The 47,077-nt window shown below is 60.9% G+C and carries 41 protein-coding genes and 2 pseudogenes (1 of these 43 cut by a window edge); 9 read left to right on the top strand and 34 right to left on the bottom strand.

Translation table 11 applies throughout. The features are described from left to right. Positions 1-72 precede the first annotated feature (72 nt). The 6 genes from tnpC to BCY88_RS08225 form a co-directional block, all read right to left on the bottom strand. Positions 73-1,641 carry an IS66 family transposase gene (gene tnpC, locus BCY88_RS08250; RefSeq protein WP_120343769.1) on the bottom strand — a complete coding sequence of 523 codons (1,569 nt, stop codon included), beginning with the start codon at positions 1,639-1,641 and terminating at the stop codon, positions 73-75. Positions 1,642-1,671: 30 nt separating this feature from the next. Then, the gene (gene tnpB / locus BCY88_RS08245; RefSeq protein WP_120343768.1) at positions 1,672-2,016 is read right to left on the bottom strand and encodes an IS66 family insertion sequence element accessory protein TnpB; all 345 of its coding nucleotides are present in this window, start codon (positions 2,014-2,016) and stop codon (positions 1,672-1,674) included. Continuing rightward, positions 2,013-2,447: an IS66-like element accessory protein TnpA gene (gene tnpA, locus BCY88_RS08240; protein ID WP_183081312.1), complete on the bottom strand. Its 435-nt coding sequence runs from the start codon at positions 2,445-2,447 to the stop codon at positions 2,013-2,015. Before tnpA ends, tnpB begins: the two co-directional genes overlap by 4 nt. A 338-nt stretch (positions 2,448-2,785) precedes the next feature. Continuing rightward, on the bottom strand, positions 2,786-4,801 hold the full coding sequence (locus BCY88_RS08235; protein ID WP_120343767.1) for a bifunctional DedA family/phosphatase PAP2 family protein: 2,016 nt from the start codon (positions 4,799-4,801) through the stop codon (positions 2,786-2,788). A gap of 127 nt (positions 4,802-4,928) precedes the next feature. Continuing rightward, a complete protein-coding gene (locus BCY88_RS08230) occupies positions 4,929-6,200 on the bottom strand; it encodes an ATP-binding protein (RefSeq protein ID WP_259461280.1) in 1,272 nt (423 codons plus the stop codon). A 29-nt stretch (positions 6,201-6,229) separates the two neighbouring features. After that, on the bottom strand, positions 6,230-6,904 hold the full coding sequence (locus BCY88_RS08225; protein ID WP_120343765.1) for a response regulator: 675 nt from the start codon (positions 6,902-6,904) through the stop codon (positions 6,230-6,232). A 284-nt stretch (positions 6,905-7,188) separates the two neighbouring features. On the opposite strand from BCY88_RS08225, the gene BCY88_RS08220 reads away from it, so the two are divergent. From BCY88_RS08220 to BCY88_RS08205, 4 genes are all read left to right on the top strand, one after another. Further along, positions 7,189-8,349 (top strand): TolC family protein, encoded by a 1,161-nt coding sequence (locus BCY88_RS08220; RefSeq protein WP_259461281.1) that lies wholly within the window; start codon positions 7,189-7,191, stop codon positions 8,347-8,349. Then, positions 8,327-9,394: an efflux RND transporter periplasmic adaptor subunit gene (locus BCY88_RS08215; protein ID WP_259461279.1), complete on the top strand. Its 1,068-nt coding sequence runs from the start codon at positions 8,327-8,329 to the stop codon at positions 9,392-9,394. Before BCY88_RS08220 ends, BCY88_RS08215 begins: the two co-directional genes overlap by 23 nt. 20 nt (positions 9,395-9,414) lie before the next feature. Next, entirely contained in the window at positions 9,415-12,450 is a 3,036-nt protein-coding gene (locus tag BCY88_RS08210) for an efflux RND transporter permease subunit (protein ID WP_120343782.1), read from the top strand. 105 nt (positions 12,451-12,555) lie between these two features. Further along, a complete protein-coding gene (locus BCY88_RS08205) occupies positions 12,556-13,767 on the top strand; it encodes an MFS transporter (protein WP_120343762.1) in 1,212 nt (403 codons plus the stop codon). Between the two features lie 159 nt (positions 13,768-13,926). On the opposite strand, the gene phoU is transcribed toward BCY88_RS08205, so the two are convergent. The 5 genes from phoU to BCY88_RS08180 all read right to left on the bottom strand — a co-directional run bounded on the left by phoU (position 13,927) and on the right by BCY88_RS08180 (position 19,323). Continuing rightward, on the bottom strand, positions 13,927-14,634 hold the full coding sequence (gene phoU / locus BCY88_RS08200) for a phosphate signaling complex protein PhoU (RefSeq protein ID WP_120343761.1): 708 nt from the start codon (positions 14,632-14,634) through the stop codon (positions 13,927-13,929). 1,286 nt (positions 14,635-15,920) lie between these two features. Further along, positions 15,921-17,327, bottom strand: coding sequence for an ATP-binding protein (locus BCY88_RS08195; protein WP_120343760.1), 1,407 nt, complete (start codon positions 17,325-17,327; stop codon positions 15,921-15,923). Beyond that, entirely contained in the window at positions 17,324-17,986 is a 663-nt protein-coding gene (locus tag BCY88_RS08190) for a response regulator (RefSeq protein WP_120343759.1), read from the bottom strand. Before BCY88_RS08190 ends, BCY88_RS08195 begins: the two co-directional genes overlap by 4 nt. Before the next feature lie 335 nt (positions 17,987-18,321). Further along, complete coding sequence (locus BCY88_RS08185) at positions 18,322-18,624, bottom strand: PepSY domain-containing protein (protein WP_259461278.1); 303 nt, start codon at positions 18,622-18,624, stop codon at positions 18,322-18,324. A gap of 150 nt (positions 18,625-18,774) precedes the next feature. Beyond that, a complete protein-coding gene (locus BCY88_RS08180) occupies positions 18,775-19,323 on the bottom strand; it encodes a cytochrome b (RefSeq protein ID WP_120343757.1) in 549 nt (182 codons plus the stop codon). 875 nt (positions 19,324-20,198) lie between these two features. On the opposite strand from BCY88_RS08180, the gene BCY88_RS08175 reads away from it, so the two are divergent. Next, positions 20,199-20,495, top strand: coding sequence for a DUF4148 domain-containing protein (locus BCY88_RS08175; RefSeq protein ID WP_120343756.1), 297 nt, complete (start codon positions 20,199-20,201; stop codon positions 20,493-20,495). Positions 20,496-22,162: 1,667 nt separating this feature from the next. Continuing rightward, positions 22,163-22,345: a hypothetical protein gene (locus BCY88_RS08165; RefSeq protein WP_120343754.1), complete on the top strand. Its 183-nt coding sequence runs from the start codon at positions 22,163-22,165 to the stop codon at positions 22,343-22,345. Between the two features lie 1,612 nt (positions 22,346-23,957). Here BCY88_RS08165 and BCY88_RS08155 read toward each other — a convergent pair. Genes BCY88_RS08155 through BCY88_RS08145 form a run of 3 tightly spaced genes read right to left on the bottom strand, consistent with a single transcriptional unit; the run spans position 23,958 to position 25,158 of the window. Continuing rightward, positions 23,958-24,389, bottom strand: a complete 432-nt coding sequence (locus BCY88_RS08155; RefSeq protein WP_120343753.1) for a YeeE/YedE family protein — start codon at positions 24,387-24,389, stop codon at positions 23,958-23,960. A 1-nt stretch (position 24,390) separates the two neighbouring features. Further along, complete coding sequence (locus tag BCY88_RS08150) at positions 24,391-24,825, bottom strand: YeeE/YedE family protein (protein ID WP_120343752.1); 435 nt, start codon at positions 24,823-24,825, stop codon at positions 24,391-24,393. Positions 24,826-24,840: 15 nt separating this feature from the next. Continuing rightward, positions 24,841-25,158 (bottom strand): ArsR/SmtB family transcription factor, encoded by a 318-nt coding sequence (locus tag BCY88_RS08145; protein WP_120343751.1) that lies wholly within the window; start codon positions 25,156-25,158, stop codon positions 24,841-24,843. An 86-nt stretch (positions 25,159-25,244) separates the two neighbouring features. Here BCY88_RS08145 and BCY88_RS08140 point away from each other — a divergent pair, with 86 nt between their 5' ends. Both BCY88_RS08140 and BCY88_RS08135 read left to right on the top strand, forming a co-directional pair. Next, positions 25,245-26,105, top strand: coding sequence for an MBL fold metallo-hydrolase (locus BCY88_RS08140; protein ID WP_120343750.1), 861 nt, complete (start codon positions 25,245-25,247; stop codon positions 26,103-26,105). Between the two features lie 231 nt (positions 26,106-26,336). Further along, the gene (locus BCY88_RS08135; protein WP_120343749.1) at positions 26,337-26,660 is read left to right on the top strand and encodes a DUF4148 domain-containing protein; all 324 of its coding nucleotides are present in this window, start codon (positions 26,337-26,339) and stop codon (positions 26,658-26,660) included. A 277-nt stretch (positions 26,661-26,937) separates the two neighbouring features. Here BCY88_RS08135 and BCY88_RS08130 read toward each other — a convergent pair whose 3' ends face one another. The 6 genes and pseudogenes from BCY88_RS08130 to BCY88_RS08105 form a co-directional block, all read right to left on the bottom strand. Continuing rightward, positions 26,938-27,345, bottom strand: a complete 408-nt coding sequence (locus tag BCY88_RS08130; RefSeq protein ID WP_120343748.1) for a MerR family DNA-binding protein — start codon at positions 27,343-27,345, stop codon at positions 26,938-26,940. Positions 27,346-27,566: 221 nt separating this feature from the next. Beyond that, positions 27,567-28,507, bottom strand: a pseudogene (locus BCY88_RS08125) (copper resistance D family protein). Beyond that, positions 28,507-28,881, bottom strand: a complete 375-nt coding sequence (gene copC, locus BCY88_RS08120) for a copper homeostasis periplasmic binding protein CopC (RefSeq protein WP_120343747.1) — start codon at positions 28,879-28,881, stop codon at positions 28,507-28,509. Before copC ends, BCY88_RS08125 begins: the two are co-directional and overlap by 1 nt. 67 nt (positions 28,882-28,948) lie before the next feature. After that, positions 28,949-29,299, bottom strand: a complete 351-nt coding sequence (locus tag BCY88_RS08115; RefSeq protein WP_120343746.1) for a copper-binding protein — start codon at positions 29,297-29,299, stop codon at positions 28,949-28,951. A 62-nt stretch (positions 29,300-29,361) separates the two neighbouring features. Next, entirely contained in the window at positions 29,362-30,657 is a 1,296-nt protein-coding gene (locus tag BCY88_RS08110) for a copper oxidase (protein ID WP_120343745.1), read from the bottom strand. Position 30,658: 1 nt separating this feature from the next. Beyond that, a pseudogene (locus BCY88_RS08105) lies at positions 30,659-30,982 on the bottom strand (TolC family protein); the annotation flags it as partial. Between the two features lie 262 nt (positions 30,983-31,244). Between BCY88_RS08105 and BCY88_RS08100 the strand changes: the two are divergent. After that, positions 31,245-31,673 (top strand): hypothetical protein, encoded by a 429-nt coding sequence (locus tag BCY88_RS08100; protein ID WP_120343744.1) that lies wholly within the window; start codon positions 31,245-31,247, stop codon positions 31,671-31,673. 78 nt (positions 31,674-31,751) lie between these two features. On the opposite strand, the gene BCY88_RS08095 is transcribed toward BCY88_RS08100, so the two are convergent. From BCY88_RS08095 to BCY88_RS08030, 14 genes are all read right to left on the bottom strand, one after another. Continuing rightward, complete coding sequence (locus BCY88_RS08095; RefSeq protein ID WP_120343743.1) at positions 31,752-32,543, bottom strand: DNA adenine methylase; 792 nt, start codon at positions 32,541-32,543, stop codon at positions 31,752-31,754. Between the two features lie 15 nt (positions 32,544-32,558). Next, positions 32,559-33,608: a relaxase/mobilization nuclease domain-containing protein gene (locus BCY88_RS08090; RefSeq protein ID WP_120343742.1), complete on the bottom strand. Its 1,050-nt coding sequence runs from the start codon at positions 33,606-33,608 to the stop codon at positions 32,559-32,561. 1 nt (position 33,609) lies between these two features. Then, positions 33,610-34,131 carry a plasmid stabilization protein gene (locus BCY88_RS08085; RefSeq protein WP_120343741.1) on the bottom strand — a complete coding sequence of 174 codons (522 nt, stop codon included), beginning with the start codon at positions 34,129-34,131 and terminating at the stop codon, positions 33,610-33,612. 10 nt (positions 34,132-34,141) lie between these two features. Next, entirely contained in the window at positions 34,142-35,701 is a 1,560-nt protein-coding gene (locus tag BCY88_RS08080; RefSeq protein ID WP_120343740.1) for an LPD7 domain-containing protein, read from the bottom strand. A 45-nt stretch (positions 35,702-35,746) separates the two neighbouring features. After that, a complete protein-coding gene (locus BCY88_RS08075; RefSeq protein ID WP_120343739.1) occupies positions 35,747-37,708 on the bottom strand; it encodes a PriCT-2 domain-containing protein in 1,962 nt (653 codons plus the stop codon). Continuing rightward, on the bottom strand, positions 37,705-39,486 hold the full coding sequence (locus tag BCY88_RS08070; RefSeq protein WP_120343738.1) for a type IV secretory system conjugative DNA transfer family protein: 1,782 nt from the start codon (positions 39,484-39,486) through the stop codon (positions 37,705-37,707). Before BCY88_RS08070 ends, BCY88_RS08075 begins: the two co-directional genes overlap by 4 nt. Next, positions 39,483-39,884 carry a hypothetical protein gene (locus tag BCY88_RS08065; RefSeq protein ID WP_120343737.1) on the bottom strand — a complete coding sequence of 134 codons (402 nt, stop codon included), beginning with the start codon at positions 39,882-39,884 and terminating at the stop codon, positions 39,483-39,485. The genes BCY88_RS08070 and BCY88_RS08065 overlap by 4 nt, the downstream gene beginning before the upstream one ends. A gap of 14 nt (positions 39,885-39,898) precedes the next feature. Then, the gene (gene virB11, locus BCY88_RS08060) at positions 39,899-41,026 is read right to left on the bottom strand and encodes a P-type DNA transfer ATPase VirB11 (protein ID WP_120343736.1); all 1,128 of its coding nucleotides are present in this window, start codon (positions 41,024-41,026) and stop codon (positions 39,899-39,901) included. Continuing rightward, entirely contained in the window at positions 41,023-42,237 is a 1,215-nt protein-coding gene (virB10, locus tag BCY88_RS08055) for a type IV secretion system protein VirB10 (RefSeq protein ID WP_120343735.1), read from the bottom strand. Before virB10 ends, virB11 begins: the two co-directional genes overlap by 4 nt. Continuing rightward, a complete protein-coding gene (locus BCY88_RS08050; protein ID WP_120343734.1) occupies positions 42,230-43,066 on the bottom strand; it encodes a TrbG/VirB9 family P-type conjugative transfer protein in 837 nt (278 codons plus the stop codon). The genes virB10 and BCY88_RS08050 overlap by 8 nt, the downstream gene beginning before the upstream one ends. Continuing rightward, entirely contained in the window at positions 43,063-43,797 is a 735-nt protein-coding gene (locus tag BCY88_RS08045) for a VirB8 family type IV secretion system protein (protein WP_120343733.1), read from the bottom strand. Before BCY88_RS08045 ends, BCY88_RS08050 begins: the two co-directional genes overlap by 4 nt. Before the next feature lie 177 nt (positions 43,798-43,974). Continuing rightward, positions 43,975-44,682, bottom strand: a complete 708-nt coding sequence (gene virB5, locus BCY88_RS08040) for a P-type DNA transfer protein VirB5 (protein ID WP_120343781.1) — start codon at positions 44,680-44,682, stop codon at positions 43,975-43,977. Continuing rightward, positions 44,679-45,863 (bottom strand): TrbL/VirB6 family protein, encoded by a 1,185-nt coding sequence (locus tag BCY88_RS08035; RefSeq protein WP_120343732.1) that lies wholly within the window; start codon positions 45,861-45,863, stop codon positions 44,679-44,681. Before BCY88_RS08035 ends, virB5 begins: the two co-directional genes overlap by 4 nt. Further along, a protein-coding gene (locus tag BCY88_RS08030; protein WP_120343731.1) for a VirB4 family type IV secretion/conjugal transfer ATPase crosses the window boundary here: on the bottom strand, positions 45,860-47,077 show its 3' end. Its footprint extends 1,254 nt past the window's final position; only the last 1,218 of its 2,472 coding nucleotides appear in the window; its start codon lies beyond the right edge, outside the window — the gene reads right to left on this strand; its stop codon occupies positions 45,860-45,862. Before BCY88_RS08030 ends, BCY88_RS08035 begins: the two co-directional genes overlap by 4 nt.

The raw sequence follows: 47,077 nt of genomic DNA, 5'->3' as shown, positions 1-47,077 counted from the left end.
GTAAGCGGCTCACGCATGCCGTTCGTCCACGCGCGTGCACGTGAGGCATGATGGTGATCCGGACTTGCACTGTCAGATAGCGGGTGTCGGCGGACTGGCTGGCGGCTGCAGCTTGTCGGCCACGTGCCACGGTAGAAGCTCGTCGATGCGATTGATTTTGTGATCTGCGATGTGAGTTAGCACGTGGTCCAGATAGGCGCGCGGATCGATGTCGTTCAGTGCGCAGGTGCCGATTAGCGCGTACATCGCGGCTGCCCGTTCACCACCGCTGTCGGAGCCGGCGAATAAAAAGTTTTTCCGGCCCAGGCTTACACAACGCAACGCGTTTTCCGCGATGTTATTGTCGATCTCGAGCGTACCGTCTTCGCAATATAGCGTCAGGGCGCGCCACTGGTTAAGCGAGTAGTTGATCGCCTTGGCAGTGTCGGACTTCGACGACAACGTTTCGAGCTTGGCCTTGAGCCACGCTTCATAGATTTGAAGCAGTGGCCTGGCTTTCTCCTGCCGTATTCGTAGCCGTTCGGCCGCAGGCTTGCCGCGAATGGAGGCCTCGATGTCGTATAGCGCGCCAATGTATTCAAGTGCCTTTTGCGTCGTGTCGGACGGCGTGCGCACGTGGATGTCGTAGAACTTTCTCCTCGCGTGAGCATGACATGCCGCTTCAAGTACGGAGCCACCCAGGAACAGCTCATCGAAGCCCGCGTAAGCGTCCGCCTGCAGGGTCCCCCTGAAGCCGGCGAGATGAGTCTGAGGGTGGATGCCTTGCCTGTTCGGCGAGTATGCGAACCATACCGCAGCGGGTTGCGTCGACCCCGAGCGACGATCGTCGCGCACATAGACCCATAGCCGACCGGTGCGGGTCTTCCTGTTGCCCGGCGAGAGCACCGGGATTGGCGTGTCGTCCGCATGCAGCTTGGCGGCCGACACCGTATAGCGGCGCAGCGCCTCAATCAGCGGCGCGCACAACGCTTCGCATTGGCCGACCCAGCGACCCATGCTGGCCCGGTCGAGTGTCACGCCGTCGCGCGCCGCGATCGCCGATTGCCGATATAACGGCTGATGGTCTGCGTATTTCGAAACGAGGATGTCCGCCAGCAAGCTTGGATGGGCGATGCTCCGCTCGATCGGAAGGCCGGGCATCGGCGGCTGCCTGATGGTGCTGCAGCATGAGCAAACGAATTTGCGCCGGATCGTGCGAACGACTTTGAACGCCGCTGCGACCCGGGCGAGTTGCTCGGACACGTCCTCGCCGAGCACCTGCATCTGTTGACCGCAGTGCGGGCAACTCGATTCGGGCTCAAGCACATGATCCTCGCGCGAGAGGTGCGCAGGTAGCGCTTGTCTCGAAGCCGCTTCGTCCGTCGTTGCATTGGAGGAGGAAGCGTTTGCGCCTCGAGCTTGCGCACGCTCCACGTCTGCAACGCCCCGGCCGGCGGCCAGATCCTCGAGTTGGGTCTCGAGGGTCTCGATCTGCCGCTGCAACTGTTCGGACTTGCGGCCGAACTGCATGCGCCGAAGTTTGTCGATCTGCGCCTTAAGCTGCTCGATCTCGACATCGCGTTCAGCAAGCAGACTACGGGCCTCGACCAGCAAGGCCTTCAACAATTCGACATCGTCTGGAAGATCGGCGCCGTTCGACATACGCCGTAGTTTACGGGTCTGCCGCGCGGTTTACAACATCGATAACGCGGCGGTGCGACGGGGTTGTCGCCAATCGATGCCCTCGAGAAGCATCGACAGTTGTGCTGAACTCAGATGGACCTTCCCGCCGTCGGCCTGGGGCCAGATAAAACGGCCCCGCTCAAGCCGCTTCGCGAGAAGCCAGATTCCGTCCTCCGTTGCCCAGAGGATTTTTACGAGGTCGCCTCGGCGGCCCCGGAAGATGAAGACGTTGCCGCCCAGTGGATTCTCTTCAAGCGCCGTTTGTACCTTTGCGGCCAGCCCCTGGAACCCACACCGCATGTCGGTCACGCCCGCAGCGATCCAGATGCGCGTACCAACCGGCAGAGAGATCATGATCGCAGACTGCCCAGCACGGTACGCAGCATGTCAGCGTCGACCAGGCCGTCTACCTTAACCACCGCACGGCCGATGCGGATCTCGATCGTACCCCCAGGAGACGCCGGCTTCATCTCTGGCGCTTGCGGAACGCCCGAAGATGACGCAACGACCTGCGTCGGCGCGTCACTCAGCAGTACGACCGGGAGGAGGCTGGTAGACGGAGCTTGCTGCTCGGCAAGATATCGCCGCCGCCAGGTGTACAGCATGTTCGCGTTGATGCCATTCTCGCGGGCCAGTCTCGCGACCGAGACGCCCGGCTCGCACGCTGCCGCCGCCAGCCGGTCCCGAAGCTCTCGTGGGTAATTCGGACGGCCTGCTCGACTACCCGGCTTCTTCTCTGGAGACTCTGACAAAGTGGTGTCCATCAAATCGAAAATGATGGACATCACTTTGCTGTGTATCGCAGTAACCGCCTAGGACGGCCGGGACGAGCCCCTTACCAAAGACCAATGGCTAACATGTCCAAAGAAGTTCACTTCGAGTGAAAGAGTTAAAAGACATTGTAGCGACGTCAGTTAGCCTAGCCAGTACCTCAAATTTTAGGCAACCGACCCAGCGCACCCGTATCAGGCCGAAGCTTGATGGCCGCAGCAAACTGACGGTTGGAATTGCCCGTCGGATAGGCTGTATCCATCAGACAGCGCTGGCGACCAGCGCAGTCCCGCATGATGCGATTGATTGCGTCGAGAGTCAGGACGACTGGCTCGCTAGCTGCCGGCCCCCTTCAGTCGGAGCGCGACGTCAGTAGCGTCACTGGAACACCACGACAATCCTTCTTCGCCAACACGGCCGCCGCGGGAAGCGCGAGCAACTGGTCATGAACGGCCAGAGGCGCTGTCACCGGGTCAACGGCACGTAGCATGTTGACTGGCCAGGACGCACGATAAAGCCGCTCATGCACAAGCGAACCTATCCAAAGAGGTGTAGCTGACGCGGCGCCCTGTTCTTCAATCGCATAGTCCGTGGACCAGAAACGCAGCACAATGCGTTCGTCCCGCGTGCTGCCGGGATGCGTGAACAGCAGCAACGACGGCACACCATTGTTCAGCTCCGGCAGCACCGGCAGTGCCATCGCCGAAACCTTGGGCGATGCGAGGGACAGCAGGCTGCGCGCAGAGAGCTCCGCTCCGTCGACCCAACCTTGAGCTCGAAGGCGACTTCCTATCTCCTCAACATTCGCGGACCACTGAATTGCCAGAGGCTCCTTCCGGTCACCTTCCATGTCTGAGCGATAGCAAGGCAGACTCTGCCACAGAGAATCGGTCCATTGCGACGTCGTTGCGATGACCGGTGCGTTACCCGGCGCGCTGTCAGCTTTCGGTGCGGGCGGTCCCACGTGGAGTTGCGCCGCCACGCTGACGCACACAACCGTCAGCATGAGAACTGGCATGAACCCGCGCGATGGCTGCACTACCGGCCTTCGCCACACGGCGGTAAAAGCGACAACGGAGACCCAGACCGACGCAAGCGCCGCGCCTCCAACTGCATCGGAAAACCAGAATCGACCGAAGTAAAGTCCGGACAAGCTGACGCTGACCACGACGACGATACTTGCTGTCACGACGAACACGCCCACCAATGTATTAACCCTTCGAGCGAGCAGAAACGCAAGAAAACCATAGACGACGACCACGGCGGCGACGTGATTGCTCGGGAACGCATATGCGCCGGACGCAAGTGAATCCGGTGGAGCACGATGGATTGCAAACTGGAGGGTAAATATCAGTAACTGTGAAAAGACAACGGCAGCGAGCCAGTAACCAAGCGTGCGCCAACGACGTTCCCACACCATCCACAGCGCCGCTGTGGCGACCAGCGCTGCCAGCGTGGCGACGCTGCCGGGCGTGGCGAGGCCCGACAGGACGATGTCGCCCCAAGGGCTGCGCACAGACTGAAGGAAGTGATAAACGGACACGTCAACCCGTACGAGTGGGTCACCACTGATGACGTCCTGCAAGACGCCGAAGAACAGCCAGCACGAAAGAAGCACAATGACCGACGCCACCCCTATTGCACCGGAAGCGGGTCGGTTCGGATTCAGTAGCTGCAAGGCAAGACGACCTGCCCGCCCTTCGTGGTGACTGGCCCAGGTCGTCAGAGTGCGGCCCGCGGCACTCGCCCAGGCACCGGCGTGCGAAAGAGCGAAGCGGGCGCCCCGGAAGCTAAGCCATACAATTCCGACCAGTAGCGCGATGATAATGACGAGACGAAACGAAACAGCGCCGGCCACCTGGACGGATGCCCCGAAAATAACGCCCGGCAGGATATGCGCGGGCGCCCAGAGTAGCGCTGACAGGATGTTCATGGTGTAAAACCGCACCGGCGTCATCCCCGACGTTCCCGCAACGACGGGCACAATCGCTCGCAACGGCCCGATGAACCGGGCGAACACGACGCTCTTCGGACCGTGTTTTGCGAAAAAATTGTGTGCGGCCTCAAAGACTCGCGGGTGCGTCCGAAACGGCCACAACTGGCCAATCTGCGATTTATAGTGGCTGCCGAGCCAGTAGCTCATGCCGTCCCCAGCTACCGCGCCAGCAATCGCGCATGCGAACAGCGCCCCCAGGTTTAACGACCCGGTTCCAGCAAGCGCACCGGCCAGGAACATCGCGGTGCTGCCTGGGATGAATGTTCCAATAACCGCGATGGCTTCGAGAAACGCAGCCAGGAAAGTGACCGCGAGCGTCCATGCCGGGTGTCCGGCGAGCAGATGCAACAAGTGCTCGTATGCGTGTTCCATCGACATCTCCATGGTCCGCGCCCCAGCTGTCGCTCAGCACCGTTCAGTTTGCCGCCGGTAGTGCGTCAGATGGTGCAGGTACGCGTCACTCAACAACCGAGCACCTACGGCCCCGCAGCTACCGAAGTCATCGGTTCGGTCGTACCGGTTGGAGATACCGTGCACGAAATCCGCCTTCGATGTTCTCGAGTACCAACCAGCCGCCAGTCCGACGTGCAATCTCGGAGACGATGGAAAGACCCAGTCCACTTCCGGACGCAACAGAATGGTCCAGCCGATAGAACGGTTCAAGCACACGGGTGAGTTCGCCGTCCGGAATACCGGGACCCGAGTCGGTAACCTCAAACATCACTTCACCCCCTGCATGAACGACAGACACATCCACCTTGCCGCCAACTGGCGTATATCGCACCGCATTGTCGACCAGGTTTCTCAGCACCACCATCATTGACGACGCGTCGACAACGGCATCAACTTCGTCGAAGTGCTCGAACCCAAGGTCGATATCCTTCTCCTGGGCGACTCCAATTGTGGCGTTTATGACCTCCGTTGCCATAGCTCGTAGCGATACCGTCGTCGGCTCCTCCAGCACTGCCTGTTCAGACCGTGCCAGTGCGAGTAGTTGTTCTACCAGTCGGTGCGTACGGCGCAACCCTGCCTTTAGAGCTAGCAGCCGCTCCCGGGCATCCGGTGACGTAATGGCGGCTCCCAGATTTCCCGCTTGCAAGGACAGGGCAGCTAACGGCGAACGCAACTCGTGCGCTGCACTGGCGACAAACCTTCGCTGCTGACCGATGGCGTCTTTCAGTCGTGAAATCAGGCTGTTAATTGACCGGACAAAGGGCAGCACTTCTGTGGCAATACCCTCCTCTGATAACAGCTGGAGCGTGGCATCGGTCTGGCAGTCTACGACAGCAGCAAGACGTGTCAACGGCGCCAGTTTCGTCCTGACAATCACGACAACGACGATGAACAGCCCAGGCAAAAGGAGCAGCATGGGCACGAGTGTTCTCATCGCACCGTCCCGCGCTATTTCGTCGCGCAATGCAGAGGGTTCTGCAACGGCGATGCGCCCGCCACTGCGGAGCGTCCGTATGTTGACGCGCCAGCTCTGTCCACTACCGCTCAAATCATGAAAACCGTCGGCCAGCTCCCGCGGAATCATCAACCCGGCAGCCTGCGCGACGCCAGACGGTGTTTCATTTAGCCGGTCAATGACCACCCTGACGTCCGGGTCCTGGGAACTCTCAATTGATGGACGGGACTTCGTGAACATCAACGCGCCGCTATCAATGAGCGCAGCGATTTGTTTCAGTTGACCATCCTGAAGCTCTCTCGCCTCCTGATATGCAAACAGGAATGAAAGCCCGCAGGCAAGCACGCCGACTGCCACAATCACGCTGCCAATCCACGCCGATAGCTGCAGCGTCAGAGAGCGTGATTGTTTTCCTTGTCTACCAACCATCCCACACCTCGCACATTGCGGATAACCGATGCGCCGAGCTTCTTGCGGATGCCGTGAATCAGCACCTCCACGGCATTGCTCTCGACCTGTTCCTGCCAGGCATATAGTTTTCGCTCCAGGTCGCTTCGCGACAGGACCGTCCCGGGCTTCATCAACAGCGCGCTCAAAAGCGCAAACTCGCGACTCGTCAGCCTGCACTCGTTGTTCTCATACACAGCCATGTGTGTGGCAGCGTCGAGAGTAAGACTCCCGCTGGTCATCCTGGTATCGCCGTGGTCGCCGAGCCGGCGGGTCACCGCCCGAAGTCGCGCGAGTAATTCACTGATTTCGAATGGCTTGACAAGATAGTCATCGGCGCCGGCATCCAGCCCGACTATCCGGTCCTCGACACTGTCGCGCGCTGTAAGAATAATCACTGGAGTCTTGCTTCCACCCGCTCTGAGCGACCGGAGTACGTCAATGCCGTCGCGCTTCGGCAGATTCAGGTCCAGCAGCACGACATCGTGCTCCCGTCCGAGCAACGCCCCGGTTGCCGACTCTGCGTCGCGCACCCAATCGGCCGCATACGCCGCGTCTTTCAATGCCTGGACGATTGCATCGCCAATCATTTCGTCGTCTTCTACAAGGAGAATTCTCATGCGTCTCACCGAATCGAAAGCAGCGTGCTAAGTCAAATCTAAGTCTCGCGGATTAGTATCCGAAGCGTTTTTTGCGTCGGATATCCATCGTGACCCATGATGCTTACGATAGTAGGTTGCAAAGCGGACTTCCCGCAACCGGTCGGCGATATACCGGTGTCTTTGCACTCGCGCGAGTCGCGCTGGCTGTAGTGTTGACCGGATGTGCGACATACGCACCGAAGCCTCTGCCGGAAACGCCCCAATGGCCTGAGGACATCGCGTCAACAGCCGCCCCATTGACGGTGGACGAGGTAGTTGGACGCGCTCTCAAGCATAGTCCGGATATCCGACGTGCTGAACGCGAGCTCGATATCGCCGCCGCCCGGCAATATGCGGACGGGCTTCTGCCAGACCCAACGCTCAGCTTCAGTACTGACCGCCCCGGCGCGGAGGGCTTTGTACCTGCATTCATGGTCGGGTTGAGCTACGAGGTGTCCGCACTCGTCGGCCGCCCGGCAAAGAAGCGAGCCGCAGCGGCAGGGTTTGAGAAGAAACAGTTGGTGCTTCAATGGGCGAAATGGCAAGTCGCAAACCACGCCTATGCGCTCTACGTCAGCAATGTGAGCCTCGACCGTCTCGAGAAAGAAGTCGAGCAGTCAGTGGCCTATCAAAAAGGCGCCGCCGAACGAATGCAGGAGGCACTCGCTCGCGCCGACGTGACCAGAGATGTCGCCGTGCAGGCACAAACCGCGTACCGCGACAGTGTGCAACAGTTGGGTACGCTGCGACAGGAACACCTCAAGGCAACACAGGAACTCAATACGCTGCTTGGACTGCGCACCGGGACACACCTGACACTTGCCGCTCCGCCTGAGCAGTACGAGGTGCCGCAGGACGCGGTCGACCGTGCGCTCCTTGACCTCAGACAGCGTCGACCCGATTTGCTCGCACTGCGCGCGGGATACACCGAACAGGACGAGCGATATCGCGGAGCGCTCCTCGCGCAGTTTCCGCGATTGGACATTGGAGTTACGCGGGGTAGGGACACGTCTGCCATCTACACCTCGGGGCTTACCGTTTCGGTGACGCTTCCTCTATTCAACGGCAACCGGGGAAATATCGCAGTCGAAAAGGCTACACGGGAGAGCCTCTATCAGGAATACACCCAACGGCTTGACGATGCGTACACCGCTGTAGACGGTATCAGTTCAGAGCTCAGCCTGCTGGGTGACCAGCTTCGTAACGCGCGGTCAATGGAGACTGCACTCGATGCGTCGGTGAAACAGGCGCGTGTCGCCTACGGCGCTGGCGACATGACGCTGCCGGTATTGGCCGACCTTGAATCCCGGTTGCTGACCCAACGCATCGCGACGGCGAAGCTCGCGAACTCAATACTTCAACAGCAGGTTGAGCTCTGTACCTTGATTGGCGTGAGCGCCATTGACCACCAACCGCTTCACTAGGTCCTCCATGAATTCCGCCCGCTCGTTCATCGTCACTGTCGTCATCATCACATCATCCGTCGTCAGTCATCGAGCGTTCGCCGAAGACGTCGTGACAATGCCTGCGGTACAGAAGCGCATTGTGGCCACGGTCTCCGCACCCGCGCACGTGCAGGCAGCGTCCAATACCGTGCTGGGCGCGCCTACGGCGGGCATCGTCTCCGGCCTGCGCGTCCTGCCCGGCGAAACGGTGCGGCCCGGGCAGACGGTTGCGCATCTGACCGGCCCCACGGTATCAGCTGACAGCGCGCGCCTTGCGGCTGACCTGAAATCGGCCCAGATACGGGTATCGGCAGCAATGCAGGCTGCCGCCATCGAACAACAAAAGCTTGATGAGCAACTCAGCACGCGCGACGCCGTGGTTCGCGTGCGCGCCGAACTCGACACCGCGCGCCAGCAGCTCGCAGCTGCGCAGTCGGCGGCCCGAAGCTATGCGAGCTTTATCGCGATTGACGTATCTGAGCCAGGTGTTGTGACGGTGGTCAATGCGGCCAATGGTCAATATGTGAGTGCTGGACAGGCACTGGTAACCGTGGCCCCCTCGCGTGGTCTTCATGTGGTCGCAAATCTCTATGGCAACGACGCCTCATTGGTCACGAGCGGAATGAAGGGAGTCTTTCTGGCCGAAGGCGCGGATGCGCCCATCGACGTAGTCGTACAACGCGCGTCGTGGAGCGTTACCGCGCCCGGACAACTGGAAGTCTGGCTCAATGCCGCACCGGGGCACGCTCTGGTGACGGGAACGGTCGGCACAGTTTCTTTAACCACATCCGACGACAAACGGCTGGCCATTCCGTCCACAGCGCTCGTGCTCGATGGTGGCCAATGGTGGGTACTGGTGCATGACAGGAGCGGGAATCACCGGCGACGTGTCGTTCCAGGACTATCCGAGGGAGGCTGGACTTCAATAATGCAGGGGCTCTCGCTGGATGAGCGGGTTGTAGTGCAGGACGCGTATCTGCTCTTCCACCAGGACTTCGCCACACGCTACCAGCAAGCCGACTGATGGTCCCTGCCGACAAGAACATGCTCAACGACATCGTCAAACGCCCTCTCCTCTGGGTCATGCTGTATGGCGCGCTGATTGCCTACGGCATCTACGCGCTTATCAACATTCACGCTGAAGTCCTGCCGCAGTTCAACATGCCACAGGTGAGCATCATCGCCCAGTTGCCCGGTGCGACGACGTTAGACCTGGAAGGCCTGATATCCCGGCCAATTGAGGCCGAACTTCAGTCGCTACAGTCGCTAAGCGACGTACGGACGGTCATAGGCCAGGGCTCCGTCAGAATTGAAGCACGTTTCGCAGAGGGGACTGCCGCAACAGGCGCGCTGCAAGACGTCAACGGCGCCATCGGGCGCATCAACGGCTCGCTGCCAAATGGCGCGACCTTGACAACGGAAATCTCCGGCAACGCGATAAACGAGGTTGCCGACTACGCCGTCCAGATTCCTGACGGCGTAGACGCGTCAATGGTGCAACGTGTCGTCGAGTCGAATCTTGCTCCTCGCATCCGGGCGGTTCCAGGCGTGCAACGCGTATCGGTAGCGGGGCCAGGCCAGGATGCCATCTGGGTCCGCCCTGACCTCCTGAAAATGCAACGCTTTAACGTCTCTGCGTCGACGCTCGCTGCGTCGCTCGGGGCTGCCACGGGCATGGTGCCTGGCGGCTATGTCGACCTGGGCCATCAAGACATTTTTGTTGAAGGAAGAAGTCTGCCGACGCGGCCGTCCGAATACGCGGCCGTATCTCTGCCGACACCCAGTGGCGCCGTCCCTCTAGGCGCGATTGCCGACATAGTCCGTTCCGCTCCTCCATCTCACCACTCCGTCAAACTTGACAACAGGCCTACCATCGCGCTGGTGGTGTTCAAGCAGCCGGACGCTTCAACACTCCCGGTTGTCAACGAGGTTGACAGGACACTTCATGAACTGGAGCCCCAGTTACCCGGCGGCGCCCGTTTCGTGCGCATCTACAGCCAGGGACATATCGTCGGCGTGGTCGCCACTGATTTGAGCCGCAATCTCGCTATCGGCGCGGTACTCGCCGTTGCAGTCCTGTTCTGGATGCTGGGCGCGAGCCGCGGAATATGGGCGGTGGCCCTGAGTATTCCCCTCTCGCTTCTGCTCGGTATCGCCGGGCTGTACCTGGCCGGACAAACGCTGAATTTACTGACATTCGGCGCCTTGTCGGTAGCCGTGGGGCTGCTTGCCGACGATGCCATCATTGTGCTGGAAAGCATCTACCACCGATGGGAGGCCGGCGACGCCCGGTGGGAAGGCGTTGCGCGTGGTTTACGTGACATTGCCGGGCCTGACATTTCCGGGACGATGACGACTGTCGCGGTGTTTCTGCCGCTCGCGTTCGTGGGCGGCCTGGCGGGACTGTTCTTTGTGCCGTTTTCGCTGGCGATGACGGTGAGCCTGATTGCGTCACTCATCATTTCATTGAGCGTGATTCCGCTGGTACTGGGATTCATCGGGCCTCACGCCGAAAAGCGCACATCATCAGGTGCGCATGCAGTCGCGTGGCTCAAAGGCCATAATCTCCGTCTGTTCGAATTCACCCTGCGTCGCCCCAAGCGCTCGCTCTGGGCATGCGTGGCCATTTTCGTGGTCTCTATCGCTGGACTGGCGCTGGTCCCGGTGGATTTCTTACCGTTGCCGAACGAGGCTGTGCTGCTCGAAAGCTTTACCCTGCCGCCTGGCACGTCGTTGCATGATGCTCAGGACGCCGCGGACCGCATTAGCGAGCGATTGCGCGGACTCGGGCCCGTCGCTCATGTGTTTTCGCGCGTCGGCTCGGCGTCCGGGACGTCCTATACGGAGCCCGCCTACGCTGGCGAGATTCAGATTGCGCTGAAGCCGAACGTAAATGCAAGCAGTCTCGACAGAATCGGCCAGCAGGTACTCGATGCATCGAAACTACCCGGCGTACAGACTGCAATTGGAACGCCGACCCTTGAGCGGGTTGGCGAGACCCTTTCCGGCTTACCTCAGCCATTCGTTATCGATGTGTACGGCGACTCGATTGCAACCTTGCAGTCACTCTCGTCGGAAGTCACGCGTCGACTCGCAGGCGTGCCCAACCTGTCGGGCGTGTTCAACAACGACGGCTATCCAATCACCGAATTGCAAATCACGCCCAGACCGAACGGCCTGACGCTCCATGGCATCACGCCCGCACAGCTCTTCTCCCAACTGCATATCCTGCTGGCCGGGCAAACGGTTGCCACGGTCCCCGAAGGCAACGGCCACGTGGATGTGTTTGTCAGACTGGCCGACCCCACACACCTGTCCATCGAGCAGCTAAGGCAGCTCCCGGTGATGGCTAACGGTTGGATTGCCCTGAGCGATGTGGCCGATGTCCGCATGGCGACTGGACCCAATGTCATCAGGCATCTGAACGGACTCCGCGCGATTGAGATACTCGCGACACCAACGGCCCCGCTCGGACAGGTGATTTCCGCTTCCAGACAGGCGCTTGCGACGCTTTCCTTGCCGGCGGGTTATGAAGTGAAGTTCGGCGGCCTGTATCCGCAACTCGAACGGGCGGCAATCAACGTAGGTGTCGCGGCAGTGGTCGCACTCGCGCTGATGCTGGGTATCCTGACACTGCAGTTTGACGGCTTGCTCGTGCCCGGCCTGCTGTTGCTGCAAATGCCGCTGGCGTTCTCCGGAGGCGCAATCGCGCTGGTGGTGAGCGGGGTTGGCCTGAATGCAATCGGCCTGATTGCCTTTCTCACCCTGATTGGGGTGAGCCTGAACCACGGCATCGTGCTACTGCAACTGGTGAAGCGAAACGAAGCGCAGGGACTCTCTGTGGTCGACGCCGTGCGCGACGCGGTTGAGGTGCGCTTCAGGCCGATTCTCCTGACGGTCCTGACAGCCTCACTGGGCCTGCTGCCGACCGCGCTCGGCTTCGGCAAGGGCGCCGCTCCGGAACAGGGGTTGGCCATCGTTACGCTGGGCGGGTTAGTCTGGAGTGGCCTGCTCAGCACAAACCTGCTGCCGGCTCTTTATGTGTACAGGCGCGAGAAGCAACGTCAGAAGACACTGTAAGGACGCGGCAGACCATCGCGCGTCATTGGCATCGCTTCATAATGGCGCTATATGGATGCCCGACCGCACCGCAGTTGAATCTGACACTTGCTAAATCGAGAAACGATGCAGACCAAATCCACGCTGCGCAGCAACACCCTCGGCCAGATTCCCCGTGGCGTCTGGATGCTGGGTTTCGTCAGCATGTTCATGGATATTTCGTCGGAAATCGTCCACAGCCTGCTGCCGATGTTCCTGGTGACGAGTCTCGGTGCGAGCGCAACGATGGTCGGCCTGATTGAAGGCATCGCAGAAGCCACTACACCCATCGTGAAGATGTTCTCCGGCGCACTGAGCGACTACCTCGGCAACCGGAAATGGCTTGCGGTCACCGGATACAGCATCGGGGCGTTGAGCAAGCCGCTGTTCGCTCTCGCGCCCACGGCGGGCATCGTGCTCGCCGTGCGTGTTGCAGACAGAGTCGGGAAAGGCGTGAGAGGCGCGCCGCGCGATGCGCTCGTGGCTGACATCACGCCTACGCATCTGCGTGGTGCCGCGTACGGACTGCGTCAATCACTCGACACGGTTGGCGCTTTTCTTGGCCCGTTGCTGGCCGTCGGATTGATGCTGTTGTGGGCGGACAACTTCCGTCGAGTGTTCTGGGTCGCCGTGATTCCGGGCCTCGTCGCCGTGGCATTACTGGTATTCGGTATCGGCGAACCTGCGCATCAGGCGGGCGTAAAACGCGTCAATCCAATGACGCCTGAAAACCTGAGGAAGCTGAGTCGCAACTATTGGGGCGTCGTGTTCGTCGGCACAGTGTTCGCGCTCGCGAGGTTCAGCGAAGCATTCCTCGTTCTGCGCGCCATGCAGGGCGGTATACCCGTGGCACTCGTGCCTCTCGTGATGGTCGCGATGAACGTCGTGTATGCGGTATCGGCCTATCCGTCTGGAAAGCTTGCCGACTCGATGAGCCACACCAGGCTTCTGGCTGTCGGCCTCATGGTGCTCTTTGCGTCGGATATCGTGCTTGCCCACGGAAGCCAGTGGCCGGTCGTGCTGCTGGGCGTCGCGCTTTGGGGTTTGCACATGGGGCTGACACAGGGTCTGCTGGCGACGATGGTCGCCCATGCAGCACCTTCGGACCTTAAAGGCACTGCATTTGGGTTGTTCAACCTGATGACCGGTCTCGTGACCCTGGTCGCCAGCTTAGTCGCAGGCGAACTGTGGGACCGGTTTGGGGCAAGCGCGACGTTTTACGCGGGAGCAGGGTTTTGTTTGCTGACCCTGTGTGCTCTCGCTGTGGGCGGAGGATTGCGCCGAAAGAGCGCTTTCTAAAGGAATATAGAGGCGAATGTTGCGCCGGACCAGGTGGGGTCGATGTCGTTACGAGTCTACGCCCGACCTGAGATTTCGAATCGTGCAACGTTGTACAGCTGCATGCCAAATACGTCGGTACTCACAAAAGTGAGGCACGTCGTCTCTGCTTGCCAGGCCTCAGTTGCCAGAGGCGTCGCGTCCAAGCTGGTCTCGGGGTACATGGCGAACATCGGTGCCGCTAACCACATAGACAACCGACTCGGCGATATTGGTCGCGTGGTCACCAATACGCTCGATGGCCTTCGCGATAAACAGGTAGTCCAGTCCAATCGAGATTGTCCGCGGGTCTTCCATCATGTACGTCACGAGCTTGCGCACGAAGGCTCGAAACTCGTTATCGATGGCCTCGTCATCCCGGATAATCTGTGCCGCTGCAACGGTATCCATCCGCGCAAATGCATCCAGCGCCCTGCGAAGAATATGTAAGGCCATTTCGCCGGAAACCTTGATTTCAGCGATGTTGATGCTACGTGCGTTGGCTTCCGTGGCAATGCGGCGCGTCCGCTTCGCAATCTTCCGGGCCTCGTCACCTGCACGCTCAAGGTTGGTGATGCACTTCGACGTGGCCATCAGGAGTCGCAGGTCACGCGCGGCGGGCTGTCGACGAGCGATGATGTTGCAAACTTCTTCGTCGATTTCTATTTCCATCGCATTGAGCCGACGTTCGCCCTCGAGGACCTGCTCGACAAGTGGCAAATCAAACATGTTCATTGCGTCCATCGCGAGCGCAATCTGTGACTCCACAAGGCCGCCCATTTCGAGCAACCGGCTTGAGAGCAGGTTGAGGTCGATATCAAATTTTCTCAAAATATGCTTATCCGACATGTTCGTTCCTCGGCCGAGGCGACCAGCGACATAGTCTGCAGTTGCCCGCAGTATCGTATCGGGTTCAGAAAATCTGCCCGCTCGAACCAGACTCCACGAACGCGCCGATGCATCACGGACACCTGGTCATCAAGCTCGATGCGTACGATAGCGCTCGCAACCGTATTAGCGTATGCCTGCGTTTCGACATAGGCAACAACGCCTTGGCGCCTGGTACGAAAAAGAAGGCCCGGAATCGCTTCCGGGCCCGGGAAAGGTGGCCATGGCATAGCTCCTTCGGCTCGAAACGTGACTGCGCCGAACTTCGCCAGCGGTGATAACCACCTGCGTGGTCGAACAAACGAAACAGCCCGACATGCGGGCGTCCCGAACGTCAGAAACGGAATTCCGCAACCGCCCTATCCGCACGAAAATTAGCAGCCTCTCCTTAAGGGCAGCTTATGCCCTGACGAAACGCTCTGAAGGGTTGCGCCTTTCGGCATTCACCAGAAAAAGGCGCGTCGCATGTAGCCCCCATTTTTGAGCTTTGACTATCCGGCAACGTTCCATTGTCCGGAACTGCGCAATCCACGTGCATTGCAACGGTCACGAGCACGCTACCCTCGGCGCGGTCAACGGGTCGGGATACTTGTTCTTTTGGGTCGGAATTCTGCGTAACGGGGCGATGGCATCAATTTCCGCTTCATTTCTCTCCGCGGCCGTTAGCGTGGGTATCGCGCCCCCGGTCAAAGTTTCAGGCCCATGTCCATTGACAATGCACGTTACCGTCTTTCCATCACGAAGGTGTACCTGTCTGGTGTAACTCATGGCGGGACTTGCGTTTGCATACGAAGCTGCAAGCAATAGCGCCGTCGTTGAAAAGACGCACAGGCGACTGGCTTTCATTCGAACTCTCCTGGTTGACTGCCCGACGAACGTTCGAGCCTTTCAAAACGGTACCGAACGCATGACCCGGAAAGTTCGGTATCGACAGGGACAGTCTGCGGTGAAAGACCTTAAGCCAGCATGAAGCGAGAACTGACGCCGACGACTTCGCTCTTACTCATAGACGGTACGGCTGGAGAATCGGACCATGATTGCTGGCCGACCAGATGACAGTTGGCAACTGGAACAGTATTGCGCGCGAGTACCACGCCACCTTTGACGTCCTGCCAATTGCAGGGCGAGAGCGCAACGGTCAATCCCCTCTCCGCGCCGACGGAAGGTGCCGGCCTGCGTGTTTGGATTAAGCTGCGACCCAATTCAGACAAGCATCGGACGAGCCCTGTATCGCTCGTCGCAAGCGGTCACGTGTGCGTGCGCCAGCTCGGTTCGAGGCGCGCACTTGATGGGCGCGCCGCAGCAGCAGGATTGTCTGCAGGAGCACGACGCAGCCCACTTACAGAGACCTTCAGCCCTTGCCCATCCGTTCGATTGCGCACAGAAAACCCGGCGTGATGCTTCGCCGCCACCTTGGCTGCGATGGCTAACCCCAGCCCGCTGCCCTGTCCAGTTGTATTTCCTGCACGATAGAACCGGTCCAACACGCGTTCAAGGTCGGCCGTCGGTATGCCAGGTCCGTTGTCGACAACCTCCAGCGTTACTTCGGCATCGCTCGCACAAAGTCGAACATCGACCTGCCCGCCAGGTGAGGTGTACCGAATGGCATTGTCGACGATGTTCGTGACCATCGTTGTCAGTGAGGTCTCGTCCCCATTCACGACGATTGGGCTTTCCATCGCCGCAGGACCGGTACATTCCAGACCTATGTCAATTCCCTTGTGTTCTGCCAGCACGGAGAGTTCGCCGACTACCTGGATAGCCACACGACGAAGGTCGGCATTTCCCGCGCGCGCACTTGCCTCGGCATCCTCCCGCGCAAGGGTTAGCAACTGCTGGACGAGATGGATTGCGCGATTCACCCTATCCTCCAGTTTGCGCAGCAGGTCCTCATCGTTCAGTTTCGCGTGGTCCCGTCGTGCAACCTGAATCTGGAGCTTCAACGCAGTCAACGGCGTTCGAAGTTCATGTGCCGCGTCCGCAACAAAAATGCGCTGCGCTTGCAATGCCCTGTCGAGACGTACCAGCAGGTCATTCAATGCCTCAACCAGCGGCTCGATTTCCGTCGGTATCGCATTGGCCATATCGATGGGTGCCAACGTTTCAATCGAGCGAACTGCCAAAGACCTGGAAATGATACTGACAGGCCGCAACGCCCGCTTCACAACCAGCAGGACCAGGGCGATTTCGAGTGGCAGAATCGCCAGCAATGGCCAAAGCGTCCTTGACGCCTGTGTCAAGGCCGACTCGTCACGGACGGACACGGGTTGTCCAACCTGAACAAAACGCGAAGTCTGCTGCAAGCCAAAAACCCGATAATGACGCTCACCCACCTCGATGGACTGGAATCCCGCGTGCTGGCGTGGCAGCTTTGCGCCTGGGAGGGATTCGTAGGTCAGATGGTTCGACGCATCCCAAACCTGGATGACGACGCGGTCATCCTGTAATCCCTCGAAATCGCCAGACTCTCTGTTCGCCAATTCTGTATCGGCCACCGACTGCGGCAAAGAGATGGCAACGGAACGCAGTTCATAGTCAAAGAGCTCGTTCGCCTCTTCGAGCGCGCTTCGGAAGATGCCGTATCCCGCAAGAGCGCTCATTGCGCCGAGCCCCAAAATCAGGCCAACCAGGAGTTGTGTGCGCACCGACCTCATGCTGTCCCCGCCAGTCGGTAGCCGATGCCTCGAATGGTTACAATCTGCTCAGCGCCCAGCTTTTTTCTGAGATTGTGGACATGCACCTCGATGGTATTGCTCTCTACCTCCTCGTTCCAGCCATAGAGCTTCTCCTCCAACTCTGCTTTGCTATATACCCTGCCCGGCTCTTCGATAAGCGCGCGCAATAAACTGAATTCGCGCGAGACCAGTGGGATAGCTGCGCCACGAAGCGTGACCTCGTGCGCGACTTCATCCAGTGTGAGCGCACCGTGAACGTACACGGGCCGGGATTTCCCGGCCCGTCGCCGAAGCAGGGCACGCACCCGGGCAGCCAGCTCATTCAAATCAAATGGCTTGATGAGATAGTCATCGGCACCGGCGTCCAGCCCCGAGATTCGGTCGTTCACAGCATCCTGCGCCGTCATGATGATGACCGCGGCGGTTCCGCCGCTGGCGCGATAGCCTCTCAGAACGGTCAGGCCGTCCTGCTTCGGCAGTCCCAGGTCCAGCAGGACCAGGTCATACACGTCATTTCCGAGCGCCAGTTCCCCTGCCCGCCCATCTTCTGCCCAATCGACTGCATGACCGATACCCCTCAATGCGTCAAGAACGCTCTCGGCAATCATGGCGTCGTCTTCGACTATCAGTAAGCGCATGTGTGGTCTCCTCGACTGAAGAGTGTGCATCACGTGAGCTTAAGGATTTCTTATGCGGACGTCGGAGAGGACACATGTATCTGTCTGCCCCAACATTCCCGGACGCAGAAATTGTCTGGGATTCGACAGCCATCCTGACATACCACGCGCAGACACGGAAACGCGCATCGCTCCGTCCGATACAACGGCAAGTACCCTCACCCTCGCTACGTTGGGTCGGACGATGTTGTCTTTGCGGGCTTCGAGAGTCGCGGGTTAACGCGTATTAGTCTGTTCGCAAGGAGCATCGAATTTCCGTCCGGCGACGCTCAGCCCCTGCTGCCAACGATGATGCGTTAGTCAGGATTGGGCCCTTCCAGCTTATTTTCCAGAACCGCTCCATCCTGGGCGTCGACACCGACCTCCTGGGTCGCCTGTCCCGCGCGAATATCGAAGGAGTATCGAAGTCCGCTGCCCCCAACCTCCTTTTCCAGTTCCTCGTCCACGATTTTTCCTGGATGTGCCTTGAGCGCGATAGACCGCGCCTCTGCGATTCCGACCTTGGCATTCTTTGCAAACTGCTGGCCGCTGAACGCCTGCGCACCAACACTTGCAACGAGTAACCCACACGCCAAACCAATTGCGGCATAGTTTCGCATCTCAACCTCCATGGTGACTTCGGTTTCAATGCAATGCTGGACGTTCGACCTTAAAGCTTGCTTACGGCCCGGTTTCCCGGTTGCGTAAGTGCGGGCCGCGTGCGCGAAAGACCGGAATTTCGCCAGACTCAAGGCAGTTTCCCGCGGCAGCTACAGCATGCGTCGAAGCAGGCGGTCCTTGAATCCGACTTGATGTACAACTACAGCGAAAACGTGTAATCCAATCAGGATTAGAAGAATCGTGGCGCTTGCGCTATGCCACTCGCCGATGGACGCTCCAGGCGAATCTGGCGTCGCAAGCTGTGGCATATCCCATACCCCGGCCAGCCTGACAACCCAGCCCCGACCACTTGCGTTCAGCCATCCGAGCATCGGAACGAGCAGCAGAAGCGCGTACATCGAAACGTGAACCGCCGCCGCGAAAAACCGGAGCACACCATGCTGGTCGACCGGACGTGGCGAGCGACGCATTGCAGCCCACACAAGCCTTGCGGCGAATACGGCCAGTAGCGACGTCCCAATACCAACGTGCCAGGCGACCAGACCAGCCGGAGCCTTCACCGAGTCAGCGTCTGGCATCAACCATCCAAGACTGAACTGCGCCACCAGAAGCAGCAGGCTGAGCCAATGAAGTAGCCGGGAAACTGCGTCGTAGCGAGCCGGAGTATCGCTGAAGCGTACTGTGTTTTGAGTATTCATTTTTGACTGAATCAGAACCTGGAAATGAGGGTGCCGCCGTCCGACGTTCGAACAGAGAATCCTTCCTGCACGAACACGCGACAGGATTGCTATGGCACGGCGAGTGGAAAATGCACTTCCGCCGAACCGCCCAGAAACCTAACCGCCAGAGCTTGTGATGACCGACTCGCCAATCGTTCTCACAGCATCGAGCGCACGCGACACCACCTGTCCTTTCCACTCCCGTGACGTTACGCCCGCAAAATGCTGCATGCATTTGGCTTAAGGGATACTTAAAGAGTTCGAAAAAGACCTGCCGTCGCACGATGAACGACGTGTTCAGCGGAAATCCCCTTGCTCTCTACAATGAGCAAATGTCGTCTGGCGCTCGGAGATTGCGCTGACCTCGTTGGTGTTCGATGCGAAGAAGGCGTCTTGCGCTGTGAGCTCTCGTGTCGCCTGAATCTGTCGGCGCAAATGCGGAGGTGCTGGAGCCAGGCCGCCGGCAGACGGCACACAAAGCGACATAGCATGCGCTATACGTTCGACGGCGCTCGATACGTTAGCGTCCGTCCAACGCCCAGGTCGCGTTAAGGATGAGTTAAGGATGTCTGCCTATTCTGAACGCGAGCACCAGACGAAACGTCAGTGCCCACGACAAACAGGCATCACGTTGAAAATGTTGCCCCTCTCTGCCGTCAAGACTGACGGACAGACAAACATTTCAAGCGGCGATGGTTCCGTCATAGGCACCATCACGAAACATTGTGGACTGGTCCATATGAAAACTGGTCACTCGCAGGTTTTGAGAGAAACTCCGCCACCAAGTTTGTCGTTCAGACAACGACTTGCGCTCGGGCCTGCCGGCTGACCAAATCCTTTTGGAGAAACATCAAATGAAAACGCTCGTGTCTGCCATCATCATTGCGTCCGCTCTTGCCATTCCGGCAATGTCATTCGCTCAGCAAACGAACGACCCCATGACGCGTGCAGAAGTACACTCCCAGCTCGTCACCGCCGGGCAGGAAGGCCTGTTGCATCAATCAAATTCGCAATACCCAAAAACGGCTCCTGCGTCGTCAAGAACCGCAACGGCATTCGACATCTCGGGGTACGGCCCGACTGCCAGCGGTTCGTCGCAAACAGTCATTCCGGCGATGGGTGTGAAACCTTCGCTGTATTCCCATCACTAACCGGCAGGCGACTGCACGCTTGACGTTCGCGAGAAAGACGTACCCTTTGCAACAGGAGAGTGTGCGCATTGCTTGATTGCACGCGGCACAGCGCGCTCAATCGAGGTGCAGCAGACCTTGACCGCCATTGCGTGGCATGACGTCCGAAGACTATATAGAAATCCGAAAGCCTGAAAAGCTCACTCAATGCTGGGCCTGTTTTAAGGCTGGCTTAATTTTGCTCTGCGAGCATCCCCTAATATCCCCCCTGTTAAGCCGTCAGTGCACCGGCGGCGTTTTTTTGATACAGGACGGACGTCGCCGATGCGACCTGTCGATGCTATGCGTCCCTGTCTGCAATAGAGCGCAGCAATCTCGAGCTTTCGACCCCGGCGCTGTCGCCCAATGTTCGCGCGTTTAAATCCACACATGCTTCGCCACCCTTATCCGCAGCGCTCATCGGCGAGCTGGAGATAATCGAGGTCCGGCTACTGATTGCCCGTTTGCAGCACTTGCCCATCGTCCACGAACAGGCAATTCGCCGCGGCAGAAGTTGACGCTCTTTCACGTGACTCGCATTTCGAAAATAGTGTGCAGATATGGGCGCCAGAAGGAGGACCATCGCGACCGCGAGGATTCCCGGGACTTCGATGAAAGCTCCTATCATTATGGTGTCAGCGCAACGCCGGACTTCAGCGCTAACTGATACACGTCGTAGTCGGCCGGTCTCCATTGGTGGATTGCTATGCCTCGCAGCACTCACCGGAGACATCGCAGGTTTGCAGTTCATCGAAGGTGCGTGACACGGATGCGAGGTGACAGAGGCATTACGCTACCGGATGCGTTGAGGACATGCGATGCACGGGCCAAATCAGGACCACGGCGACCTGCTCGCCTCGTTGCGAGCAGTAGCCAGTCGATACGATGGCGTACAGGAGCGCCCGCTGTTTTGGTGTCCCGGTTTCTTTATGGGCACAACGATGGTCGCCGGCGTCTACGACAACCAGATATTGCTCAGGCTACCGGAAAATCGCGTAACCGCGCTACTGGAGACCCCTGGCTGCTCCCAATTCAAACCATATGGCCGGGGGCCCATGCGGCAATGGCTGGTATTTGGCGTGAGCAGCCCGGCGTACCGTATGCTCGCGGAGCTCTTCGAGGAGGCAGTGTCATTCGTACCGGTGACATTCCCGAGCAGCAAACGGCGCCCCAATGTGCCAAAGAGAAAATAGTCTCGCCAGTAATCCTGACGTCAGTTTAGGCCGCTCCATCGCCGGCGCAATAACCGCCACAGCATCCCGTATGGTATCCGCAGGGGCCGATGGCAGCGTCAGCCGTATCGGCAACACATCCGACTGCCGACACGACCCATGCAAAGCCGGGCTGTGTAGCGCGACGCAGTCAACAGGGTGCCTCGAGTCTTGCTGTCTTGCTGGCTATCACAACGCGAGCGGCGCAACCATGATGGTTCTTGAATGTCGAATATCGAACTAGCGCTTATCGCTGGTTAGACAGAAATGCTGACCACTGCGCGCATGAAGAAGTGTGCTGGGCCGGGGGATTCGGACTCCTGCCCGACGAGTGGCATGGGGGACGGATGCGTCCGCTACCCACAGCGACAGGTCAACCATCACTTTGACTTGCGGCCGCCTGGCCAGGAAGGCAGTTGGTTTATGGCTGGATATGCGATGAGTTCCAAAGATTCAGATGTCGTCAGCGTGATTCCTTGCGTGCTTAGCATCGTCGTCCTGGTGTATGGCACATACGAACTCGCGTCGCATCAGCATCTACATATCATGTACCTGATGCTCGCAGCACTCGGCATAATCGCCTGCACGCTGTTTGAAGACAGATTGCCGCCTGAAGCATAGCCAATCGACTCGCGGGCGAATTGACCGTGCGGCAACATTTCGTATTGCTTGCACGCGACCCGCGAGAGCAACCGCAAGGCCGTCCAAAGAATACGCCCAGATACTGCGCGCAGCCCGTTACTGCCGGACCAGCGTGCGTGCCGGCAGTAGACACGACTTGCCTGAGCACCAAATGCCGTAGCACTTCCTTCAGCGGAGAGCGCGCTCTCCGCGCGTTTACACCGATTCCCGATTTAAGTCTGCTTTAAGCCTACTTACATAGATTGGACTACAACCCGACGAAAATCACGATGTGCCGCAGTGCGGCGCAGCGCGGTAATGCTGCAGGGTTGGACCTGGTCACATTCCGAGGATGCGGCCTGGTGAATATACGTGTGATTGCGGCGCATGCATTCACGCTGAAAGTGCACGCAGTCAGGCGTGGCAAACGGTCCGTTCAAACGGGAGATTAGGTCCGAAGTTGGGGGAGTCGAACCTTGCCGACCGACAAGGTGCCGACAGTTGGGACCCGGTTCCCGCCGGGTCCGCTTTTACTTTCGGCGGCACGTGCAGCAAGGAGGGTGAGTATCCGGTCTACCGAAACAATAGGAGCGCGCGATGGTGTCTTGTGAGCGGCAATTCAACGTCACCGGGCAGTAACGTCGTTGTCCATTAGCCCCGCGACACTCTTTCATTGCTCGCAAGCGGCCGGGGACCTCACCATCGCTTATTCGCAATCATCGAAATTTACGCATCAGTTGACGGAAGCCAAATTGTCGGCGCGGTGCTCGCAAACAACGATGCATGTCCGTCATACAGGAAAGCAGTTGCTACTGAGAGAATGCCATGAAAGCCCCCCATACAAGAGATGCTGCGAGCGCGAGTCCTTACACACTCCAGAACGTCGACGCCGCAATCGCCGATATTGAGCAGGTCTTATGCGCAGAAGGCGCCGACTCTCTTTTTGTTCAGGCTTACTGGCGCGGCCGTGCTCTTCAGGCATGTGCGACGCCGGGGCTCGCGCCAACGCAACTTGAGCGGCTACAGCGCTTGCTTGGCCGCCTCCCGACCAACTCAAAGGTATCGGGTGCCGGTAGCACGTTGCCCGAAAAACATTCGTCCGAACCGCCTAAAATATAACCGACACGGCGCGGCCGCTCGACGTCCGAAGTCTGTAGCAATCGTTTCGAGGGCGTGCGCGAGTATGTGCGCCGATGTCACGTATTCAGAGCTTATGTCTGGGACTTCAGGTCGCGCACTTTTTGTCCCTGGCTAACCAGCCGCGTGTGCCGTTCAACGAACCGAACGCGCAATGTCGGTTGTCCGCGGAAAATGTTCAAAACATTTGCGGGAAACTGTTCGACATTGCACGAGCGTTTGTCACCCAAATTGCAGCAAGGCAAGCAGCCTCTTAACAGGAGCGCAAGGGACCGGGCAGCAACCGGTGAGCGGGAATAACTCGTTAGCGAACGTGAGATGTCGGCAAATGCAGTAAGACCCGCGGCTCGACATCGGACATGTCTGCATGCAGGCCGAACGACTGGAAGCAAGGCAATAGCCTACGTCCAGAGAAGGAACAAAGGCCACGGCTCCCCGACGGAACAACAACCCTCGACGCATGCACAGCAGCAACTCAGGTCGGCTGCCGTCTCAGCTTCACGCGCTCAACCAGCTCGAAGATGGCCATGCCTGCTAGCATCGCGACGACAAAGCCCCACGCCTTGGGAAAGCCAGCACCCAGCGTGACTAGCGCTGGTCCCGGGCAAAACCCCGCAAGCCCCCAGCCCACGCCAAATATCGCGCTTCCCAGCACAAGTCTGCGCGTTACGGTAGTACCGGCAGGAATCTGCACGGGCAACCCAAGCAGCGATTTTTTTCGCCGTTTTGAAAACCGGAAGGCAATGGAGGCGACCGCTATCGCACCGAGCATCACAAATGCGAGTGACGGGTCCCATCGTCCCGCGATGTCGAGAAATCCCAGCACCTTCGCCGGATTGGCCATGCCGGACACCATCAGGCCGATGCCAAACAGGAGCCCGGACAGCAACGCGGTGAGCAAACCCATCTCAGCCTCCCAGCAGATGTCTGGACACGAACACGGTCAGAAAACCGCTTGCCATGAATGCTGCCGTTGCGACAAGCGAACGGAGGGAACCGCGCGAAATGCCACAGACGCCGTGGCCGCTCGTGCAACCGCTTGCGTAACGCGTGCCGATGCCAACGAGAAAGCCCGCAACGAGTATTTCGCTCCACCCAGCCTGGATATCGGGCGCAATCGGGTGACCCAGCAAGCCTGCCAGCACAGGTGCCCCGACAAGCCCTGCAAGAAAAGCGACACGCCATTCCGCATCTTTTTGTAACGTGCCTAGCAGGCCACCAAGAATGCCGCTGATGCCAGCGATACGCCCGTTGAAGAGAACAAGCACAGCAGCCGCGGCGCCAATCACCAGGCCCCCAGTCAATGACAGGCCCGGCGTGAAACTCGCGATATCAATCGACATGGCCCCTCCTTATCTTCATTGGGCGCAAAACTGGTCGTACAGCACGTTCATGACCGCAATCGCTTCCTTGCTCGCGATGGAATAAAAGATGCTTTTCCCTTCCCGGCGTGTCTCGACGAGTTCGTTATCGCGAAGTACGCCGAGTTGCTGGGAGAGTGTCGGCTGACGTATCCCCAACTGTTCTTCCAGGTCGCTCACACACAATTCGCCCCGGGATAACTGGCACATCAGCAGCAACCGGTCAGGATTTGCCAGCACTTTCAGCAGAGCACAGGCTTTCTCTGCCGAGGCCTGCATCACAGAAAGGTCGATTGGTGCGGACTTCTTCCTCATCTCACCATCCAATAATCTACATTTACATATTATATTGCATAATAAATTGTGTGTGAATAGAATGAGTCACATCTGAGGAGGTCAGGATGCATACCATCGTTCAACCATTCTTCGACCCGGTCACCGGCACGGTCACATACGTGGTTTTCCAGTCCGGGCATCAGGAATGCGCAGTCATTGACCCGGTCCTTGACTACGACCCCAAAGCAGGACGCACTTCAACGACGAATGCCGACAAGGTCATCGAGTTCGTTCGCCAGCGCGGCCTGCGGGTGCAGTGGATTCTGGAAACCCACGCGCACGCAGACCACCTGTCGGCGGCGCATTATTTACGAACTAATCTCGGCGGCAAGATTGCGATTGGAGAGCACATTCGCACCGTTCAAGGCGTTTTCCAGAAGCTTTTCAATCTTGAGCCCGGATTCCATATAGACGGCTCCCAATTCGACCATCTTTTCCACGAAGACGAGGAGTTTTCCATTGGTGCCCTGACAGCAAAGGCGCTGTATGTGCCGGGCCATACCCCTGCCGACACGGCCTACCAGATTGCAGATGCCGTCTTCGTGGGAGACACGCTTTTCATGCCCGACGTTGGCACCGCGCGTTGCGATTTCCCGGGCGGTGATGCGCACAGGCTATATGGGTCGATTCGAAAGCTGCTCGGCCTGCGTGGCGAAACCCGGCTATTCACGTGTCACGACTACCCACCCGAGGGCCGGAAACCCGAGTGGGAAACCACGGTGGTGGCGCAGCGTGCGCATAACATACATGTGCACGACGGCGTAACAGAAGAGCAGTTCGTCAGCGTACGCGAAGCGCGTGATGCAACGCTTGCCATGCCCGTTCTCATTCTGCCATCGGTGCAGGTCAACATACGGGCCGGCGAGTTTCCGCCCGCCGAGGAAAATGGCACGCACTACCTGAAGATACCCCTGAACGCGCTCTGATTTGAGCGCTATGCAGCACCGACCCGTCGGCGACCCGAGTGCTCAGCTTGAGCTACGCAGACAACGCCGCAGCGCCGGTAAAAGCACGAAATTGCGCGGCATGGTTAAAGTGTCGCGGCCAAAGGCTTTCTGAAATCGCATCATTTTCGCTTAAGCATCCGTACCTTACCCTGTAGTCACCGTTTGCGAACAGGGCTGTTCGCGACGCGAGAAACTGTGGAGGTACAAATCATGAAATCACTTCAAGCCGTCGTTATAGCCGCCCTGCTGGCGACACCGGTCGCTTCTTTTGCTCAACAGTCGAATGCACCGGTCACACGAGCAGAGGTGCGCGCCGAACTCGTGCAGTTGGAGAAGGCCGGATACAACCCGGCAAAACGCGATAACGCTACCTATCCGGCCGACATTCAGGCTGCCGAAGCACGCGTCGCGGCTGAAAATTCCTCAATGCAGGCCGCTGCGCAAGGAGTGGGCGGAGTCACAAGCGGTGCGGCGCAGTGGGGCCAACGCACTTCCGCTTCTACCACTTCGGGCCTACTGTACGGACACCACTGATGTGGTCCGGCTCGTCTGATGGTTGCGTGCAGTTCATGGGGAATTAACGACGAGCCGTAGCCAATTGGCTGTCAACAGTCTCTACGCACTGTGCGAAGTGACCGTCAGCACACGGCAGTGGCGCAGTTCAATGTCGAAATTGCGACAGGTATCGGACAGATGTGGCCTTGACCAACGCATATGTAGCGCTGGTCAAGGGTGCCCCATGACGTATCCCACGGTTTCCTGTTCTTCGGCGCCCGGCTTGCGTGCTGCACAAAACTCCGCTTTGTGGCGGTCATTTCAGCGTCGACCTTTCGGAGCCTGGAAGTTCGCGACGCAGTGAATGCGCCTCGCCAGCCAGCTTCTCCAGAATCGGACAGTCAGGACGTGAATCGCCTTTACAATGCGCTGCCAGGTGCCCCAGCGTATCGCGCATTTCCGCCAGTTCCTGAATGCGCAGGTTCAAGTTGGCAATATGCTCATTTGCGAGCCGTTTGCCCTCGCTACTGGACCGGCTACGGTCCTGCCAAAGAGCCAACAGCACCGCAATCTGCTTCGTGGAAAAACCAAGATGCCGAGCCTGCTGTATGAAGCGCAGCAACAGAACATCCTTGGGCGTGTACACCCGATAGTTCGCCCTTGTCCGCGAGGCAGCGCGCATCAGGCCGGTTTCCTCGCAATGACGAATCATCTTGGCGGACATCCGAACGACATGTTCCGAACCATGCGTGCTGGATTCAGCTCGGGAGTCACGAACACGAATTACGCTAACGACGCACGGGCAATAAAAAAAGACCCGACGTGCTGTCGGGCCCCGTAAAAGATGGCTTTCGCCTGAAGTCCGTCGAGGCAGTATACAGCCTTTATCGACCCTGCGGCGCGGCCCATCTGCGTGGGCGTGAGAAACAAACAGTAGCGAACGGACTACGACGTTCCGGGTAGTGGACTGGAGAAGAGTACCGCAGCGGCGACCAGCACCCCTTCCAGTACCACCGATTCGACATGCAATACGGTGGCAAAGCGTTTTAGAGGCCTCACGGGTGATGTCGAGGAGGCATTCTTCAACGATGCGAGCAGCTTGGGCATCTCGAAGAAACGGTTGCATCCTCCGAGGGCGGCAGCCACGAACACCAGCGCGAGTTTCAATAACAGAATCTGCCCATAACCCGATTCCAGAAGGTCGCCGGGCGACCTGACGCCGCGCCAGCCGTTATAGGCGCCTATGGCAAAAAAAATGACCAGCGCAAGCGTTGCGACATCCGACAAAGACTGGATATACGCCGCATTGCTCACGTGCTCGCTGCCCGGCGCGTTGAAAAAACGTGGCGCAACAAAATACGTCGTAACCAGCACAAGCCCACCCACGCACAGATGGCGAGCAGATGTACCCAGTCCGCCCATACTGGCAGGCCGAACAAACCAGCATCGACTGGATGTCCGCCATTGCTGCGCGCCAACGCGACACCTCCCAGGACCAACCAGATGGCCAGAGAAAAACGGATTGATTTCCCGGCCTGGATAAAGGAAAGAATGACCACGCATAGCATCAGTCGAGCGCCAACCAGCCATGCGTGACCAAAGCCGGTCTCCACCAGCATCGGGCGGACAGCGGGGCCCGCCTCCGGAAGTGTGGACTCGCTCATCAACGCACAATGAATCCAGAAGGCGAGCGTGCTCGACAGCAGCGCGCCGACAGATGCGATACGCAGGGCGCTAACCAGCCGTCGGCTTACGCTCACCTGCCACGAAGACGTTTGGCGTGCGAGCCATCGGTCACTGAGCAGCACGCCGACGACAACCGCAAAGCTGAGGCTTTGAAGGGCAACGAAAGCCAGCCGCAGGATGCCAAAGAGACCGTCGTTCATCACTTCACCTGGAAGGCGTACGTGCCCTTGGTCTTGTGGGCATCATGTGGCATCACAGCCCACTGCACGGAGTAGGAACCGGACGGAAGTTTCGGGAGAGTAATCGTCAGCACGCGTGGATTCGACGCGTCGAGCTTGGCCTTTTCCCTTGTCACTGCGGCGCTGTTCGCATCGGACACTTTCACCGTGCTGAACGTGGACTCCAGGTCTTCGTTGAAGGTGAGCCGCAGCGCGTCGGGTGCCAAATCAACGGTGCTGCCAGAGGCCGGGACGACACTCTCGAGCTTACCGTGCGCGAACGCAGCAGCCGGCATGAAAGTGATGACGGCAGCCGTGGTCAGCCCCATCAGTTGCTTGCGAATGAATGTTTTCATGTTCTAGCGCATCCTGAATAGTCAAAGCGGGTATTGCTTGCGTTTGTTCACAACACCCGGTGAATCCTTACTGCTTCTGCAGCTTCGTCACCGTCAGCGCGCCATCCACCTGTTCGGCCACGAAATCAATCTTGTCGCCGACCTTGACCTGCGAAATCATTGCCGGGTCCTTGACCTTGAACACCATCGTCATGGCGTCCATACCGAGGTTTTCCAGCGGGCCGTGCTTGATGGTCAGCTTTCCGGCTGCGGCGTCGATTTTCCTGATTTCCCCATGCGACATGCCAGCCTTCGCTTCGCCAGCCTGCTTCGCGCCGCTACCGCCCATGTCCACGTTGCCCATTTCGCCAGCCGCATAGGCCGAGCCCGAAATTACCAGGGCGCAGCTAACTGCAATCGATGCAAATACGTTCTTCATAACTCTTTCTCCTGCGTTGAAATAAAAGGTAGCCGGACCGCAAAGTCCGACGAGATAGAAAATCAGCTGTCCGGCAACTCGCCGGTGTATTCGTAAGCAACCGTCTCTTTGGGGTGTTTGAACCAGCCGGGGTCGCGATAGTCCTTGCGCCCCAATCCCTCGCGCACTTTCACGACGGTGAACATACCGCCCATTTCCAGCGGACCGAAGGGGTCGGTGCCGGTCATCATGGGCAGCGTGTTGTCGGGCAGTGGCATCTCCATCTCGCCCATCGCACCACCTGTGCTGCCCATTGCCATGTAATCAGGCACGAGCTTGTTGATGCGCTTTGCGAGGTCTTTCTGCTGCACGCCAATAAGATTCGGTACGGAATGCCCCATCGCATTCATCGTGTGGTGGGACTTGGGGCAGTGAAACGCCCAGTCTCCGGGCCGGTTTGCCGTGAATTCGATGGCACGCATCTGGCCGACCGCGACGTCGGCGGTCACCTCTGGCCAGCGCGCGGCCGGCGGAATCCATCCGCCATCCGTGCCCGCGACCTCGAAGTGATAGCCGTGCAGGTGGATGGGGTGATTGGTCATCGTCAGATTGCCGAACCGGAGACGCACGCGGTCCCCGGCACGCACCGGCAACGGGTCGATGCCCGGAAAGACTCGTGAATTCCAGGTCCACATGTTGAAGTCGGTCATCTCATTGACGCGCGGCGTGAAGCTACCCGGGTCGATGTCATACGCGGACATGATGAACACGAAGTCGCGGTCGACCTGCATGACGCCGGGGTCTTTCGGGTGAACGATGAACGTCCCCATCATCCCCATTGCCATCTGCACCATCTCGTCGGCGTGCGGGTGATACATGAACGTCCCATGCTTCTCAAGCTCGAATTCGTAGACGAAGGTCTTGCCCGGAGGAATATGCGGTTGCGTCAAGCCGCCGACGCCATCCATGCCCGACGGCAACAGCATCCCGTGCCAGTGAACGGTAGTGTGCTCCGGCAGCCTGTTGGTCACGAAGATGCGGACCTTGTCGCCTTCCACTGCCTCGATGGTTGGGCCTGGGGCCTGCCCGTTGTAACCCCAAAGATTCGCGTTCATGCCAGGCGCCATTTCGCGCACGACAGGCTCAGCAATCAGGTGAAATTCCTTCCAGCCGTTTTTCATGCGCCACGGCAGCGACCAGCCGTTCAGCGTGGCAACGGGCGTGTACGGACGGCCATTGGGAGGCGTGAGCGGTGGTTGCATGGTGGCCTTGGCCATCGTGGGCGCCTCAGGCAGCGACGCAGCTCCAGCCTTGCTCACCAATGCTGCGCCGAGCAGAGCGGCCCCCGAGCCGCCGAGAAAATGTCGACGTGACACCATTTCATTTCCCTTCTGAATCTGCAGACGACGCGGCTTGCATCGTGGATTGCGTCGTGGCTGCTGACGGCGCTGAGGCCATTGCGAGCGGCGGGAGACGGCCACCGACTGCCTGCTGCAGGTCGGTCTCCGCGAGCCAGTAGTCCTTCAACGCATCGATATAGCTGTTCACCGCGCCGACCTGGTCACGCGAATCGGACAGTAGTTCGAACACGCTCGCGAGCATGCCGTTGTAGCGAAGCAGAAGCTCGTCAGAAATAGTCTTCCGCATAGGCACGACTTCATCGCGGTAGTGCTTTGTGACGTCGTAGTCGGTCACGTAGGCTGTGCCATCGCGCCAGACCTACAGCAACCGATCACAAAACCGAGCTCACTGAAAGCGACGGGCAGAAGTGGGAACAACAACGAGGTTATGAGAACGCGATTACTCAGGCGACGCGGTCCGTCTTCCCCGCTTCCTGTCGAGCTAATCTACGTTGCATTCGTCAGTCAAACGTCTATATTTGACGGATGAAACTTCGCTCCTGTCTGAGCGCCATGTCCCGACTGGAGCAGATGGCGTCGCACTCCGTGCCCCAAAGGAGCCGAGGATGGGTTGGTTCAAACTCGCGCTGATCGTAGCTATCGTCGTCGCTGTTGCGAAGGGGATCCTGCTGTTCAACCGCCGCTGCCGGCGCCGCTTTGGCCATACCTTTTTCACGATGCGCGGGTTCTGGCTCACTGCCATCGCTGTCAACCTCGTCTGGTGGGGTCTGTACTGCTGGGCTAAAGCGACCCAGCAGCATGCTGCCACGTCCGACGGGCTGATTCTCATCGCCCTGGGTCTCGCTGCAACAGCATGGCTGCTCTATGAAAACATCCGCGACACGGATCTGTTGCACGGCTTCGGGGGATCATCCCTTCAGCTTGCGCTGTTCTTTCCGCTGGCCGTATGCAGCTTCCCCCTTCTTCTAGTCGCGATGGTCGTCATCGTCGTCGCCTCGTACAAGGCTGGCCCCGCCCTGTTCATCGATCGCTGAAGCCGAAGCATCTGTGCATTTCTGTCCCGAAACCGGGCCGAGAGACGGGAGAAGTTCAAGCGGGTACCACTTCCTGCGTCAGAACAGCCCCACAGGATCCTTCGCTCTGTCCCAGCTATAGATGATCAGCTCACCGCGCATAACTGCGTTGGCCGGACCGCCAACCGTATACGGCAGTTCGACCCGCTCTCTGTCAAAGCCTGCGAACAGGTCGTGAAATGCTGCGTGATCATTGAGCGTAAGAATCGCACGCCCCTGCAGCCCCCTCAGCACCGCTGCCATTCGTTCATACTGTCCGAATTCGAAGGGCACACCATAGCCCTCTGTCTGCCAGTATGGCGGATCGAGATAGAAGAAAGTGTGCGGCCGATCGTACCGGGTCACGCATGTCGGCCAGTCCAGTTTTTCGATGTAGGCGCCCGACAGTCGAAGATGTGCCGCGGATAGCGTCTCTTCGAGACGCAGAAGATTGAGCCCTGGCGGCGAGGTCGTCGCGGTACCGAACGTCCGCCCTTCAACACGCCCGCCGAAGCAGTTCTGCTGCAGGTAGTAAAAGCGCGCCGCACGCTGGATATCAGTCAATGTTTGCGGTGGCGTATCGCTCAACCACCGGAGCACCTCCCGGCTGCTCAACGCCCACTTGAATTGCCTCACGAACTCCTCCAGATGATGCTGCACGACGCGGTACAGGTTAATCAGATCATCATTAATATCATTTAGCACTTCTACCTCGGCGGGCGGCCGCATGAAGAACAGTGCGGCCGCACCGGCAAACACCTCAACGTAACAGGTATGCGGCGGAAAGCGCTGAATGAGCACGTCCGCGAGCCGCCGCTTGCCACCTATCCACGGAATGATCGGCATCGCCATCACGGCCTCCTCTGCTTAGCGCTCCACCCCGGCATCCGGCTCATCCGGAAACAGTTCCCGTTGGCCTTCACCACGGCCTGCGTGACGCAACCCCTGCGCGTGAACTGGTTTGCGATGCCGTCGCTTTTCGTGTCGTCCGTTACGCTCCGCCGATGGCCTGTCGTGCTGCACCGGCATCGTCTGAATGAAGTCCATGACCACTGCCGCCTGGCTGCGATCGTCCGCGCTCTGCGAGCCAGCCATTGCATACGCCACGCCCTGCCACGCTTCAAGCGCACCGGCGTGCACGTCCCACAAGGCAAGGCGTGCGTAGTCGTCGAGCTCCGGCCGCCAGTAACGTGGTGCGTCATCGCGTGCAGCCATGTGTACGACGGCCTGTTTCGGATAGCGGTGCGTCTCACCGCGTACCAGTCGCGGCGTCGCATTTGCATCGACTCCATGCTCACGCAACTGGCGGGCAAACCGCTCGCGCCAGCGCTGCAGATCCTGTTTGCGCGGGTTGAGCCGCTTTCCGTCCGGCCCGCGTACCTGGACCGTCAGATGCACGTGCGGATGCGCTTCGTCATCGTGCGCGGCAAAGACGTACCGTCTGCCGTCGCCGAATTCCTCGGCCGCAAATGCACGCGCAGCGTTGCGTACCGCCTGTCGGTCCGTGCCCGGCGGCATCGAGAGCAGCACGTTGAACACCTCACGTCTGCGGCTCTCTTCCGGGATACCCCATCCACCAAGGTGCCAGGCATCCGTCAGATCGTGCAGTGCCGCGCGGCCGAGCATGGTCATCCTGTCCTGATCCTCGAGTTCGACCTTCCCGTTACGCGAGATATAGCGCAGATGACGCCGCACGGCACCCATGCCCTGCGCGCCCGACGCCTTGTTCGTGATCTTGACCATCACCTCCGGGGTACGTTGGAGCGTGCGGGCCAGCTGCTCGCGCATGCGTTGTGTGTTGCGTCGGAGCTCGCCGCGTGACATGCGCGGCGCACGCGCGTGCCGTAGCGGATCATGAAAAAGCCGGTCTCCCCAGTTCAGCAGCATCTGGTCGACCCAGGTTTTCGGGAACGACATGCTAGCGGCTCCAGCGATCGAGGTTGGCGCGCAGCACCTGCGTGACCGTGCGCAGGTGCGTATCAATCACGGCGCGCGTGTCCTCGAACACGCGCACAGTGTCGCGCGCACCACCATGCGTCTGCAACCGACCGAGCAACATCACGATCATGGCCAGATGCTGGTTCGAGTCCGCAAGCAGTCGCATCTCGCGCTCGCCCAGTTGCGGCTCATGCACGAGCTGCGCACGGATCACCGCAACTATCCAGCGATTGACATTCATTCCACCAGTCAATGCACGCTGCCTGGTCACTTCGAGTTCCTCCTGCGTGAGACGGATTTCGATACGTTCGCGATGCCCATCGACCGCAAGGCAACGATGTTCGGGCCCACGCACCCCGTCTGGCGACTCGTGCTGGCTCAGCACACCGTGGACCAGTTGCCGGACGCCATCGGCCGCCGTTACACCGTGAAGAGCACACCATGCCTCCCAGCGTGATTTCGCTCGCCCGAGATCTACACACAGTCGCGCACGCGTGGCCATGCCTGTGCTCCTACAGGGATGGAGGCGCGGGTTCTGCCGGCCCACGTTCGACCTCACGGCTTGGGACACGCTCTGCAGCCGGGCGGGTGCGGCGGCGACGCGCGGAGGGGGCCTCAGGATCAAACACGCGCGGTCGCGGAACCGTGACGCCCTCGGCTTCAAACGCGGTCAGCAGCCGCTGCGCACGTTGCTGCACGTGCGCAATGGATCGCTCGCTGAAACCCTGCTGCCGCATCGCGGCGGTCAGCACCGCCATCTGCACGGCACGCTCCCCGGGCGACACGACGGAAGGCTCACGCCGGCGTGCGACCTGCACCTGCTCCGGCGTTGCCGGCGCCGTGGTTTCACTCCTTCCGGCGTCGCCCTTCCTGCCGCGAGCCTCGGGACCCAACTGCGTCCGCTCATGCCCCACGACATCAACCTGCCACGTATTGCGATAGACCTCTTTTTCCTCTTCGCCGATCACGTTTCCCGTCGCGTCGAGAACCGGGACAGTCACTGTCACGAGACGTCGGCCAAGGTTTTCGAGCATGACCTGCTGTCCGGCAAGCGCGCCGGAATCCGCCACGGCCCGTTCCAGATCCACACCCCAGACGACGTGGCCCGCACCACCAGTATCGCGATAGACGACGTAATACGAGTCGCTGCGTGCAGGATTGTGCTGATAAGGCGCACCGGCGTGCTCGACCAGTTCGCCCATGTAGCGCTGCCGCTCCTGCCCCTCGGGCTCGGCAACGCGTGGTCCCGCTTCGGCGGCTGGAGCAGCCCGGGGCAGCTCCGCGGGCGCTGGCGGCGCCGGCGCACGAGCCTCTGGCTGCCAAAGAGCATCGCGCCTCGCTGGTTGCGCCGCCTGTGATTCTGTAGAACCAGGCGCGGCCTCAGGCGCTGCTGGTCGATTCGCAGGAACCTGCGTGGCCGCAGTCGTTTCCATCACGTCGATGCGGTTCGTCATCCGATCACGACGGTTTTCGGCCAGACGGGCGAAGTCGACTGCCTTCGGCTCGTATCCGCTCACCTCGATGCCGAGCAGCGTTGCCTGAACCCACACCTCGCGCCGGAACTGCTCGTGGCCCGACACCCGGATGCGCCCCCAGGCCTTCGCACGGGCCATGTCCACCATCGACTCGACGACATCGGGGCGGTTGTGTTCCGTCACGAGGTACGGACCAATATCCTCGAAAGCGAGCTGATGCGGCGCATCTTTCAGGAAATACTGGTTGCCGGCCCGCAGGTAGCGCTTGCGCACCGTCTCCGGCGGATTGCCAAGCGGCACCCAGCGCGTCGCGGATGCATCTTCGGCACCACGAGGATTTGCCTGAGACGCCGTTTGCTGTGCGGCGGCCAGCGACGGAGCATCCGCTAGGATGGCCTGATCGCGCAGCCGCGCCCGCGCTGCATCGAACTCGCGGCGTCGGCGTGCGGCCAGTGCGTCTGCCGCGGTCTGATCGAAGCGCTCCGCGCCCGCGGCGCCGCCCTGTGGATCCGGGATGGGTGGCGGATCCGGCTCGATCACATTGATGACCGGTTCGTCTGCACGCGGGCCGGAAGAAGTTGCGGTTTCATCCATCATGGATCTCCCTCTGATCTCTGCACTGGCGGGCAGAGCGTCGCACGCTCAGCGTTGCTGTCCCTGTCCCTGCTCCTGCTCGCGGCCGACGCGCTCCTTCGACTGCGCGAGGGCCGCCGCCCGTGCCTCCCTCGCACGGGTCCACGACGTGGCCTGCAGCTGGTCAAGCATTGCGTCGAGGTCGTTGCCGAAACCCACCTCGCGGGCAGACTTTTTCAGCGATGCCACCGTGCGCTCGAGCAGGTCGCGCGCACGGTCCCACGGATACACCTTCCCGTGGGTGCCGTCGTAACCGACCTGTACCTCCGCCCCATTGAGACGCTGGTTCTCGTCCATCCACCGCAGGCGGTCCGAGACGAACTCCAGGTCCGACTTCGCGTGGAATACAACGCTGCGCGTGGACACCTCCTGGATCAGGTAGTGCTCGGTGTTGAACACCTCGCCGCGATACGGACCGCCGTTCTCGCGTGGCGTCGCCATACGGATCTGCGCGCCGAAGCGGTGCTGTGCGAGTGCCTTGATCTCGCCCGGCACCTCATCGAGTCCGTACAGCGGTTCGCCCACCTGATGCCGTGCCGAAGCACCCGCCGCATGCGCCGGTGGTGGCTCAGCCCTCGGCGCATCGGCTTCGCGCCGATCCGCGTCCGGGGACTGGGACTGGGACTGGGACTGGGACTGGGACTGGGACTGGGACTGGGACTGGGACTGGGACTGTGCTTGCGCAGTTGTCGGTTCCGGTGCTGGTGATGTGCTTTCCTGCGGCGTCGGTTCCGGCGCGTCCTGATGGTCGGAGCGACGACGCGAAGTACGGCGCCGACCCGATACCTCTCCATCACCCACGAGTTTCTCTTTCACATTGCCCATTGCATGGTCCTCCTTCAATGCGTCACCCGATCCCTGTGCAACCACGGGCTGTCGGTCGGCTTCTCCATCCGCTACATCCCGTTGCGGTGCTCCGTACAGCGACTCCCGTAAAAGCTCACCAACGACACCGGGCCCGGACAGCACTGCCATGTCGTCGAAATCAGTCGGCACGTCGCCGGCAATCCGTGCCTGCGGCGCGAAGCGCGGCTCGGCCAGCAGCGAGGACGTGCCGAGCGCGGCCTGCTTCGCATGCTCATACCCGGCACCGAGATCGGCGAGCACCAGCATCTCCGCTTCCGGGTACCGGCCCCGCCACATCGCCGCCGCCAGCCGCAGGTTGCCGCTCGACAGTGCGGCGACGCTGAACCAGCCGGTCGCCTGCCATGCTGCCAGCGCTGTTGCCACGCCTTCGGCTATCAGGATGGGCGTCAGCGCGCCATCACGGAACCGGTCTGGTTCCACCACCCAATAGCCGCCCGACTTCGCGCCGCCCGCGAGAGCCGACTTGCGCCCTTCGGCATCGATCAGTTCCAGCGTCGAGAGGGTGTCGCCGATGCGAACCGGCACCACCAGCACGCGCCCCGTGAGCGGCTCCTCGGCACTGCGCGGCGCGTATCCGAGCAGCGCATGCAGTTCTTCGGCCTCCAGCTCGCGCAGTGTCGGGACTGGCCGGACCTGCTTGCGTTCGAGATACGGGTGCCCGGGACCGACTGGCCGGGCCCACTTCCAGATCGCCAGCGCCTCCCGCGCGACAGACGCCTGCCGCGCGCGCACGCGAGCCTCAACCTGGGGACCGTGCCGCGCCTTCTCCACGGACGGACGGACTGGCAGCATGCGCGACCTGTCTGCCGGATCCATTGCCGCGCGCGAGGCCCGCACATCGAAACCGTGCTGCTGTGCGAGCCAGAAGAGAGAGGCAAGCGTCTTGCCGCCCGACTCGCCGGCCGAGCGCCAGGTCACTCGCGCAGCACGCTCGCTGTAGTTGTGGGCGGTGCGGCTCCACTCGTCCCAGATGTCGAAGCCGGCCTCGCCGAATCCCTGCTTGAGCGCGAAAGCCATATCGACCCACGTCGCGTAGTCCTCGGGAGGGATCATGGTCAGCGCCGCACGGGCACGTTCTTCTTCGCTCAGATACCGCGTATTCATCGGCGTTCTCCATGGAGCGGCACGACGCTCGAGCCGTCAGCCGTGCGCGATGCGGTTCTCCCACGTTGCGTACGCGGTGCGCCGGAGGCGCGCCTGGCCTTACGCCCCGGCGCGCCTTCTGCGGGGCGCAATTCCGCGACATCGAGATCAGACGGCGACAGCCGCCGTGCAGCTACGGCAACGCGCACAGCTGGCACGCCCAACAGCATGAAGTGCCGCTCGACGTAGGCAGCCGCCTCTTCGTCGCTCACATCGTTAGGATACCGTGGCAGGTCACGGGGATCCCAGGCCTGCAGCACCTCCAGATAGTCCGGGGGAATGTTCATCACACCGGCTTCGTCCACATCGTCCGGTTGCACATCCCTCACCCGCCGCTCGACCTGGGCGATAAAACGCACGAGGTCCATTGCTGGAATCGCTGGCGCGACCACCAGGCGTGACGTGAAAACAGGATCCTGCCAGTAGCAGATCCGCTCGGCCCGGATCGGCTTCGTGTTTTCGAGCAGGATGATTTCGCTGTCCCGCCCGAGCTCCTTGAGTTCCTGCGGCAGCAGCAGCGGACGGCGCTGCTCCGAAAAACTCTCGCTCGCCCCGCCACGTCCGCCGAAGATGGCATTCGAGCGGCTCACGCTGCGCGAGCGGTCCGTAAAGGTGCCGAGCATCTCCGAGTATTCGTTCGCGTCCTTCTGCTCACGCGGCGCGTAGATGATCTGCATCGCGTGATTGGTGACGAACGCCCTGGCATCCGCCCGGCCGTAAACCGACTCGAGCTGCGACACCGACTGCACGATCGAGAGCAGCCTCAGGTTGTATCCCGCCATATAGGCGACGGCGCGGGCAATGATGTGGATCTTGCCGACCGACGTGAATTCGTCCATCAGTAGCAGGCACTGGACCTTCAGCTCCGGATTGTCCTGGGGCAGCTGCCGCGTATTCAGGTTGACGAGTTGCGAGAACACGAGGTTGACGAGCAGCGCGGCCTCGGCCAGGTGATCTGGCGTGATCCCGACATAGACCGACATGCGCCGTTTGCGCACGTCGCGCAGGTCGAAGTCATTGGCACTCGTCGCGGCGTCGACAATTGGATTGGCCCAGATCGTGAGCGGCGCATTGAAGGTCGCGAGGATGCTCGCGAGTACCTTGTCGTCATTCGCGAGAAAGCGGTTGAGCGCATCGACGCACGCGCCGCTGAGCAGCCGCCGGTTCTGCAGCAGCGCCTGCTGCAGGTACGCCTTGACCGGCATGCCGTTGCCCGATGACTGCCGCAGTACTTCACCCATCGTCACCGGGTAGTCGGGCACATCGCTGTCGCCGTTGCGGCGCGCATCGCGCCACTCGCACAGCAGCAGCACGATACCGAGAAAGAGGTTGCGTGCCTGGTCCTTCCAGAAGTCGTCGTGACCGCCGACCGGATAGAGCGCGTAGCCGATCGCCAGGATGTCGCCAACACGGAATACGCCGTCCGAGATCGCCGACAGCGGGTTATACCGGTGCGTACGGCCGTCCTCCGCAAACGGGTTAAACAGGTACACGTCGTGCCCGTGTACGCGACGGTAGCCCGCGGTGAGATTGAAGTTCTCCTGCTTGATATCCAGCACGACCACCGAATCCGGATAGCTGAGCAGGTTGGGCACTACGATGCCCACGCCCTTGCCCGAACGGGCCGGCGCCGCGAGCAGGACGAACTGCTGCCCGGTGAACCGCAGATAGCGCCCACGCCAGACACCCACGACCAGCGGCGGGCCACTGTACGCGCCTGAAGTCGCCATCGTGCTCATAGCAGCCCTGCCCGGCGGACATCCGCCTCGTTTGCGAACCTAGCGCTGCCATAGAGGCGCCGTCGCCCAGACTGTTCCAGAAGCGTGTAAACGCCGAGCGCGGGTGCGCCGAACGCCAGCAGCACGCCGAACAGCGCAGCACCGGCAAGCCGCCGCCCCTGTTCTGGCAGACGTCCGTCATGCCAGGCCAGCGCAGCATCTGGCCACGCATGAAACCCGGCATGAAGCGGGTTGACGTGCTGACTCGCGACGAAGAAAAACGAAGCCAGCCAGAGGGCAAGCGTCAGTCCGGCTGCCGCAGCGGCCATGATCGCAAGCGTGACCAGCGCAAGCATCGCGTGGTACCAGATCACCTTGCTGGTTGACCGTCCCGTTCCAGTTGCCTTTCCGATGTCCATGACCTGTTCTCCTTTCACCGGAAATCCGCGTGATGGCGGCGCAGCGGATCGAACCAGACCTCCGTCATCGACCAGCGCCGGCCGGTCTGCGCGCCAGATTCATCGAAGAGCGCGGTGGCCTCCATGTGCGCCACCACGTCGATCGTCATGAAGAGCAGCCGGCGCAGCGCCGCGTCGTCCCATGTGGCGGCTTCGGGGTGTTCCTTGGCCATCAGCGCGAACCGCTCGATGGCGACCGATGCGCTCGACGCGTGATAGCTCGTGATCGAACCGGAGTGCCCGGTCGTCAGCAGCTTCAGGAAGTCGTACGCTTCGCTGCCCCGCAGTTCGGCGAGCAGCACGCGGTCAGGACGCATGCGCATCGAGCTTGCGATCAGATCCGCAGGCGTCACCTGCGCCTGGCCGTGACCACCCTTGCTGTAGATCAGGTGGACGCAGTTCTCGATGTGACGGATGAAGAGCTCGCGCACATCCTCGATCGTCACGATGCGTTCGGTGGCCGGGATGTACCGGCACAGCGTCTTCATGAAGCTCGTCTTGCCCGAGCCCGTGCTGCCCACGATCACGAGGTTCAGCCGGCCGCGCACCGCCAGCTCGAAGAACGCCGGGAACTCGCGCGCTTCGAGGCACCTGGCGAGATCACGACCCAGGAGGCGCCGTGCCGGCACCGCCTCATCGAGTCCAGCCGGGCGGAACCACGTAGTCTGCGCGAACAGGCCCTCACTTTCGTAGGCGTCGAGCGTCTTCTCGCGCGAAGACGGACGGCGGATCGTCACCGACACGGTACGCGGGGGCACCACCGGCGGGATCACGATCTGGACGCGCGCATCACCGGGCAGCAGCGCGGAGAGCACCGGATGCAGCGCCGAGACCTCCTGGTTCGTGAGCGTTGCAATCGCCACCGCGAACGACATCAGGCGCTCGAAGTCGAGGTCCGCACAGTCGTGTGCCTGCCATCCGAGATGGGTCTCGGTCAGCACGCGCTGCGGCCGGTTGATCACCAGCTCCGTGAGAGCCGGGTCTTCGAGCAGCCCCGCGAGCGGGCGCATCAGCTCGCGCACCGAAGCATCCTCTGCCAGCCTCGGCAGCGGGCCGTCTGCCTGTACCGGCGCTTCGCTCAGGATATGGGCCGACGCGTTCATCGCGTGCCCCCTGGCTCGAGCGCGTAGACCGGACTGAAATCCAGATCCCGGGCGACGATAATCGTGAACTCGGCCCCCTGGTTCTGCGTGAGTGTGGGCGGAATGTTGATCGTGCTGTCGAGCACGCGCGAGGCCATGTCATTGCCCTGCTGCTGCGTGTTCTCGAATACGACCGAGCCGTTGCTGTTGCCTCCACGCGTCGCGAGGTACCCGATCGCATCCTGCGTCATGCCAAGCAGCATGGCCGCGCCGATACGCTCGCCCCAGTGGTTGTTCACGTACCCGCTCACGCCGATGCGCCCCAGCGCGTCTGCCGCGGGAGAATCGATCTCGACTGTCACACCCTCGGGTGTCTTGATGCGTGCCGACAGGATGAACACCCGGTTCTGCCCGGGCGCCAGGTTCGAGCGGTATTCGCTGTTGATCTGCGAGCCGCGCCCGATCAGCACAACATGGCCGTCATCCGAATAGACGTTCTTCGTCACCGTGCAGGTCGAGATACCCGCCTGTGTCGAATCGAATGCCGTGTCGCCCGCGCAGTCGATCTTGGCGCCTTCCGCGAGGATCAGGCTGCGATTGCCGAGAAAGCCCGCGCGCACTTTTGGCGTCACCGTCGGCGTCAGTGCCTGCGCAAGCGGACTGCTTCCCTGAGACTGGCTGCCGGATACGACAGTCGCTCCCGGCGAAACGCCTGGCGCTGATGCCGCCGGGTATGCCCCTTCGTCGGCAGGGCCATTGCCTGCGCCCGTACTGCCGGTAGCGAGCAGCGGTGCGTCGTAATAGCTGCGAGCTGGTGCGGTGTGCACGGGGGCTTGCCGCGTCGACCCTGCAACGGCAGCCGACGCAACAACGGGGGCCTCCGCCGGGCCGCTTGCGGCGGCAACAGCCGATGCCGGTGCGTTCCCGTCGCCGAACACGCGGCCTTGGGACGGCTGATCCTGGACGGCATCCCGCCTGGCCTTGTCCGCCGCATCGTGCCGTGCGAGAAACCCGTGGATCGTCCAGACTGCTCCGCCGATCACGACGGCCACGACCAGCAGCGGCGCGATCCACCAGGCGCGGGCGCGGCCACCCCGCTGTCCCAGTTCCGGCATGCCGCGATCGGCCGGCTGGTTCGGGACGTCACCGTTTATCGTATCGGTGACCTTTGCCGGGTCACTCTCGGGCACAACCCCGGGCGCAATCACATTGCGCGGCGTTTCCTCATTCATGGCCGTCGCTCCGCAGGACACGCTTCACACCGCTTACTGTCGTGCCGTCCGCCGGTGGCACGCCGTCCACATCGAACGCGTCGTTCCACAGGCCGACGACCTCGTCGCCCAGACGCAACACGAAACGCCGGGCCACCTCGTGTACGACGATCACGTCGTCTTCCATGTGCCGGTCAACCACGCTTTCGCTGCTGTTGCCGGCGACCCGGAAGATCGCCGGGATGCGGCGGTTATTCGGGATGCGGATGTAGGTGAAGCGTCCGTCGTCCCATGCCGCCGTCGGCGCGATATCTTCCGAGTGCGGCATCACCTGCATCGAGTAAGCGGTGTTGCGCACCACCGGCGGCTGGTCAAGACGCTCGCGCACAAGAGCGGCATCGTCTGCGGCCTTCGTCTTCGTGGCCTGCGCATCCGGATAGACGAACGTGATGCGATACATCTCCTCGTCGTTACCGAAACGGGCCCTGAGCGGCAGCACGACCAGGTCGAAGCTGTAGCTGTGCCGGTCCGTGCGGATTTCGAGGTTCGTGTCGTGCGCAGCAAGCTGCGGCTTGAGGTAGACATCGTGGTCGCCACGGTTTGCAACCACCTGCCATCCGTTCCGGTCGCCCGGGGCCACGATGAGGATGTGCTCGGCCGGATCAAGTGCAATGTGCGTAGCGAAGCCGCGTTGCGCGACAACCCGCACCACCTCGTCCTGACGGTACACGATCTGCCGCACACGCGAGTCGCCTGACCAGCCAGGCACGTCGTAGGCAAAGGCTGCGGCGCAACCCCCTGCCAGCCCGGTCACCAGCACGGCGGCTCTTACCAGGATGTTCAGTCTCATGGCGCACCTCCAGGGGCCGACAACGACGCGGGCGACGCCGCCGTAGGGGTAAATTCGGGATCGCGGCTGTACGCCGTCACCCTGAAGCCGAAAGGATTCTCGATGGCCGTGCGCTCACGTGTGAAGATGGACGGCCGGTAAGTGAAGGCAAGCGTGATGACAAAGCGCTGCGGCGGCTCCGCGTTATCGATGCCGTTCTTCCACGTCGTGCGCTCGATATGCACGACGGCACGGCCGGGTTCGTCCGGCACGAGCGTCGTCGAGAGGATGCGGATGCGCCGCTGCGAGTTCGCCCCGAGCTGCCGGTCCAGTGCGTCGGGGCCGCTGTAGATCGACCGGTAGTCCCGCGCGACACGGTCGTCGCTCATGCCGAGCACGCGGTCGTAGTCCATCTGCAGCAAGCCCCAGTCGTAGCGCTCGCGCGAGCGCACGTACACTTCCACCCAGTGCTTGTCCTCGATATCGCGCATGTGCATCTGCTTCGCGTCGAGCACGTCGATCACCTGTGCTTCACCGGTCAGACGGTCGACCTCGATCGGCAGCGGCACCACCCGGTAGAACGGGACCATCACGGCCAGTGCGACCGCACACAGGATCGCGACCACCACGGAGCCCACGGCCACGTGCCATGCCCGACGCTCCGAGCGTTCCTGCAGGTGCGTGACCGACACCTCGAAATCGAGTGCCCGGCGATAATCACGTGACTCACGGGCGTCGCGGTCATTGCTCATGGCCGCCTCCATCGGACGGGGGAGCCGGTGGCATACGGTTCACCGGAACACGGTGCAAACCATCTGGCAGGACAGTTTTGGGTGGACTGGCCGAGCATCCATCAGCCAGTATGACTAATTGAATGACAATGACGGCCACAACAAAACGGATCATGTCAGCCTCCTCGGTTGCCGAACTCAGTTGCCAAAGTTCGCAGGTACCATCTGGTCCTGCAGCCGCGCGGTGTTGCCGGCGCGCTTGAGGACAAGCTCCTGCTGCTGCTCGGCAATCAGCCGGTCCTCGGAATCGGCCAGCATCCTGAAGAGCTGCAGCTTCGTCATCTCGTTGCCAACCGCCGTGCTCTCAGTCTGGATGCGTGCTTGCAGTTCCGAGATGCCTTTCTGGTCCTGCGTCACGTCGATCTGCTGCATCAGGCTCTGGATCTGGTCGAGCTCCTGGAGCTCCGTCTGGTACGCCTGGGTGCCAAACGCCTTGTCCTGGAACGGCTTGTTCAGCGCGCGCTGGCAGACCTGCTGGTCGATCCCGCTCTGGTCCTCGCAGTTGTAGATTTCGCTCGCCGAGCGCAGCGTCTGCGCGCTGCCCGTGAGACCAGCATAGCCACCGTTCTGGATCGCCATGTAGACCGACTGCCAGTTCGACGGCAGCGAGTTCGACAGCACCGGATTGCCCATCAGTTCACCGAAGCCGCGCGTACCACTGAGCGACTGATATAGCTGGAGTTCCTGCTGCACTTCCTGCTTCAGTTGCCCGACGGTCGCGATGGCCTGCACCACGTTCTGCGCGTCGAAGACGGGGATGCCCTGTGCATGGGCCGAGGGCATCGTCAGCACGACCACAGCCGCCGCGATCGGGGCAATACCGATATGGATAGGTAACCTGATCATGACCATGACTCTCCTGAGTTATCCTGGTCGCCAAGGTGCTCGCGGGCGGCGCGCTGATAGGCAGGGATCTGGCCTGAACCGCCGCCCGCGTTCGCGCTACCGACTTGCCCGCTGCCGTTGGAAATTCGCCCCCCCGGCCGACGCTGGCCGCGTCCGAGACTCACGAGCGAGCCGAGACCTCTCACGGCACCACGCGAGGCAAATCCGGCCACAAACGCACCGAACCCCGACAGCGTGGCGCCTCCGGCAAGTCCCGAGGCGACGGCCGGCAGTTGCCAGCCGATGGTTGCCAGCAGCAGGGACGTGATGAACAGGCCAAATGCCGCACCCCAGGGGGCTATAGCGGTGAGCACTGCCTGACCCGCTGCAGCGAGCGCCGAAGCGTTCGTATCGGGCGGGGAAGTCGTGACGTTGAACGGCGCGAGGTCGGCGGAGAACGCCGTGAGCGCCATCCCAAGAAAGGCTGCGATGAGGATCTGCAGCAGCGCATAGTTCGTGACCTTTGCGGTCCACGCCTCGAAGAAACGCGCCGTCGGACCAAATGCGCCACAGGCAATGAAGGCCGGGCCGAGCCCCAGCACCAGATCGAGCAGCATCCTCGCCATCGTGACCTCGAAGGCCAGAACCATCAGGAAAATGGCGCCGCCCAGCCCCACGATGAATCCGCCGACCAGATCACCAATGCCTGCGACGATGCCACTGACACTGAAGCCTTCGTGCGTCGCCTTGTCGAAGTAGGCATCCATCACGATGTCGATCTGCCGGTCATAGCAGTCGAGGGTCTGGTAAATGGCGGACGCGCTCGTGCCTGTCACGCTGCTGCCACTCACCGTTCCGCAGCCGGTGTTGCCTGCACCGCCATTGGCCGCCGCGGTCTGGATCGTCTGGGCCAGGCCCGTCGTCGCCCCTTCGACTGCCGTGACGACCTGGGACTGATAGATACCCGCGCCGAGCGCAAAGGCAAGCATGACGGCCACCTTCAGGCCGCGCCACGCGAATGCAGGTACCGACTCATGGGCCTCGCCGCGCACGACGGCGAACCCGTACGTGATGATCCAGATCGTCAGGGCCGTCGTGACAACAGGTACCAGCGCGCTGGAGAGGGCTGAGGACACGCTCGTGACATACGTCGACATGCCGTTTTCGAGCGTGCCGCCGACTGAAGTGAAAAGGCCGCTCATCGTGCACCTCTTCCCGACAGACGCCGGGCCAGCGCGTTCGGGACTGCCCCGGTCGCACGACGCTTGGCCAGCCGCTCATGAAACACGGGAAGCCACGCCACGGGATCGTCGCCGACCTCGGCGCGAACCCCGTCCAGCAGTTCGACGTTGTCCGTCGTCCCCGACAGGACGTCGAGCACATCACCGAGTCCGGCGAGATCCAGCCTGCCGATGGCCGAACGGTGGCCCTGCTTCATGAGGAACAGGCGGCTGTTCTCGCCGAGAGACCGGACGATGTTGAATTCGGCCTCAGTCAGCTTGAAGCCATGCACATAGTCGTCGTAGTCGGCACGCGGGTTCGGCAGGAAGAAGAACGTCGCGGTCTGCTCGACCAGCGCGCGCGCGATGTCGCTACGCAGCACATCGGCCGGGGACTGCGTATCAAAGATGCCCAGACCGTTCTGCTTGCGGATCGTCTTCTGCTTGTCCTTTGCGAAATCCGTGAAAACCGGATCGCCCAGCCGCTTCCAGAATTCGGTCATCACATAGACGAAGCGCCGCCCGTCGATCAGGCTCTCCGTCAGCTGCAGCAAGTACATCGTGACCGGCGTCGACACCTCCGGATCGTCGAGCAGTTCCGTATCATCGAAGCCGAAGAGATGGTTCTGGCGGAAATCCAGCAAGTCCGACGGGTTGTCCAGCACCCACCCGAGCCGTCCGCCTGCACACCACTTCGTGAGCCGTGCATGCAGGCTGTTCTCGCCCACGGCGGGCAGCAGTTGCCGGACCATCGACAGGCGACGCAGCCGCCGTTCCATGCGTGCGACCTCCCGCACGGCACGAGAAATATCGAGCTCGTCCTTCGCCGACAGCAACATGCCGGTGTCGACCAGACGACGCACCAGCCGCTCCCAGAAATCCAGTACCGCCTCGTCAGGATCGAGCTGGAACGGATTGAGTCCCGTCGGGACACCCCGTCGAAACACTGTGTAGCGGCCGCCCATCGCCCGGATCGCGATCTCGGTGCCCCGGTCCTTGTCGTAGACGACGCCGGTGAGGCCATACTTCATCGCCATTGCCAGCAGGAACAGCTCCAGCACTGTCTTGCCCGCACCGGCCTGCCCGATGATCTGGGTGTTGGCGAGCGCCTTTTCGTCGCCCGAGTCCTTCTTCTCAGGCGTCGCGTGGAAATTCAGGTACAGCGGCTGGCCACTCGGCGTCTTGACGATCGTGAT

This window comes from Paraburkholderia fungorum, from assembly GCF_003610895.1.
Taxonomy (GTDB): Bacteria; Pseudomonadota; Gammaproteobacteria; order Burkholderiales; family Burkholderiaceae; genus Paraburkholderia; species Paraburkholderia fungorum_B.
The sequence above is the reverse complement of the archived record's forward strand: the minus strand, read 5'-3'. Positions and strand labels throughout refer to the sequence as shown.

What these genes read in the sequence shown, in the direction of transcription:
- tnpC (WP_120343769.1), bottom strand. Translation starts at nt 1,641, where the DNA reads ATGTCGAACGGCGCCGATCTTCCAGACGATGTCGAATTGTTGAAGGCC.
- tnpB (WP_120343768.1), bottom strand. Translation starts at nt 2,016, where the DNA reads ATGATCTCTCTGCCGGTTGGTACGCGCATCTGGATCGCTGCGGGCGTG.
- tnpA (WP_183081312.1), bottom strand. Translation starts at nt 2,447, where the DNA reads ATGTCCATCATTTTCGATTTGATGGACACCACTTTGTCAGAGTCTCCA.
- BCY88_RS08235 (WP_120343767.1), bottom strand. Translation starts at nt 4,801, where the DNA reads ATGGAACACGCATACGAGCACTTGTTGCATCTGCTCGCCGGACACCCG.
- BCY88_RS08225 (WP_120343765.1), bottom strand. Translation starts at nt 6,904, where the DNA reads ATGAGAATTCTCCTTGTAGAAGACGACGAAATGATTGGCGATGCAATC.
- BCY88_RS08210 (WP_120343782.1), top strand. Translation starts at nt 9,415, where the DNA reads ATGCTCAACGACATCGTCAAACGCCCTCTCCTCTGGGTCATGCTGTAT.
- BCY88_RS08205 (WP_120343762.1), top strand. Translation starts at nt 12,556, where the DNA reads ATGCAGACCAAATCCACGCTGCGCAGCAACACCCTCGGCCAGATTCCC.
- phoU (WP_120343761.1), bottom strand. Translation starts at nt 14,634, where the DNA reads ATGTCGGATAAGCATATTTTGAGAAAATTTGATATCGACCTCAACCTG.
- BCY88_RS08195 (WP_120343760.1), bottom strand. Translation starts at nt 17,327, where the DNA reads ATGAGGTCGGTGCGCACACAACTCCTGGTTGGCCTGATTTTGGGGCTC.
- BCY88_RS08190 (WP_120343759.1), bottom strand. Translation starts at nt 17,986, where the DNA reads ATGCGCTTACTGATAGTCGAAGACGACGCCATGATTGCCGAGAGCGTT.
- BCY88_RS08185 (WP_259461278.1), bottom strand. Translation starts at nt 18,624, where the DNA reads ATGCGAAACTATGCCGCAATTGGTTTGGCGTGTGGGTTACTCGTTGCA.
- BCY88_RS08180 (WP_120343757.1), bottom strand. Translation starts at nt 19,323, where the DNA reads ATGAATACTCAAAACACAGTACGCTTCAGCGATACTCCGGCTCGCTAC.
- BCY88_RS08175 (WP_120343756.1), top strand. Translation starts at nt 20,199, where the DNA reads ATGAAAACGCTCGTGTCTGCCATCATCATTGCGTCCGCTCTTGCCATT.
- BCY88_RS08165 (WP_120343754.1), top strand. Translation starts at nt 22,163, where the DNA reads ATGAGTTCCAAAGATTCAGATGTCGTCAGCGTGATTCCTTGCGTGCTT.
- BCY88_RS08155 (WP_120343753.1), bottom strand. Translation starts at nt 24,389, where the DNA reads ATGGGTTTGCTCACCGCGTTGCTGTCCGGGCTCCTGTTTGGCATCGGC.
- BCY88_RS08150 (WP_120343752.1), bottom strand. Translation starts at nt 24,825, where the DNA reads ATGTCGATTGATATCGCGAGTTTCACGCCGGGCCTGTCATTGACTGGG.
- BCY88_RS08145 (WP_120343751.1), bottom strand. Translation starts at nt 25,158, where the DNA reads ATGAGGAAGAAGTCCGCACCAATCGACCTTTCTGTGATGCAGGCCTCG.
- BCY88_RS08140 (WP_120343750.1), top strand. Translation starts at nt 25,245, where the DNA reads ATGCATACCATCGTTCAACCATTCTTCGACCCGGTCACCGGCACGGTC.
- BCY88_RS08135 (WP_120343749.1), top strand. Translation starts at nt 26,337, where the DNA reads ATGAAATCACTTCAAGCCGTCGTTATAGCCGCCCTGCTGGCGACACCG.
- BCY88_RS08130 (WP_120343748.1), bottom strand. Translation starts at nt 27,345, where the DNA reads ATGTCCGCCAAGATGATTCGTCATTGCGAGGAAACCGGCCTGATGCGC.
- copC (WP_120343747.1), bottom strand. Translation starts at nt 28,881, where the DNA reads ATGAAAACATTCATTCGCAAGCAACTGATGGGGCTGACCACGGCTGCC.
- BCY88_RS08115 (WP_120343746.1), bottom strand. Translation starts at nt 29,299, where the DNA reads ATGAAGAACGTATTTGCATCGATTGCAGTTAGCTGCGCCCTGGTAATT.
- BCY88_RS08110 (WP_120343745.1), bottom strand. Translation starts at nt 30,657, where the DNA reads ATGGTGTCACGTCGACATTTTCTCGGCGGCTCGGGGGCCGCTCTGCTC.
- BCY88_RS08100 (WP_120343744.1), top strand. Translation starts at nt 31,245, where the DNA reads ATGGGTTGGTTCAAACTCGCGCTGATCGTAGCTATCGTCGTCGCTGTT.
- BCY88_RS08095 (WP_120343743.1), bottom strand. Translation starts at nt 32,543, where the DNA reads ATGGCGATGCCGATCATTCCGTGGATAGGTGGCAAGCGGCGGCTCGCG.
- BCY88_RS08090 (WP_120343742.1), bottom strand. Translation starts at nt 33,608, where the DNA reads ATGTCGTTCCCGAAAACCTGGGTCGACCAGATGCTGCTGAACTGGGGA.
- BCY88_RS08085 (WP_120343741.1), bottom strand. Translation starts at nt 34,131, where the DNA reads ATGGCCACGCGTGCGCGACTGTGTGTAGATCTCGGGCGAGCGAAATCA.
- BCY88_RS08080 (WP_120343740.1), bottom strand. Translation starts at nt 35,701, where the DNA reads ATGATGGATGAAACCGCAACTTCTTCCGGCCCGCGTGCAGACGAACCG.
- BCY88_RS08075 (WP_120343739.1), bottom strand. Translation starts at nt 37,708, where the DNA reads ATGAATACGCGGTATCTGAGCGAAGAAGAACGTGCCCGTGCGGCGCTG.
- BCY88_RS08070 (WP_120343738.1), bottom strand. Translation starts at nt 39,486, where the DNA reads ATGAGCACGATGGCGACTTCAGGCGCGTACAGTGGCCCGCCGCTGGTC.
- BCY88_RS08065 (WP_120343737.1), bottom strand. Translation starts at nt 39,884, where the DNA reads ATGGACATCGGAAAGGCAACTGGAACGGGACGGTCAACCAGCAAGGTG.
- virB11 (WP_120343736.1), bottom strand. Translation starts at nt 41,026, where the DNA reads ATGAACGCGTCGGCCCATATCCTGAGCGAAGCGCCGGTACAGGCAGAC.
- virB10 (WP_120343735.1), bottom strand. Translation starts at nt 42,237, where the DNA reads ATGAATGAGGAAACGCCGCGCAATGTGATTGCGCCCGGGGTTGTGCCC.
- BCY88_RS08050 (WP_120343734.1), bottom strand. Translation starts at nt 43,066, where the DNA reads ATGAGACTGAACATCCTGGTAAGAGCCGCCGTGCTGGTGACCGGGCTG.
- BCY88_RS08045 (WP_120343733.1), bottom strand. Translation starts at nt 43,797, where the DNA reads ATGAGCAATGACCGCGACGCCCGTGAGTCACGTGATTATCGCCGGGCA.
- virB5 (WP_120343781.1), bottom strand. Translation starts at nt 44,682, where the DNA reads ATGATCAGGTTACCTATCCATATCGGTATTGCCCCGATCGCGGCGGCT.
- BCY88_RS08035 (WP_120343732.1), bottom strand. Translation starts at nt 45,863, where the DNA reads ATGAGCGGCCTTTTCACTTCAGTCGGCGGCACGCTCGAAAACGGCATG.